The sequence below is a fragment of the Streptomyces sp. NPDC041068 genome, from assembly GCF_040647455.1.
GTDB lineage: Bacteria > Actinomycetota > Actinomycetes > Streptomycetales > Streptomycetaceae > Streptomyces.
Genome location: NZ_JBEZCG010000017.1, coordinates 172,472 through 227,810, shown reverse-complemented (window position 1 = coordinate 227,810; position 55,339 = coordinate 172,472). Strand labels below are relative to the sequence as shown.

At 70.4% G+C, this 55,339-nt stretch carries 57 protein-coding genes and 2 tRNA genes (2 of these 59 cut by a window edge); 30 read left to right on the top strand and 29 right to left on the bottom strand.

All coding sequences use genetic code 11. The features are described 5' to 3' along the window. From AB0B50_RS34305 to AB0B50_RS34290, 4 genes are all read left to right on the top strand, one after another. Positions 1 to 570, top strand: the 3' portion of a protein-coding gene (locus tag AB0B50_RS34305) for an MFS transporter (RefSeq protein WP_362339723.1). 873 nt of this gene lie to the left of the window's left edge; 570 of the gene's 1,443 nt are visible here — the last part of the coding sequence; the start codon falls outside the window, past its left edge; its stop codon occupies positions 568 to 570. A gap of 126 nt (positions 571 to 696) precedes the next feature. After that, a complete protein-coding gene (locus AB0B50_RS34300; RefSeq protein ID WP_362339722.1) occupies positions 697 to 2,160 on the top strand; it encodes an MFS transporter in 1,464 nt (487 codons plus the stop codon). A 172-nt stretch (positions 2,161 to 2,332) separates the two neighbouring features. Then, positions 2,333 to 3,349 carry an aldo/keto reductase gene (locus AB0B50_RS34295; RefSeq protein ID WP_362339721.1) on the top strand — a complete coding sequence of 339 codons (1,017 nt, stop codon included), beginning with the start codon at positions 2,333 to 2,335 and terminating at the stop codon, positions 3,347 to 3,349. 24 nt (positions 3,350 to 3,373) lie between these two features. Next, entirely contained in the window at positions 3,374 to 3,961 is a 588-nt protein-coding gene (locus AB0B50_RS34290) for a TetR family transcriptional regulator (protein WP_362339720.1), read from the top strand. Between the two features lie 12 nt (positions 3,962 to 3,973). Here AB0B50_RS34290 and AB0B50_RS34285 read toward each other — a convergent pair whose 3' ends face one another. Further along, positions 3,974 to 4,486, bottom strand: coding sequence for a hypothetical protein (locus tag AB0B50_RS34285; RefSeq protein ID WP_362339719.1), 513 nt, complete (start codon positions 4,484 to 4,486; stop codon positions 3,974 to 3,976). 276 nt (positions 4,487 to 4,762) lie between these two features. Between AB0B50_RS34285 and AB0B50_RS34280 the strand changes: the two genes are divergently transcribed. The 3 genes from AB0B50_RS34280 (at position 4,763) to AB0B50_RS34270 (ending at position 6,242) form a co-directional block, all read left to right on the top strand. Next, entirely contained in the window at positions 4,763 to 5,647 is an 885-nt protein-coding gene (locus AB0B50_RS34280) for a polysaccharide deacetylase family protein (protein ID WP_362339718.1), read from the top strand. Beyond that, positions 5,619 to 5,692 (top strand) — tRNA-Ser (locus AB0B50_RS34275). The genes AB0B50_RS34280 and AB0B50_RS34275 overlap by 29 nt, the downstream gene beginning before the upstream one ends. 256 nt (positions 5,693 to 5,948) lie before the next feature. Next, positions 5,949 to 6,242, top strand: a complete 294-nt coding sequence (locus AB0B50_RS34270; RefSeq protein WP_362339717.1) for a hypothetical protein — start codon at positions 5,949 to 5,951, stop codon at positions 6,240 to 6,242. A gap of 526 nt (positions 6,243 to 6,768) precedes the next feature. On the opposite strand, the gene AB0B50_RS34265 is transcribed toward AB0B50_RS34270, so the two are convergent. From AB0B50_RS34265 to AB0B50_RS34255, 3 genes are all read right to left on the bottom strand, one after another. Then, positions 6,769 to 7,683 carry a hypothetical protein gene (locus AB0B50_RS34265; RefSeq protein ID WP_362339716.1) on the bottom strand — a complete coding sequence of 305 codons (915 nt, stop codon included), beginning with the start codon at positions 7,681 to 7,683 and terminating at the stop codon, positions 6,769 to 6,771. Beyond that, positions 7,683 to 7,811, bottom strand: coding sequence for a hypothetical protein (locus AB0B50_RS34260; RefSeq protein WP_362339715.1), 129 nt, complete (start codon positions 7,809 to 7,811; stop codon positions 7,683 to 7,685). Before AB0B50_RS34260 ends, AB0B50_RS34265 begins: the two co-directional genes overlap by 1 nt. 301 nt (positions 7,812 to 8,112) lie before the next feature. Continuing rightward, positions 8,113 to 8,490 (bottom strand): hypothetical protein, encoded by a 378-nt coding sequence (locus AB0B50_RS34255; RefSeq protein ID WP_362339714.1) that lies wholly within the window; start codon positions 8,488 to 8,490, stop codon positions 8,113 to 8,115. Positions 8,491 to 8,668: 178 nt separating this feature from the next. Between AB0B50_RS34255 and AB0B50_RS34250 the strand changes: the two genes are divergently transcribed. The 3 genes from AB0B50_RS34250 to AB0B50_RS34240 all read left to right on the top strand — a co-directional run bounded on the left by AB0B50_RS34250 (position 8,669) and on the right by AB0B50_RS34240 (position 11,657). After that, the gene (locus AB0B50_RS34250; RefSeq protein ID WP_362339713.1) at positions 8,669 to 9,415 is read left to right on the top strand and encodes an XRE family transcriptional regulator; all 747 of its coding nucleotides are present in this window, start codon (positions 8,669 to 8,671) and stop codon (positions 9,413 to 9,415) included. A 2-nt stretch (positions 9,416 to 9,417) separates the two neighbouring features. Next, a complete protein-coding gene (locus AB0B50_RS34245) occupies positions 9,418 to 9,888 on the top strand; it encodes an NUDIX domain-containing protein (protein ID WP_362339712.1) in 471 nt (156 codons plus the stop codon). 1,695 nt (positions 9,889 to 11,583) lie between these two features. Next, positions 11,584 to 11,657 (top strand) — tRNA-Ser (locus tag AB0B50_RS34240). Between the two features lie 162 nt (positions 11,658 to 11,819). Here the strand turns inward: AB0B50_RS34240 and AB0B50_RS34235 are convergent. The 6 genes from AB0B50_RS34235 to AB0B50_RS34210 form a co-directional block, all read right to left on the bottom strand. Continuing rightward, the gene (locus tag AB0B50_RS34235) at positions 11,820 to 12,326 is read right to left on the bottom strand and encodes a hypothetical protein (RefSeq protein WP_362339711.1); all 507 of its coding nucleotides are present in this window, start codon (positions 12,324 to 12,326) and stop codon (positions 11,820 to 11,822) included. Between the two features lie 24 nt (positions 12,327 to 12,350). Further along, the gene (locus AB0B50_RS34230) at positions 12,351 to 12,941 is read right to left on the bottom strand and encodes a hypothetical protein (RefSeq protein ID WP_362339710.1); all 591 of its coding nucleotides are present in this window, start codon (positions 12,939 to 12,941) and stop codon (positions 12,351 to 12,353) included. 156 nt (positions 12,942 to 13,097) lie between these two features. Continuing rightward, a complete protein-coding gene (locus AB0B50_RS34225; protein ID WP_362339709.1) occupies positions 13,098 to 13,598 on the bottom strand; it encodes a hypothetical protein in 501 nt (166 codons plus the stop codon). A 565-nt stretch (positions 13,599 to 14,163) separates the two neighbouring features. Continuing rightward, positions 14,164 to 14,484, bottom strand: coding sequence for a DUF1330 domain-containing protein (locus tag AB0B50_RS34220; protein WP_362339708.1), 321 nt, complete (start codon positions 14,482 to 14,484; stop codon positions 14,164 to 14,166). Continuing rightward, a complete protein-coding gene (locus AB0B50_RS34215) occupies positions 14,466 to 15,155 on the bottom strand; it encodes a class I SAM-dependent methyltransferase (protein WP_362339707.1) in 690 nt (229 codons plus the stop codon). Before AB0B50_RS34215 ends, AB0B50_RS34220 begins: the two co-directional genes overlap by 19 nt. 44 nt (positions 15,156 to 15,199) lie before the next feature. Next, positions 15,200 to 15,625, bottom strand: coding sequence for a hypothetical protein (locus tag AB0B50_RS34210; RefSeq protein ID WP_362339706.1), 426 nt, complete (start codon positions 15,623 to 15,625; stop codon positions 15,200 to 15,202). A 78-nt stretch (positions 15,626 to 15,703) separates the two neighbouring features. Between AB0B50_RS34210 and AB0B50_RS34205 the strand changes: the two genes are divergently transcribed. Further along, a complete protein-coding gene (locus AB0B50_RS34205) occupies positions 15,704 to 16,576 on the top strand; it encodes a helix-turn-helix domain-containing protein (protein WP_362339705.1) in 873 nt (290 codons plus the stop codon). On the opposite strand, the gene AB0B50_RS34200 is transcribed toward AB0B50_RS34205, so the two are convergent. After that, complete coding sequence (locus AB0B50_RS34200; protein ID WP_362339704.1) at positions 16,540 to 16,752, bottom strand: hypothetical protein; 213 nt, start codon at positions 16,750 to 16,752, stop codon at positions 16,540 to 16,542. The genes AB0B50_RS34205 and AB0B50_RS34200 overlap by 37 nt on opposite strands. Positions 16,753 to 16,836: 84 nt before the next feature. Beyond that, positions 16,837 to 18,219 (bottom strand): glycine--tRNA ligase, encoded by a 1,383-nt coding sequence (locus tag AB0B50_RS34195; protein ID WP_362339703.1) that lies wholly within the window; start codon positions 18,217 to 18,219, stop codon positions 16,837 to 16,839. 189 nt (positions 18,220 to 18,408) lie between these two features. Here AB0B50_RS34195 and AB0B50_RS34190 point away from each other — a divergent pair, with 189 nt between their 5' ends. The 4 genes from AB0B50_RS34190 to AB0B50_RS34175 all read left to right on the top strand — a co-directional run bounded on the left by AB0B50_RS34190 (position 18,409) and on the right by AB0B50_RS34175 (position 21,602). Beyond that, positions 18,409 to 19,398: a metal ABC transporter substrate-binding protein gene (locus AB0B50_RS34190; protein ID WP_362339702.1), complete on the top strand. Its 990-nt coding sequence runs from the start codon at positions 18,409 to 18,411 to the stop codon at positions 19,396 to 19,398. A 32-nt stretch (positions 19,399 to 19,430) separates the two neighbouring features. Then, complete coding sequence (locus AB0B50_RS34185) at positions 19,431 to 20,219, top strand: metal ABC transporter ATP-binding protein (RefSeq protein ID WP_362339701.1); 789 nt, start codon at positions 19,431 to 19,433, stop codon at positions 20,217 to 20,219. A gap of 19 nt (positions 20,220 to 20,238) precedes the next feature. Beyond that, positions 20,239 to 21,129 (top strand): metal ABC transporter permease, encoded by an 891-nt coding sequence (locus tag AB0B50_RS34180; RefSeq protein WP_362339700.1) that lies wholly within the window; start codon positions 20,239 to 20,241, stop codon positions 21,127 to 21,129. A gap of 71 nt (positions 21,130 to 21,200) precedes the next feature. Beyond that, positions 21,201 to 21,602 carry a transcriptional repressor gene (locus AB0B50_RS34175; protein ID WP_362339699.1) on the top strand — a complete coding sequence of 134 codons (402 nt, stop codon included), beginning with the start codon at positions 21,201 to 21,203 and terminating at the stop codon, positions 21,600 to 21,602. A 68-nt stretch (positions 21,603 to 21,670) separates the two neighbouring features. Here the strand turns inward: AB0B50_RS34175 and AB0B50_RS34170 are convergent, their stop codons facing one another. Next, positions 21,671 to 22,492 (bottom strand): isoprenyl transferase, encoded by an 822-nt coding sequence (locus AB0B50_RS34170; RefSeq protein ID WP_362339698.1) that lies wholly within the window; start codon positions 22,490 to 22,492, stop codon positions 21,671 to 21,673. A 23-nt stretch (positions 22,493 to 22,515) separates the two neighbouring features. Then, positions 22,516 to 23,265: a DNA repair protein RecO gene (gene recO / locus AB0B50_RS34165; RefSeq protein ID WP_362339697.1), complete on the bottom strand. Its 750-nt coding sequence runs from the start codon at positions 23,263 to 23,265 to the stop codon at positions 22,516 to 22,518. Between the two features lie 180 nt (positions 23,266 to 23,445). Between recO and AB0B50_RS34160 the strand changes: the two genes are divergently transcribed. Together AB0B50_RS34160 and AB0B50_RS34155 are read left to right on the top strand one after the other, a co-directional pair. Beyond that, positions 23,446 to 23,751 (top strand): hypothetical protein, encoded by a 306-nt coding sequence (locus tag AB0B50_RS34160; RefSeq protein ID WP_362339696.1) that lies wholly within the window; start codon positions 23,446 to 23,448, stop codon positions 23,749 to 23,751. Continuing rightward, positions 23,748 to 23,894, top strand: coding sequence for a hypothetical protein (locus AB0B50_RS34155; RefSeq protein ID WP_362339695.1), 147 nt, complete (start codon positions 23,748 to 23,750; stop codon positions 23,892 to 23,894). The genes AB0B50_RS34160 and AB0B50_RS34155 overlap by 4 nt, the downstream gene beginning before the upstream one ends. Before the next feature lie 112 nt (positions 23,895 to 24,006). Here AB0B50_RS34155 and AB0B50_RS34150 read toward each other — a convergent pair whose 3' ends face one another. Beyond that, positions 24,007 to 24,234 carry a hypothetical protein gene (locus tag AB0B50_RS34150; protein WP_362339694.1) on the bottom strand — a complete coding sequence of 76 codons (228 nt, stop codon included), beginning with the start codon at positions 24,232 to 24,234 and terminating at the stop codon, positions 24,007 to 24,009. Beyond that, positions 24,231 to 24,455, bottom strand: coding sequence for a hypothetical protein (locus AB0B50_RS34145; RefSeq protein WP_362339693.1), 225 nt, complete (start codon positions 24,453 to 24,455; stop codon positions 24,231 to 24,233). The genes AB0B50_RS34150 and AB0B50_RS34145 overlap by 4 nt, the downstream gene beginning before the upstream one ends. Before the next feature lie 115 nt (positions 24,456 to 24,570). Here AB0B50_RS34145 and AB0B50_RS34140 point away from each other — a divergent pair, with 115 nt between their 5' ends. After that, entirely contained in the window at positions 24,571 to 25,413 is an 843-nt protein-coding gene (locus tag AB0B50_RS34140) for a helix-turn-helix transcriptional regulator (RefSeq protein WP_362339692.1), read from the top strand. After that, positions 25,395 to 25,670: a DUF397 domain-containing protein gene (locus AB0B50_RS34135; protein ID WP_362339691.1), complete on the top strand. Its 276-nt coding sequence runs from the start codon at positions 25,395 to 25,397 to the stop codon at positions 25,668 to 25,670. Before AB0B50_RS34140 ends, AB0B50_RS34135 begins: the two co-directional genes overlap by 19 nt. 67 nt (positions 25,671 to 25,737) lie before the next feature. On the opposite strand, the gene AB0B50_RS34130 is transcribed toward AB0B50_RS34135, so the two are convergent. The 3 genes from AB0B50_RS34130 to AB0B50_RS34120 are packed head-to-tail and all read right to left on the bottom strand — an operon-like array spanning position 25,738 to position 28,897. Further along, positions 25,738 to 27,210, bottom strand: a complete 1,473-nt coding sequence (locus AB0B50_RS34130) for a membrane-associated oxidoreductase (protein WP_362339690.1) — start codon at positions 27,208 to 27,210, stop codon at positions 25,738 to 25,740. Between the two features lie 10 nt (positions 27,211 to 27,220). Then, positions 27,221 to 28,027, bottom strand: a complete 807-nt coding sequence (locus tag AB0B50_RS34125) for an isocitrate lyase/phosphoenolpyruvate mutase family protein (RefSeq protein WP_362339689.1) — start codon at positions 28,025 to 28,027, stop codon at positions 27,221 to 27,223. 54 nt (positions 28,028 to 28,081) lie between these two features. Further along, positions 28,082 to 28,897, bottom strand: a complete 816-nt coding sequence (locus tag AB0B50_RS34120) for a helix-turn-helix transcriptional regulator (protein ID WP_362339688.1) — start codon at positions 28,895 to 28,897, stop codon at positions 28,082 to 28,084. Positions 28,898 to 28,952: 55 nt separating this feature from the next. On the opposite strand from AB0B50_RS34120, the gene AB0B50_RS34115 reads away from it, so the two are divergent. The 4 genes from AB0B50_RS34115 to AB0B50_RS34100 are packed head-to-tail and all read left to right on the top strand — an operon-like array spanning position 28,953 to position 32,323. After that, on the top strand, positions 28,953 to 29,525 hold the full coding sequence (locus AB0B50_RS34115) for a methyltransferase domain-containing protein (RefSeq protein WP_362339687.1): 573 nt from the start codon (positions 28,953 to 28,955) through the stop codon (positions 29,523 to 29,525). 33 nt (positions 29,526 to 29,558) lie between these two features. After that, positions 29,559 to 30,236, top strand: a complete 678-nt coding sequence (locus AB0B50_RS34110; protein WP_362339686.1) for an AIM24 family protein — start codon at positions 29,559 to 29,561, stop codon at positions 30,234 to 30,236. Between the two features lie 18 nt (positions 30,237 to 30,254). After that, positions 30,255 to 30,773, top strand: a complete 519-nt coding sequence (locus AB0B50_RS34105) for a PH domain-containing protein (protein WP_362339685.1) — start codon at positions 30,255 to 30,257, stop codon at positions 30,771 to 30,773. Further along, on the top strand, positions 30,770 to 32,323 hold the full coding sequence (locus AB0B50_RS34100; protein ID WP_362339684.1) for a PH domain-containing protein: 1,554 nt from the start codon (positions 30,770 to 30,772) through the stop codon (positions 32,321 to 32,323). The genes AB0B50_RS34105 and AB0B50_RS34100 overlap by 4 nt, the downstream gene beginning before the upstream one ends. Before the next feature lie 78 nt (positions 32,324 to 32,401). Here the strand turns inward: AB0B50_RS34100 and AB0B50_RS34095 are convergent, their stop codons facing one another. Next, a complete protein-coding gene (locus AB0B50_RS34095) occupies positions 32,402 to 33,682 on the bottom strand; it encodes an aminotransferase class I/II-fold pyridoxal phosphate-dependent enzyme (RefSeq protein WP_362339683.1) in 1,281 nt (426 codons plus the stop codon). Between the two features lie 72 nt (positions 33,683 to 33,754). After that, positions 33,755 to 35,092, bottom strand: coding sequence for an MFS transporter (locus tag AB0B50_RS34090; RefSeq protein WP_362339682.1), 1,338 nt, complete (start codon positions 35,090 to 35,092; stop codon positions 33,755 to 33,757). A 101-nt stretch (positions 35,093 to 35,193) separates the two neighbouring features. On the opposite strand from AB0B50_RS34090, the gene AB0B50_RS34085 reads away from it, so the two are divergent. Next, positions 35,194 to 36,132 (top strand): LysR family transcriptional regulator, encoded by a 939-nt coding sequence (locus tag AB0B50_RS34085; protein WP_362339681.1) that lies wholly within the window; start codon positions 35,194 to 35,196, stop codon positions 36,130 to 36,132. Here AB0B50_RS34085 and AB0B50_RS34080 read toward each other — a convergent pair. After that, positions 36,107 to 37,270, bottom strand: coding sequence for a PP2C family protein-serine/threonine phosphatase (locus tag AB0B50_RS34080; protein WP_362339680.1), 1,164 nt, complete (start codon positions 37,268 to 37,270; stop codon positions 36,107 to 36,109). The genes AB0B50_RS34085 and AB0B50_RS34080 overlap by 26 nt on opposite strands. A 227-nt stretch (positions 37,271 to 37,497) precedes the next feature. Between AB0B50_RS34080 and AB0B50_RS34075 the strand changes: the two genes are divergently transcribed. Next, complete coding sequence (locus AB0B50_RS34075; RefSeq protein WP_362339679.1) at positions 37,498 to 39,708, top strand: NB-ARC domain-containing protein; 2,211 nt, start codon at positions 37,498 to 37,500, stop codon at positions 39,706 to 39,708. Positions 39,709 to 39,714: 6 nt separating this feature from the next. On the opposite strand, the gene AB0B50_RS34070 is transcribed toward AB0B50_RS34075, so the two are convergent. After that, positions 39,715 to 40,443, bottom strand: a complete 729-nt coding sequence (locus AB0B50_RS34070) for a FadR/GntR family transcriptional regulator (RefSeq protein ID WP_362339739.1) — start codon at positions 40,441 to 40,443, stop codon at positions 39,715 to 39,717. A gap of 158 nt (positions 40,444 to 40,601) precedes the next feature. Between AB0B50_RS34070 and AB0B50_RS34065 the strand changes: the two genes are divergently transcribed. The 5 genes from AB0B50_RS34065 (at position 40,602) to AB0B50_RS34045 (ending at position 47,319) form a co-directional block, all read left to right on the top strand. Continuing rightward, positions 40,602 to 42,230 carry an ABC transporter substrate-binding protein gene (locus AB0B50_RS34065; protein WP_362339678.1) on the top strand — a complete coding sequence of 543 codons (1,629 nt, stop codon included), beginning with the start codon at positions 40,602 to 40,604 and terminating at the stop codon, positions 42,228 to 42,230. 88 nt (positions 42,231 to 42,318) lie between these two features. Next, complete coding sequence (locus tag AB0B50_RS34060; protein WP_362339677.1) at positions 42,319 to 43,278, top strand: ABC transporter permease; 960 nt, start codon at positions 42,319 to 42,321, stop codon at positions 43,276 to 43,278. Then, a complete protein-coding gene (locus AB0B50_RS34055; protein ID WP_362339676.1) occupies positions 43,278 to 45,341 on the top strand; it encodes a dipeptide/oligopeptide/nickel ABC transporter permease/ATP-binding protein in 2,064 nt (687 codons plus the stop codon). The genes AB0B50_RS34060 and AB0B50_RS34055 overlap by 1 nt, the downstream gene beginning before the upstream one ends. After that, positions 45,338 to 46,387, top strand: coding sequence for an ABC transporter ATP-binding protein (locus tag AB0B50_RS34050; RefSeq protein WP_362339675.1), 1,050 nt, complete (start codon positions 45,338 to 45,340; stop codon positions 46,385 to 46,387). Before AB0B50_RS34055 ends, AB0B50_RS34050 begins: the two co-directional genes overlap by 4 nt. Then, entirely contained in the window at positions 46,384 to 47,319 is a 936-nt protein-coding gene (locus tag AB0B50_RS34045; protein ID WP_362339674.1) for a dihydrodipicolinate synthase family protein, read from the top strand. Before AB0B50_RS34050 ends, AB0B50_RS34045 begins: the two co-directional genes overlap by 4 nt. Before the next feature lie 130 nt (positions 47,320 to 47,449). On the opposite strand, the gene AB0B50_RS34040 is transcribed toward AB0B50_RS34045, so the two are convergent. From AB0B50_RS34040 to leuA, 6 genes are all read right to left on the bottom strand, one after another. Beyond that, the gene (locus AB0B50_RS34040) at positions 47,450 to 48,130 is read right to left on the bottom strand and encodes a response regulator transcription factor (protein ID WP_362339673.1); all 681 of its coding nucleotides are present in this window, start codon (positions 48,128 to 48,130) and stop codon (positions 47,450 to 47,452) included. Positions 48,131 to 48,155: 25 nt separating this feature from the next. Continuing rightward, the gene (locus tag AB0B50_RS34035; protein WP_362339738.1) at positions 48,156 to 49,286 is read right to left on the bottom strand and encodes a histidine kinase; all 1,131 of its coding nucleotides are present in this window, start codon (positions 49,284 to 49,286) and stop codon (positions 48,156 to 48,158) included. Between the two features lie 173 nt (positions 49,287 to 49,459). After that, positions 49,460 to 51,559: an MMPL family transporter gene (locus tag AB0B50_RS34030; RefSeq protein WP_362339672.1), complete on the bottom strand. Its 2,100-nt coding sequence runs from the start codon at positions 51,557 to 51,559 to the stop codon at positions 49,460 to 49,462. Between the two features lie 120 nt (positions 51,560 to 51,679). Beyond that, a complete protein-coding gene (locus AB0B50_RS34025) occupies positions 51,680 to 53,911 on the bottom strand; it encodes a tetratricopeptide repeat protein (protein ID WP_362339671.1) in 2,232 nt (743 codons plus the stop codon). Positions 53,912 to 53,991: 80 nt separating this feature from the next. Beyond that, positions 53,992 to 54,630, bottom strand: coding sequence for a TerB family tellurite resistance protein (locus AB0B50_RS34020; RefSeq protein ID WP_362339737.1), 639 nt, complete (start codon positions 54,628 to 54,630; stop codon positions 53,992 to 53,994). Positions 54,631 to 54,894: 264 nt separating this feature from the next. Next, positions 54,895 to 55,339: the 3' end of a 2-isopropylmalate synthase gene (gene leuA / locus AB0B50_RS34015; protein ID WP_362339670.1), read on the bottom strand. 1,277 nt of this gene lie beyond the right edge of the window; the window shows 445 of its 1,722 coding nt (coding positions 1,278-1,722); the start codon falls outside the window, past its right edge; the stop codon is at positions 54,895 to 54,897.

Sequence of the window (55,339 nt, the reverse complement as noted above, 5' to 3'; positions counted from 1 at the left end):
GCGCTCGGCCTGCCGATCTTCCTCGGATTCAGCGGCTTCATGTTCGGCTTCGCGATCCTCCTCCAACAGGGGCTGCGTTACGGGGCGTTGAAGGCGGGGCTGGCCGTGATCCCCATGGGGCTGACGCAGATCCCGGCGTCGATGCTGGTGCCGCCTCTCGTACGCCGCTGGGGCACCCGTGCGATGACGCGCGCCGCCCTGGTGCATGCCGCGGGCCTCGCGGTGATGGGCCTGACGGTGCTGTGGGTGCCGTGGTCCGCCCTCACCCCGCTCGCCCTCGCCCCCGGGCTGCTCCTGTGCGGGCTCGGGCAGGGCGTCCAGCTCGCGCTCTACTACCGCGTGGCGCTCGCCGCGGTGCCGGCCGCGCGGGCGGGCGCGGGCAGCGGGCTCGCCGCGACCGTGCAGCAGTCGTGCCTGGCGGTGGGCGTCGCGACGCTCGGCTCGCTGTTCCTGGCGCTCGTGCCGTCGCTCGGCATGCGGGACGCGTTCGCGCTCGTGCTCGGGGTGCAGCTCGTGGGGCTGCTCGGCCTGGCGCTGCTGAGCCTGCGGCTGCCGCGACAGGCGGTCTGAACCCGCTGCGCGCTGGCCGAGTCCGCTGCGCGCTGGCCGAGCCCCCGGCGCGCTGTCCGAGCCCGCGGCGTAAGGCCTCCGGTCCCGGCCGGGCCGGAGGCCGCGAGGAGGGCTACGGTCAAAAACATGCCCGATGAACTCACCCACCGCAGACGGATGCTCGTCCTCGCGATCTGCTGCATGAGCCTGCTGATCGTCAGCCTCGACAACACCGTCCTGAACGTCGCGCTCCCCACCATGCAGAAGGAGTTCGACGCGAGCGTCTCGGGCATGCAGTGGACGATCGACGCGTACACGCTCGTCCTCGCCTCGCTCCTGATGCTCGCGGGCTCGACCGCCGACCGGATCGGCCGCCGCAAGGTCTTCCAGGCGGGCCTGGTGACCTTCACCCTCGGCTCGGTGCTCTGCTCGCTCGCGCCGAACCTCGAATCCCTGGTCGCCTTCCGCATGGTGCAGGCGATCGGCGGCTCGATGCTCAACCCGGTGGCGATGTCGATCATCACCAACACCTTCACCGAGCCGCGCGAACGGGCCCGCGCCATCGGTGTCTGGGGCGGCGTCGTCGGCATCTCCATGGCGGCGGGCCCGCTGGTGGGCGGGCTGCTCGTGGACTCCGTCGGCTGGCGCTCGATCTTCTGGATCAATGTGCCGGTGGGCCTCGCGGCGCTCTTCCTGACCATGCGGTACGTCCCCGAGTCGCGCGCCCCGAGGCCGCGTCGCCCGGACCCGGTGGGGCAGCTGTTCGTGATCGTGCTGCTCGGCGCGCTGACGTACGCGATCATCGAGGCGCCGAGCGCCGGCTGGACGTCGCCGCTGATCCTGTCCTTCGCGGGTGCGGCGCTGCTCGCCCTGATCGGCCTGCTCACCTACGAGCCGCGCCGCGCGGAACCCCTCATCGACCTCCGCTTCTTCCGGTCGGTGCCGTTCAGCGGGGCGACGGTGATCGCGGTCGCCGCGTTCGCGTCGCTCGGCGGCTTCCTCTTCCTGTCGACGCTCTACCTCCAGGACGTACGCGGCCTCGACGCGCTGCACGCCGGGTTGTGGATGCTGCCGATGGCGGCGATGACGCTGGTCTGCGCCCCGCTGTCGGGCCGCCTGGTGGGCAGCCGGGGGCCGCGGCTTTCGCTGCTGGTCGCGGGGGTGGCGATGACGGTGTCGGGTGTTCTTTTCGCCGCGTTCCAGGCGGAGGAGTCGGGCGGGACGCGTCTGCTCGGATACGTCCTCTTCGGCCTGGGCTTCGGCTTCGTGAACGCGCCGATCACCAACACCGCGGTCGCCGGGATGCCGCGGGCCCAGGCCGGCGTGGCGGCGGCGGTCGCCTCCACCAGCCGCCAGATCGGCCAGACGCTGGGCGTGGCGGTGATCGGCGCGGTCCTGGCGTCGGGCGTGGCCACGTCCACTTCGTACGCGACCGGCTTCACGGAGGCGAGCCGCCCGGCCTGGTGGATCATCACGGGCTGCGGGGTGGCGGTGCTGCTGCTCGGGGCGCTGACGAGTGGGCGGTGGGCGCGGGAGACGGCGCGAAGGACGGCGGAGCGGTTGGAGGAGGGGGCGGTGGTGGAGGCGGAACGGCTGACGCCGAACGCCTGAAGACGGCGGGCGGCGGGCGGCGGGCGGCGGGCGGCGGGCGGCGGGCGGCGGGCGGCGGGCGGCGGCTGACGAACGACGGGCAACAGCCGACGCACGAATGGACGGCATGACAGATGACAGATGACAAATGACAGATATTGAAATCTGTCATTTGTCATGCCATGGTGGAGGCATGCGTACTCTCACCCTCGGAAACACCGGCCCCCAGACCTCCGCCCTCGGCCTCGGCTGCATGGGCATGTCCGCGCTGTACGGCGACGCGGACCGCACGGAGTCCATCGCGACGATCCACGCCGCCCTCGAAGCGGGCGTCACGCTCCTGGACACCGGCGACTTCTACGCCATGGGGCACAACGAACTGCTGATCGGCGAGGCCCTGCGCACCGCCCCGGCCGCGCGCCGCGAACAGGCGCTCACCAGCGTCAAGTTCGGCGCCCTGCGCGACCCGGACGGCGGCTGGTCGGGGTACGACGGCCGCCCGGCCGCGGTGAAGAACTTCGCCGCGTACTCGCTCCAGCGCCTGGGCGTCGACCACATCGACGTCTACCGCATCGCCCGCATCGACCCCGACGTCCCGGTCGAGGAGACGGTGGGCGCCATCGCCGAGCTGGTCGAGAAGGGCCACGTCCGGCACATCGGCCTCTCCGAGGTCGCCGCCGACACGATCCGCAGGGCGGCGGCCACCGCCCCCATCTCCGACCTCCAGATCGAGTACTCGCTCATCTCCCGCGGCATCGAGGCGGAGATCCTGCCGACGGTCAGCGAGCTCGGCATCGGCGTGACGGCGTACGGGGTCCTCTCCCGCGGCCTGATCTCCGGCCACTTCACCCGCGACCGGCAGCTGGCCGCGAACGACTTCCGCGCGATGAGCCCCCGCTTCCAGGGGGAGAACCTCGACCGCAACCTCGACCTGGTCGACGCGCTGCGGAAGATCGCCGAGCAGAAGGGCGTCAGCGTGGCGCAGACCGCCATCGCGTGGGTGCTCGCGCAGGGGCCGCGGCACGGGGCGTCGATCGTGCCGCTGGTCGGCGCCCGGCGCAGGGACCGGCTCGACGAGGCGCTCGGCGCACTCGACGTGACGCTGGACGACGCGGACCTCGCGGCGATCGAGGCGGCGGTGCCGGCGGACGCGGCGGCCGGGGCCCGCTACCCGGAGTCCCAGATGGCACACCTCGACAGCGAGCGCTGACATGCCCGCGGGTACGGTCTAGTCATGGCTACCGCGGCACCCCTCACCCCCGAGCGCATCCTCGAAGCGACCGAGGAGGTGCTGCGCAGGCACGGCGCGGCCAAGGCCACGGTCGTCGACGTGGCCCGCGCCCTCGGGGTGAGCCACGGCACGGTGTACCGCCACTTCCGCACGAAGGCGGAGCTGCGCGGCGCGGTGACGCGGCGCTGGCTGGACCGCACCTCGGACACCCTCTCCGGAATCGTCACCGGCACCGAGCAGCCCGAGGCGAAGCTCCGGCACTGGCTGGCGGGCCTCTTCGCCGCGAAGCAGCACAAGGCCGGTGACGATCCCGAACTCTTCGCCACGTACACGGTGTTGACGGACGAGAACAGCGACGTGGTGGACGCCCACATCGCGGACCTCACGGGCCAGCTGACGGCGATCATCCAACAGGGCGTGGACGCGGGCGACTTCGCGTCCCCGGCCCCGGCGGCATCGGCCCGAGCGGTCTTCGACGCCACAAGCCGCTTCCACGACCCGTGCTACGCCCCGCACTGGTCACGGCCGGGCATCGAGGACGCCTTCACAGCGGTGGTCGATCTGGCGGTGCGGGGGCTGCGGGCGCGGTGACCGGATCCTCCCTCAGTGCAGGATTTCGGCGCGCAACCGCTCCTTCGGCGTGTTGATGTCCCAATAGCGAACGGTGCCCCTGGCGTTCTTGAAAGCGCCTGTTCCGCCGGTGATGGCCATGTCGAGCGAACTCGCTTCGTCCGCCCGCAGCGATTGCATCGTCAGAGAGCCACGCTCGAGTTCTATCGTGATCACGGCCTGCGACGTGGCCTTTTCACCCTTGACGTAAACGACCTGAGACGTCCCGGCCCCACGTCCGACTTCGCGGCCGTTCTCCACTGCGGTGGCACAGTAGACGCTCATGTCGCCCAGGCTCGGCCCCGGCCTGCCGAGATCGACAGCCTCGTACTCAAGGTCCTTGAGCTGGATTTCCATGACCTCGACCCGGCCCTTTCCCGGGCTATCGGCAGGCGCTTCGGAGCTATCGGCATCCGCGCTGCCGACGGCAAAGACACCGACCGCGGCGGTGACGAGCGAAAGGGCGGTGAATTTCCTGAGCACGGCTCGTCTGCTGTTTTCCCTCATGCCGGAATCTCCTCATGATGATCTGCATGCGCGAACAACTCGACGCTATGGCGCGCGAGTTGTGGCGTCCAAGACCAACACCGCTATGACGTCATCGCACTGGTGGCATGAGGAGGGGGACTACTGGTAGGACCCAGGAACCACCACCGAATCCCACTTCGGTACGTCCCCAGGGCCGCTGGGCGGACATCCCGGTGTTCCACCAGGCCCATGGGCAGCTCAGGGCCTCTTTGTTCGGCGGCGTGTCGAGGCGGCGGCCGCCCGCGTTGGAGGAGCATGATCCCCTTCACCGCCCCGTCCCGCCCCGCTCCACGCGGCGCACGCGCCCTCCTGGCCACCGCATTCGTCGCCCTCACCTTGGTGACCGCCACGTCACCGCCCGCCGACGGCCGTCCCCGAGCACTGGCGTCCGGCACCCCGACGACAGCGGTACGGCCGGTAGAGACCATGCGGACGGGGCCGGTCGACCACCTCTACGGCTCCCCGGTCCGCAAGATCCCCACCGAGGAGAAGCTCGTCGCGCTCACGTTCAACGCCGCCTGGAACGAGAGCGGCCTGGACGCCGTCCTGAAGGTGCTGCGCCAGCAGAAGGCACCGGCCACCTTCTTCCTCACCGGCCAGTTCGCCGAACGCCACCCGGACGCCGCCCGGAGCATCGCCGCCGCCGGGCACGGCATCGGCAACCACTCCCACAGCCACCCCCGGTTCGAAGTCCTCACCCCCGCCGAGCGCGCACAGGAGGTCCACGACGCCGACACCGCCATCCGCGCCGCCACCGCCACCCAGCCCCTGCCGTTCTTCCGCTTCCCCTACGGCTCCGCCCCGGCCGCACACGTCACCCAGGTCAACAGGCTCGGCTACGCCGACATCGAGTACACCGCCGACACCAACGGCTACAAGGGCACCGCCGGCGGCATGACCGTGCAGAAGACCGTCACCCGCGCCCTGGACGCCCTCGTCCCCGGCGAGATCATCCAGATGCACGTCGGCTCACTCGACGGCCACGACCCGGTCCTCGACGCCCAGGCCCTGCCCCAGATCATCGACGCCCTGCACACCCGCGGCTACCAGATCACCGACCTGCGCACTCTCCTCCAGCGGGAGAACGCTTGGGGCACTGAGGCCGGGACCCGCCCGAGCGGCCTTGGGGAACGGTCTTGAAAACCGTCGCGGCGCGAGTCGCCGTGGGTTCAAATCCCATACCCACCGCAGCAGGTCAGCGTATGGGCTGGTCAGAAGGGTGCCTCTCACTGGGAGGCACCCTTTGTCGTGGGCGGCTGTCTCACCTTGATCCGCGACTGTCACGCCGTGGATCAGCGCGTGTGGACCAGGTGTGGACCACGGCATGTCCCAAGCGCCCTCTAACGCCGGTCTCCAACTGGCTAGCGAGGACCAGGACCAGGGGTAGGGAGCCCTCTGCCGTACGGTGTGGGCGTTGGCAGGAGCTGCTTCGGGGGGAACCGTGGCGCATCCAGTACAGCAACTGGTCGATCACGTCACCTGCGGCGAGGTCTTGGACCTGGCTAACGGTCAGCCAGTGGACGAAGCTGATCTGCGCTCTTGGGGGCCGGAGCGCACCATCCCCGCCATGGCCATCCGCGACATCTTGCGGCGGCGCCTGGCCACCGACCCCGACCCCCATGGCTTGCAGCTGTGCGCGGCGCGCGTCGAGGGCCGCATTGATTTGGAGAGCCTCACCACCGACACACCCCTGACATTGGCAGATTGCTGGCTCCCTGAAGGCATCAACGTATGACGCATGGATGAGGCGTGGCTGATGCCGGTTCGGGGTTGCTGGAGACATACGTGACGGGTGATCGTTCGGCTCTCCCACCGTTGTGGCTGACTTTCGGTGGCTGAGGCCAGAACTGGGCGCCCACAAGCTGAGCGGCAACATCGGTTCTCCCTGACTCGACTACTGGGAACCGGAGTTGCAGCCGCACCCGCATCCGCGCACGCCAACCACCCCGGTACCATCGGCACCGGGGTCCTGATCAGGGCTTCCACGACCGGACCACCCGGAATGCTGTCCAGGCTGAGGGGTGGTCCGGTCTTTTCGTTGTCGGCGCCCGCCACGTGTGAAACGGGTGGGCGAACGCGAGTGGTGTCCCGGGTGCCGCGCGGGGAGTCCAGTCTTCGCGCGGCACCCGAGGGCTCTTCGCCGGGCGCAGGGCGGGAGCCGGGCCCCTACCTTCCCGGGGATCGGGGCCCCTGCCGTGCTGCCCCGGATCAGTAGGGCGGGCGCGGCGCCGCCGCCGGGGAGCGCTCCCGGGGCGGGGTCATTAGGCTGCGGTGGGCGCCTGTGCGGTGACGCGCTTCCACCACACCGTTACGTCCCGGGCCTCCTCGATCGTCGGCAGAAGCGACAGGTCGGACCAGCAGGCGTTCAACCGGTCCAGGCCGCCGTCGCGTTCGGTCACAGCGGCCACCCACCGTGCGCCGGTCTCGTACACCTCGTGCGGCGGGTCGATCGTCGAGGCTCGGCCCGGCACCCACACCCGGCTCAGCGGCTCCGGCGCCGTCTCGGCACGCTGCTCCTGCTCGGGGATCAACTCATCGCGCACGTACCGTTTGAAGGCATCGGATGCCCGGCCTGTGGGCTCGCGGCCGACCTGGCGGCCGAAGAGCCGCTGGGTGACCTGCTGCGCGCACCACAGAGCGTGCCCCGAGGCGACGAAATGCGAGTACCCAGCCACACCGCGCAGCTCAGGGCACGCCATGGTGTGGGCGCGGGAGATCACTCCGCCCCCGGCGTGGTGCTGGAGGATGTGGCACAGCTCGTTGGCCACGATCATGGTGATCTCATGCTGTCCCGCGCCCTGGTGATACAAGGCGTCAGGCATGAACAGGATCACCGGCTGCTCCCGATGCCCGTTCCCCTCGACGAGGGTGTTGGCCCCGGCCAGCATCCAGTGCCGGTCCAGGTCCTCCTCCCGCGCCATCAGCAGGGCGCGCAGGTCCGTGGCCTCCCGTTCGGACAGGTCGAGTTCATCGAGGTCCCGTTCAAGGCCACGCCGCTGCTCGGCGATCACGTCGAACACGAAGCCGGTCCGGTAGGTGAGGCGGACCCGCACCTCCTCGGGCAGCGGGAGCTCGGTGATCTCCTCGACGTGCGGCGCGGCCGCCTCAACGGCCTTCTCGATCATCGGGGCGAACTCGGGGTGCGCCGGGCTCTCGGTGATCAGGGATACGCGCATCAACAGACCTTCCAGAGTGCTGGCGGTACAGGGGTGGTTGTGGTGTGGGGAGTGGAGACCACCGTCAGCGGGACGACCAGCGAGGACCAGCCGAGGACGATGAGCACCATGAACAGCCGCTGTCTCACCGCCGCACCGCCCACCGCGTGGGTAACCGGGCAGGGGCCGGCCTCGGGGTGAAGCGTCGGCGCATGAGGGGCAACAGGAAGAACCACATGGTCCAACTCCCTTGCGAGGTAGAGGGGGTGGAGCTCCCCGCCCTGCCGGGGTCAGGGGACCGATGCTCGGGGGAGCCATGCCGACAGGGCGGGGAAGCTGGGGGGCTGGGTTTAGGGGGTGCTCGACGGCCACCAAGCAGCCGCCATCACCGCGACGAGGGCGCCGGGACACAGGCCGCACAGCCACGCGCAGGCGACGACCCACGTGCGCTCACTCACCGCGCCGCACCCGCGCAATGTGCATCGCACGGAACAACGCCGTGATCTCGGCGACGTGCTTGCACTGCGTCCAGGCCACCACCCGATTCGGGCCGCCCAGATCCTCGGGCAGATCCACCGTCTTGCCGATGGTGCGCAACGTGCGCTGGGCGTTCTGGTAGTCCCGCTCACGCCGGGCATCACTACCGGTGTGCGGGCGCTCCGTCTCCACGAGAACCCTCAGGGCATCGAGCAGACGCCGCATGGTCGCGATGCTGTCCCTTCGGCCAGGGACCTCGAACACGACGCGGCGCCCCCACGCGATGTCGTCGGCGGTCTTTCCCAAATCCAGCTCGAAGCCTGCGTTTACCGCACTCACGCTCTTCGTCATGATCCCTCCAGACCGGAGGGCTCGCCTCCGGCAAGCAGTCGGCGTCCGTCCGTGCTCATGCGGAGAAGCATCAAGGCGACTGGTAGGACCTAGGAACCACGACCGAATCCCACTTCGGGACGTCCCGCGTCGGGTAAAACGTCCCTAGTGCCGTCCCAGGATTCAGGGAGAGACTCAGATGCCGAACGAGAGATTACGAGCCGCCATGGCGGCTGGCGGCTGGACGTACGCGAGCCTCGCGGACAAGGTCGAGGTCGATCCCAAGTCCGTTGAGCGATGGGCCAATCTTGGGCGTACGCCGCGCCGTGCCACGGCCATGCTGGCAGCGGAAACGCTAGGAGAAGACGTGCACGTTCTATGGCCAGCGCTCCGTCAGGCACGACCTGCCCGCGCAGTGAGCCCGGAGCTGGTTGCGCTGTACGACCAGCGGGCGGACATCCCGGTGTCTGCCTTCGTGGACATGCTGAAGCAGGCCCGCGAGCGGATTGATGTGTTGGTGTATGCCGCCGTCTTCCTGCACGAGGCGTACCCACGGCTGAATGATCTGCTGCGCGAGCGAGCCGCCGAAGGCTGCACCGTTCGCATCGCGGTGGGTGACGCCGAGAGCGCGAACGTCCAAGCGCGTGGCCAGGAAGAGAAGTTCGGCCACGGCATCGACTCCCGCTGCCGACTGGCCCTGATGCACTACCGCCCTCTGCTCGGCGCATCCGGAGTCGAGATAAGGACCCACGGAACAACGCTCTACAACTCCCTCTACCGCGCCGATGACCAACTGTTGGTCAACGCCCACGTCTGGGGAGTGAACGCCTACGGTGCCCCTGTGTGGCATCTCCGCCGTAACGGGGAAGGCGGCATGTTCGACACCTACGCCACGAGCTTCGACGCGGTGTGGGAGACGGCAGAGCCGGTACAGCAGGAAGGGTGACCATGGCACGGACCGAGTACTACGACGATCCGAACGCCCCCAAGCCGAACAGCATGGTTGTTGCGGCCTCAGCGGTCGTCACTGACGAACAGGGACGCATCCTGCTTCAGCGACGCCGGGACAACGACCTCTGGGCGTTGCCAGGAGGCGGTATGGATCTCACCGATTCCCTGCCCGGCACAGCGGTCCGCGAGGTCAAGGAAGAGACCGGGCTGGACGTGGAGATCACGGGCCTGGTCGGTACGTACACCGACCCGAAGCACATCATCGAGTACACGGACGGTGAAGTCCGGCGCCAGTTCAACGTCTGCTTCACCGCCCGGATCATCGGAGGCCAACTCGCGATCTCCGATGAGTCGACCGAACTGCGGTTTGCCCTGCCGGGTGATCTTGAGGAACTGCCAATGCACCACACCCAGCGGCTCAGGCTTCGGCACTTCCTGGAGCATCGCGAGCACCCGTATCTCGGCTGACAGATACGGGCAGCACCACCAACCGGGAGTTGAGCGATGCAACTGCCCTCGGCAGAGGGCCATGAACCCGGCCACGGTTGTCCGATCGCTTGGGTGTGAAGGCGTCCGCCCCTCACAGTCATACCTGACGTTCAGCGCCTTGAGTGGGCGGTAGGCAAACAGCGTCTTTGGCATGCACGCGCAGCCGCGCTTCCGACTCACTCATAGTCATCAGGTTCGGCGTAGTCGTAATCCCAGTAGGAGTATCGGCGCTTTCGTTCTTCTTGCAAGTCTGTTGCCCTAGCAAGCCGTTGACGGACGGCCTGTCGAGAGATTCCGCAGGTGTGTCCAACCTCTGCTTGTGATACGCCGAATTGGCATGCGTAATAGGTGGCAGTCAGTACATTTATTTCTACTCCTGCGGAGAAGTCGGACAGAGTCGAAAGCAGTGCCAAGTGTTCTTGCTGCGTTACCGGACCTGATGGGCTCCGAGGTGGCACAGGGAGTCTTTCTACGGCCTTCTCCCACGCGAGCCCGTACAGATAAGTGGTGATGGGGTCATCCAGAGGCAGCGTCATGCTGACAAGCGTAGTTGTCGCCGTCGGCGTGTGGGTATGCCTGGGCATGTGCCTGCTCCTGTTGGCTGACCTGCTGAAACCGTCTAGTCATTGACGCGCGAGCGGTGGTGTCACATACTCACTGGCAGGTCCGGCATGCCCGGAACGTGTTGGCGGAGGCTTGGTCTTCCGCCTTTTTGTTGCCCGAACTTAGCGTTCGGGCTTTTTTGTTGCCATTTCTTTCTCATGGGAATGGCGATGTCTGCGCGACTCGCGTTCGGCTTCTGGCTGGCGAGTGGCTAGTCAACCCAGGAGACCTAGGTGCAAATCCTCGGTGAACTGGCGTCGTTGGGATTCCTTCCTGGAGTGGCATGGGTGGCGCGGTGCATCATCCGTGACATCCTCGACCACAGGAACAAGCGGGCAGACCGTGAGTTGAAGCGGCAGATGCTTCAGCGGATCCCTGACGACCAGGTGGCCTCAGTTTTTCAAGAGTCTGGCGCTGACCCCAGCACAGCTCAGGAATAGCTAAACGGCCCTTTTTTGACCAGTGATCTCCTGGGCTGGAGTCGTGTAGCTTGTATCGCAGTTTTAAAACTGCAAAGTTAGGGAGACAAGTGAACGACCGGCACGTAACGCTTGCCGCCCAGCATCGGGCCCTTGCGGAAGCCCTGGCCGAAGCGGAGGAGGTTCCAGCGGGACGTCTACTCGGCTTGCCAGAGTTGCCTGAAGATGATGTCTGGGTGGACACCGCTGGAGCGGCGGCACTTGTGCAGGTGAACCCCAAGACAATCACCGGTTGGCTGACACGTAGCGGGCCAAAGAGACGACCGTTTCCCTCACCTCACAGAGTGCTGTACCGCCTGTACTGGAGGCGGAGTGACATCGAGGGTTGGCTACGCCGTAGCCAAGATTGACGGCAGCCCTGACGGCAATGACGGCACACGGCTACGCGTGATCGCCTCCTTGTGCGATCGAGGTCCGGGGTGGGCAGCCGCTCGCAAGCGGTCTTGCCGGATCCTACGGATCAGAAGGTTGCGGAGCCGGTCTCGTCCTTGCTCCGCTGCGTGGACCCCGTGTGGACCACGCTCTCCACGAAGCGCGTGTGGCTGGCTGCCTGCAAGCGCTGCATCGCAGGTGGGCGGCACGGAGACGAGCTTCCCGAGCGGCCTTGGGGAACGGTCTTGAAAACCGTCGCGGCGCGAGTCGCCGTGGGTTCAAATCCCATACCCACCGCAGCAGGTCAGCGTATGGGCTGGTCAGAAGGGGCGCTCCGTTTCAGGGGCGCCCCTTCCACATGGTCGTTGTCTCACCTTGATCCGCCCCTGGCTCGCGGAACGGGGCGCCCGGTGGGTCACCGGGCGCGCCCCTCTGATGTCCGTGTGTGCAGACCTGTCAGTCCTGCTCTCCGGAATCCGGCTTGTTGATCCGCGGAACAGACTTGAACGGACCAAACTGGGGCCGCTGTTGCTTCGCCAGATGTCGATGCCACTGCCTGACGCACCACCAGGCGAACACGATGGGTACGAAGGACAGCACCGTGGGAACCAATGGCGGCAGCCCCGACCACAACGGTATTGGCCACACCACAGCGACGACGATCGGAGCCACGACGGTCAGGCCGATCAAGAGAGCGCCCCACACGTCGTCAACCCGCTCCCACCACGAACGGTTCTCAAGATATGAATGAACCGCCATCATCACGGCTACTACGAACGCCACGGCCGGGGCGATCAACCAGGGCGACGCGGGCATACCGCGATTGCCGAAGAGTTCGCCGATGAAGGTGGCCGGGATGTACGCAATGAGCAGGAACGTAAGGGTACTGAGAACACCGCTGCCCAAGTTGCCGAGCTCGTCGTCGGTCGAATCCTGCGCGGGTGAGTCCAGGTTCTGCTTCACGGGCGGTCCCCTTCCCTACTGTGCCTACATGCATGCATGGGCCAGGTCGGGGAGCCCCGTGGAGTTGACGATGAGGTTCACGATTTCCTCGTCAATGCCCTTCGGATAGGTACGGTGCTTGATGAACGACCAGACGGCCTTCCACACCTTCTTGCCATTCTTGACGAGCTTCCACGCCTTGGCGATGCCGATTCCGTTCTCGGCGGCGAACTTCGCCACCCCGGCCGCACATCCGAACCAACCAAACGCCACTACCGCGCCCTGGGCATGCTGCTTCTGGTTCAGGAAGTCGCTGACCTCACGGAGCGCATCCTGGTCGCCGGCTTCGACTCTCTTGATCAGCGGCTCGGGGATCGAACCGATGAGATCGAAAGCGCGCTTGACCGCGGCTTCGCCTTCCTCATCACTGACCCCGGCCAGCCTGGGGTCAACATCAGTGGGCGCGGCGCCGGTCGGGGCCTGCACCGTGACAGTGGATATCGAGGACCGTGCCGCTTCCTCGTGGCCGCGGTCGGCAGCAACTGCCGATCCAGACAGTCCCGTGCCAACAATTGCTGCGGCGACAAGACCGGCAACTGCCGTGCTGAGCCTGCGTCGCTGAGTGCTGTTCTGCACGCGCCGCACTCCTTTGAATACATGCGGTGTTTGCTTGAGGGCATGGCTTGCAACCCAACTCTTTTGGTGGGAAAGGGTTGTTAACCGACCTCGATTACAAGATCGACTTCATCACGCCTCAATCGGGTGAGCTGTGATGGAAGCCATAGTTCCGCCTCAGATCACCATCAAGGCACCGATGTTGGCGCATTTGCAATCATGTGGACGCATACCTGAAGGCTGGGAGGCTTGCGATGCCAAGGTCCACTCGGCATGGCGGGCGAGGTGGCGGGAGTGACCTTGGCTGAATCCGTCTGGCTCAGCCCCCAAGCCCCTCGCCCGGCGGCAACGATCCGCCTTCCAGACCTCCCCGTACTCCTTGGACAGGATGTGGCCGCCCTGGACCGCGCGGAACAACCGGCCGCCCTCGGCTGTGCCGAACTTCTGGATGTGGTCGCGGATCATGCGGACCGGGAGGGGCGGGATCGGTACCGCACGGGTGGCCTTGCGGGCGCGCTTCTTCAGGCCGCGTGAGTCGTACGACTCTCCGGTGTCCGTCCACGCCGAGCCCACCCGCGGAGTGCTGGACGAGCGGAGGTTGGCCGCTTCGCCGGGGCGGTCGGCGGCGGGCTCGCCGTCGAGCTTCAGCGTGAGCGCGTTGAGCGCGGAGCGGACCACGGGCGGGGTTTGAGATCAGAGATGTGCACCGACTTGCGGTCGACCCAGTCCAGGGCCGCCGCGATCTGCTCGGGAGGTTGCTCAGCGTCCGTGCGACGTTGCCACTTGCCCTCGGCGTCCTTGACGAGGCGGAAGGCCCATGAGTAGAGCGCTGCTTGGCCGAGGCTCCGGGCCACTTCATCTCCATGTACGCGAGGGTGTGTGCGTACCAGGTGGGAGACGTGAGCGCCTGGACATCGGACGCGGGCAATCCGGTGTCCGTGTCGAACCGTTCGCGCGCTTGCGGATGCCCCAGATCTGCACGTCACAGGTCAGGACGCGGGGACGTCACAGGTGGCCCACCACGCGTCCAGGCCTGAACGGCTTATCCATAGCTGGCCGTTCGGCATCTTCAGGCACTGCGGGGCCCTGCCGCGTGCGCGCAGTCGGTAGAACGCGGCCCGCGGGGCGCACTCGTCATGATCACGAAGTCGGGCGAGACCATCGCCTACAAGCTGCCGTCGCTCGCCCTCCTGAGCTTCGTGCGCTTCCATCAGTTCCGTCGGCACGCGCGTCCCGAAGGCGCCTAGGCCGGGGCCGGAAGGGAGAACCCCTCGGGCGGTACCCCCTCCGTGAACAGCATCGACACCCTTACCTTGCCCTCCCGTATCCGGCGGGCCTCCCGGTATTCCGGGGAGTCGTACCACTCCCTGAGCCGCGTCATGTCCGGGAACTCCAGGACCACCAACCGGGAGGCGTTCCAGGTGCCTTCGATCGGCTCAGGTGTGGGGCCCGCCACCAGGTAGCGGCCGCCGTGGGCGAGGATCGACTCCTGGGCCACCGGCGCGTAGGCCAAACCTGCCTCCTCGTCCAGTACGTCGATGGTGACTATCGCGTATGCGGGCACTGTCCGGCCTTCTTCCCTTCCTGGTCTTCCTCTTCCCTTCGCATCAGCAGGTGGCCCCTGCGGAACCTCTCCCCCTCCCGGGGCTCCCGCAGCATCCGGCCCACCTCGGTGAAGCCGGACTTGGCGGCCAGTTCCGCGAGGCCGTCGACCGGCCAGCGGTAGGCCGTCGTGACCTTGTGGTCGAACGGGGTGACCGGGGCGCCCTCCGACTCGAAGAACGCGAGCAGGAGATGGCCGCCGGGGGCCAGGAGGCGGCGGAACTCCTTGAAGTACGGGGGCAGTTCCCGCGGCGGGGTGTGGATCACCGAATACCAGGAGACGATGCCCGACAGGGCGGCGTCCGGAACGTCCAGTGCGTCCATCGAGCCGACCTCGAAGCGGATCTCCGGGTACGCCTCGCGCGCCAGGCCGATCATCGTCGGCGACAGGTCCACGCCGAAGGCGTCCAGGCCCAGGTCCCGCAGGAGAGCCGTCACGGGGCCGGGGCCGCAGCCCAGCTCCGCGACGGGGCCCGGAGCATCCGCCGCCCGCACCTGGTCGGCGAACGCGGCGATCCAGGCTCGGTCCAGCGAGGGGGTTTCCAAGTCGTCGCGGGCCATTCCGGCGTACACCGTGGCTATGGAGTCGTAGGCGTTCGCCGTCTCATCGAGGTAAGTGGAGGATTCAGTCACAGGCGGACCCTAGGGCCTGCCTCTGACAACCGTGCCTGCAGCCCCTACAGACCCTCCTCCGTCGGCCTGTGCTCCACGTACTCGATCACCGTTCCGTCCTTGTGCCGTGCCGTGAAGCCCGAGCCCGTCGGGACCTTGATCAGCGGGTCCGTGATCTCCGCGCCCTCCGCCGCCAGGCGTTCCAGGTACTTCTGCGCCGAGTCGATCAGCAACGTGCCGTGCGTCGCGCGGAACGGGGCCAGGGTCTCCTCCGTGCCCTCGATCAGGAGGAAGGCGCCCACCACGGCGAGCGCGAGCTTCTTCTCGGGGTACGCGAACCACATGTCCCGTTCCGTGCCCAGCAGGCGCTCGTAGGAGGACGCCAGTTCGTCCAGCGTTCCCGGGCCCGTGTAGACGCGGATGAAGGGGCGGGGCTCGGAAAGGTCCGTGGAGTCGTTGCGGCGGCGCCACATCGTGGGAGTTTCAGTCATGGGACCAGGCTCCCTTTGTGCCCGCTCCTCAACCAGCCAGGCGTTCATGGGGGTTAGCCCAGGTCATAGGCTGAGGCCATGGCCACCACCACGGAGACCGCCGAGCCCCTGGAGCACGCCACCACAGCCCTCCGCCGACAGCTCGGCGGGTTTCTGCGCGCCTACCGCGAATCCCTCTCCCCCGGCGACGTCGGGCTGCCGAACACCACGCGCCGCCGCACGAAAGGGCTGCGCCGCGAAGAGGTCGCCGCGCTCTCCGGCGTCTCCGTGTCCTGGTACACCTGGCTGGAGCAGGGCCGCGTGGACACCTCGCGGCAGGTCCTCGCCGCCGTCGCCCGTGCTCTGCGCCTGGACGACACCGCCCACCGGCACGCCCTCGCCCTCGCCGGGTTCGCCCCCGCCACCGAGGGACGGGACACCTCGTACGACCCGAACCTCCGCGCCATGCTGGACAGTTGGCCCGACAGCCCGGCCCTGCTCCTCGGCCCCGCCCTGGACATCCTCGCCTGGAACTCCGCGTACACCGCCCTGTTGCCCGACCCCGCCGACACCCCCGAGGAGCGGCGCAATCTGGTGCTCCTGCTGGTCGGGGACGCCCGGCATCAGCAGGCACTGCCCGGCTGGGAGCCCGTCGCCATCGATCTGTACCGGCACCTGCGCACCCGCGCGGACCGCCGCCCCGGGGACGAGGGCTTCCGGCGGCTCACCGAGCAACTGCGGTCCGCGCGGCCCGACCTGGACGCCTGGTGGGCCTGCCGTTCGATCGGCGACTTCGCCTCACGGACCGTCGAGATCGTCGAGACCGCGTCGCAGAGCGGTCGCGGCCGCGGCCGCGCACCCCGCCCGTACGCCATGAACCTGCTGCTCACCCCGCAGCCGCAGGACGCCGCCGTCCTCGTACTGACCCCCAGGCCCTACGAAGACGAAGCCGACGGGTCCACCGTCGCCTGATGCTCCCGCGCCAGGTGTTCCTCCGCCTTGAGCCACGGCAGGAACTGCGCCTTCCTGCGCCACCCGCAGGTTCCGCAGCTCAACTGCCGCTGCACACCCGCCTTCCGGACCTGGACGACGTGTTCGCGCCCGTGCTGGTCCCATCTGCTGACCTTGCTCGCGGTCATCGGAAGCATGCGCCTCAGTGTGCACCGAAGCCCCCGGTTCCATAACCCGGAACCGGGGGCTTCGTATGACGTCACTCAGTGAACGTACGAGCGTCAGCAGCCCACGAGACGCGTCGCGAGGTAGCCCTCGATCTGGTCGAGGGAGACGCGCTCCTGCTTCATCGAGTCACGCTCGCGGACGGTGACCGCGTTGTCGTCCAGGGTGTCGAAGTCGACCGTCACGCAGTACGGCGTGCCGATCTCGTCCTGGCGGCGGTAGCGGCGGCCGATGGCGCCCGCGTCGTCGAACTCGATGTTCCAGTTCTGGCGCAGCGCCGTCGCCAGGCCCTTGGCCTTCGGCGAAAGCTCCGGGTTCCTCGACAGAGGGAGCACCGCGACCTTCACCGGGGCGATGCGGTGGTCGAAGCGCATGACCGTGCGCTTCTCCAGCTTGCCCTTGGCGTTCGGGGCCTCGTCCTCGATGTAGGAGTCCAGGAGGAACGCCAGCATCGTGCGGCCGACGCCCGCCGCGGGCTCGATGACGTACGGAGTCCAGCGCTCGCCGGCCTCCTGGTCGAAGTAGGACAGGTCCTGGCCGGACGCCTTGGAGTGCGCCGACAGGTCGTAGTCCGTGCGGTTGGCGACGCCTTCCAGCTCGCCCCACTCGCTGCCGCCGAACTGGAAGCGGTACTCGATGTCAGCGGTGCGCTTGGAGTAGTGGGAGAGCTTCTCCTTCGGGTGCTCGTACCACCGCATGTTCTCCTCGCGCAGGCCCAGGCCGGTGTACCAGTTCCAGCGCTGCTCCATCCAGTACTCCTGCCACTTCTCGTCCTCGCCCGGCTTGACGAAGAACTCCATCTCCATCTGCTCGAACTCGCGGGTGCGGAAGATGAAGTTGCCGGGCGTGATCTCGTTGCGGAAGGACTTGCCCATCTGCGCGATGCCGAACGGCGGCTTGCGGCGCGAGGTCTGCTGGACCTGGGCGAAGTTGGTGAAGATGCCCTGCGCGGTCTCGGGGCGCAGGTACGCGACGGAGCCGCTGTCCTGCGTGGGGCCGAGGTGCGTGGCGAGCATGCCGGAGAACTGCTTGGGCTCGGTGAACTGGCCCTTGGTGCCGCAGTTGGGGCAGTTGACGTCGGCGAGGCCGTTCGCCGGCGGGCGGTTGTGCTTGGCCTCGTAGGCCTCTTCCAGGTGGTCGGCGCGGTGGCGCTTGTGACAGGAGAGGCACTCGGTGAGCGGGTCGGAGAAGGTCGCGACGTGGCCGGAGGCCTGCCAGACCTCGCTGGCCAGGATCACCGACGAGTCGATGCCGACGACGTCCTCGCGCGAGGTGACCATGTAGCGCCACCACTGGCGCTTGAGGTTCTCCTTCAGCTCGACGCCCAGCGGTCCGTAGTCCCAGGCGGCGCGCTGACCGCCGTAGATCTCACTGCAGGGGAAAACGAAGCCACGGCGCTTGCTCAGGCTGACGATGGTGTCGATCTTGTCGGCGGCCACGGTGCTCTCTTCATTACGACGGCGGACGAAGCGGGGTTAGGCGCTCCGCGAGCGAATGCTTCAGGTTACCGGCGGCCTTACCCCCCTAATCAAATCGGTTCCGGTACAGCACGGGGGCAGGGGTCGGACCGGACCCCGGACCGGACCCCTTGTTGACAATCGTTTCCACATTTGTTGAAAATGAGTGTCATGAACGTACGACGCCTCATACCCACCGCCGCCCTTGCCTCCGCCACCGTCCTCGGCCTCACGGCGCTGACGGCCTGCTCCTCGTCGGCCGCGAGCGACAAGGACGGCAAGCTCGACGTGGTGGCGTCGTTCTATCCCATGCAGTACCTCGCGGAGCAGATCGGCGGGGACCACGTCGCCGTCACCAATCTCACCGAGCCCGGCCAGGAGCCGCACGACCTGGACGTCTCCGCCAAGCAGCGCGGACAGCTCGAAGAGTCCGACGTCGCCCTCTACCTCAAGGGACTGCAGCCCGCCGTCGACGACGCGATCGACCAGTCCGGCATCAAGACCAAGGTCGACGCCGCCTCCCTGACCAGCATGGAGAAGCACGGCAACGAGGTCGGCGGCCACGCCGAGGAGCACGACCGCGAGCACGGCGAGGACGAAGAGGGCCACGAAGGCCACGACCACGGCCACTCCCACGAGGGCTCCGACCCGCACATCTGGCTCGACCCCGTGAAGTACGCCGAGGTCGCCGAGGGCGTCGGCAAGGCCCTTGAGAAGGCCGACCCGGACAACGCCAAGACGTACAAGAAGAACACCGCGGCCCTGGTGAAGAAGCTCGATGGCCTGAACAAGTCCTTCGAGGACGGCCTGAAGGACACCGACTCCAAGGTCTTCATCACCACCCACGCCGCCTTCGGCTACCTCGCCGAGCGCTACGGCCTCACCGAAGAGGCCATCAGCGGCCTCGACCCCGAGGGCGAGCCCAGCGCCAAGCGCGTCAAGGACCTCCAGAAGATGGCGAAGGCCGACGGCGTCACCACCGTCTTCTACGAGACGCTCGTCAGCGACAAGACGGCGAAGACCATGGCGAAGGACGCGAACCTGAAGACCGATGTGCTCGACCCGATCGAGGGCATCACCGACAAGTCCAAGGGTGACGACTACATCCAGGTCATGGAGTCCAACCTCAAGGCCCTGCAGAAGGCCCTGGGCGCCAAGTGACCCCCTCCCCAGCGGCTTTGGAGGCCGGAGCCATGAGCAAGTCAGCTGAAGCCGAATCGGGCGACGCCGTCATATCCCTGCGCAAGGTGACGGCCGAGCTCGGCTCGCGCCCCGTCCTTCGCGGCATCGACCTCACCGTGAAGCGCGGCGAGGTCGTCGCCCTCCTCGGCGCCAACGGCTCCGGCAAGTCCACGGCCGTGCGCACGGTCATCGGGCAGGTCCCCGTGACCGGCGGCGAGGTCGAGATCTTCGGCACCCCGCGCCGCCGCTTCCGCGACTGGGCCCGCGTCGGGTACGTCCCGCAGCGCACCACCGCCGCGGGCGGCGTGCCCGCCACGATCACCGAGGTCGTCGCCTCCGGCCGGCTGGCCCGCGCCCGCTTCGGCGTGCTGCGCAAGGCCGACCGCGAGGCCGTCGCCCGCGCCATCGAGCTCGTGGGCCTCGCCGACCGCGCCAAGGACTCCGTGAACGCCCTCTCCGGCGGCCAGCACCAGCGGGTCCTCATCGCCCGCGCGCTGGCCTCCGAGCCGGAGGTGCTGATCATGGACGAGCCGATGGCGGGCGTCGACCTGGCCAGCCAGCAGGTCCTCGCCGACACCCTGCGCCTCCAGGTCGAGCGGGGCGCGTCCGTCCTGCTCGTCCTGCACGAGCTCGGCCCCCTGGAGCCGCTGATCGACCGCGCCGTGGTGCTCCGCGACGGCTGCGTCCTGCACGACGGGCCGCCCCCGGAGGCCGTCGGCCAGCACGCGCTGCCCGGTCACGACCACGTCCACCCGCACACCGCCGACGCGGAACCGGTCCGCACCGGCCTGCTGACCTGACCGAGGGCGAGCAACAACCATGGAACTCCTCAACTACGCCTTCATGCAGCGGGCGCTGCTCGCCGCCGTGCTGGTCGGCATCACCGCGCCCGCCGTCGGCATCTACCTCGTGCAGCGCCGCCAGGCCCTCATGGGCGACGGCATCGGGCACGTCGCGATGACCGGCGTCGGCCTCGGCTTCCTGCTCTCCACCTCCCCCGTCTGGATGGCGACGGCGGTCGCGATCGTCGGCGCCGTGGTCATGGAGCTGATCCGCTGGTACGGCAAGACCCGCGGCGACATCGCCCTCGCGATGCTGTTCTACGGCGGCATGGCGGGCGGCGTCATGTTCATCAACCTCGCCCCCGGCGGCTCGAACGCGAACCTCCAGTCGTACCTCTTCGGCTCGCTCTCCACGGTCTCCGAGGAGGACGTCACCGCGATCTGCCTGCTGGCCGCCTTTGTGGTCCTGGTCACCATCGGCCTGCGCCGCCAGCTCTTCGCGGTCAGCCAGGACGAGGAGTTCGCGCGCGTGACGGGTCTGCCGGTGCGCGCCCTGAACCTGCTCACCGCCGTCACCGCCGCGGTCACGGTCACCGTCGCCATGCGCGTCGTGGGCCTGCTCCTGGTCTCCGCGCTGATGGTGGTGCCGGTCGCGGCCGCCCAGCAGCTCACCCGCAGCTTCGCGGCGACCTTCGCGATCTCGGTGGCCATCGGCGTCGCGGTCACCCTCGGCGGCACGGTCACCTCGTACTACCAGGACGTCCCGCCCGGCGCGACGATCGTGCTCCTGACCATCGGCGTCTTCATCGCGCTCACCGTCCTCGCGACGCCGCTGGCCAGGCGCAGAGCGCGGGCCGCTGCCGCCGCCGAGGCGCTCGGCGACCCCGCCGAGTGCTCGGTCCCCGCCCAGCCCGTGGCCAAGACCTGACCCGCGCTCCGAGCGACCTGGCACAATGGCCCGGCAGGCCCAGACCAGAGCGCAGACGCGAGGAGGCAACCGTGGGAGCCCCGGTTCGAGGCAGGTCGACCCGCCAGCGCGCGGCAGTGGCGGCGGCACTCGACGAGGTGGACGAGTTCCGCAGCGCCCAAGAGCTGCACGACATGCTCAAGCACAAGGGCGACTCCGTCGGCCTGACCACGGTCTACCGCACGCTCCAGTCCCTCGCCGACGCCGGCGAGGTGGACGCGCTGCGCACCAACGAGGGCGAGACGGTCTACCGCCGCTGCTCGACCGGCGAGCACCACCACCATCTCGTCTGCCGCGTCTGCGGCAAGGCCGTGGAGGTCGAGGGCCCCGCGGTCGAGAAGTGGGCGGAGGCGATCGCCTCCGAGCACGGGTACGTGAACGTGGCGCACACGGTGGAGATCTTCGGCACGTGTGCGGAGTGCGCGAGCAAGTAGCTTCAGTGCGTACGTGAGGGGCCCGCACCGTCGGTTCGACGGTGCGGGCCCCTCACGCATGCGTACGTCTAGCTCTTGGGGATCTGCAGCTCGTTGGGGATCGCCCCGCCGAAGCGGCGGTCGCGCGAGGCGAATTCGAGGCAGGCGCGCCACAGGTCGCGCCGGTCGAAGTCCGGCCACAGGACGTCCTGGAAGACCATCTCGGCGTACGCGCTCTGCCACAGCAGGTAGTTGGAGGTGCGCTGCTCGCCGCTGGGGCGCAGGAACAGGTCCACGTCCGGCATGTCCGGGTAGTACAGGTACTTGGCGAAGGTCTTCTCGCTCACCTTCGACGGGTCGAGCCGACCGGCCTTCACGTCCTCGGCGAGGGCCTGCGCGGCATCGGCGATCTCGGCACGCCCGCCGTAGTTCATGCAGAAGTACAGGGTCAGCTTGTCGTTGCCCTTGGTCTGCTCCTGAGAGATCTCCAGCTCCTTGGCGACCGACTTCCACAGCTTGGGCATACGGCCCACCCAGCGCACCCGGATGCCGAGCTCGTCGAGCTGGTCGCGGGTCTTGCGGATGAAGTCGCGGTTGAAGTTCATCAGGAACTTCACCTCGTCCGGGGACCGCTTCCAGTTCTCGGTGGAGAAGGCGTAGAGCGAGATCGCGCCGACACCCATCTCGATGCCGCCCTGGAGTACGTCGAGCACGCGCTCGGCGCCCACCTTGTGCCCCTCGGTGCGCGGAAGCCCGCGCTCCTTGGCCCAGCGGCCGTTCCCGTCCATGACGATGGCGACATGCTTCGGGACCAGCTCGCCGGGGATCTTCGGCGGCTGGATGCCCGAGGGGTGCGGCTCGGGGGTCTTGTACTCGCGGCGGGACCGTCCGAGGATTCCGCGTCGTGCCATGGGGGGCTCTCTCCTAGCTCGCTTCAGTTCTTCTCTACGTACCGCAGTGAACGCAGTCCGCGCTCCAAGTGCCAATGCAGATAGGCGGAAACAAGCCCGCTGCCCTCTCTGGCGTGCCGTGCCTCGCACGCGTCCGCGGTCTCCCAGTCGCCCGTGAGCAGCGCGCCGAGCAGCGTGAGGGCCTCCGTCGACGGCACGACGCTGCCGGGCACCCGGCAGTCGACGCAAATCGAGCCGCCCGCCGCGACGGAGAAGAAGCGGTTCGGTCCCGGCATGCCGCATTTCGCACAGTCCGTGAAGCTCGGCGCGTAGCCGTTCACGGCCAGGGAGCGGAGCAGGAAGGCGTCGAGGACGAGGTGGGGCTCGTGCTCACCTCGGGACAGCACGCGGAGCGCGCCCACCAGCAGCAGGTACTGCTGCACGGCGGGCTCGCCCTCGTGGTCGGTGAACCGCTCGGCGGTCTCCAGCATGGCCGTGCCGGCGGTGTAGCGGGCGTAGTCCGTCACGATGCCGCCACCGTACGGAGCGATGGTCTCACTCTGCGTGCACAACGGGAGCCCGCGGCCGACCAGTTCGCTCCCCCGCGCGAAGAACTGCACGTCGACGTGGGAGAACGGTTCGAGGCGGGCCCCGAACTTGGACTTCGTACGCCGCACCCCGCGCGCCACGGCGCGTACGCGGCCGTGACCGCGTGTGAGCAGGGTGATGATGCGGTCCGCTTCACCCAGCTTCTGGGTGCGCAGCACGATGCCGTCGTCGCGGAACAGACTCATGGGCCCATTCTCGCGTACGGCAGGGGATGGCCGGGCCCGGGTTCCGCGCCAGGGCGCCGGTTCGCCGCGTATGCCCTCAACCTCCCCCGTCGGAGCGGTAGCGTACGGAGACCCGCCCCACCCGCACCGAAGGACCCTGTGAGCGCACAGCCCGAAGACCCCTACGGTCCCTTGGTCCCGATGCCCGAGCTGACGCCCGACGCACTGCGCGCCGCGGTGGCCCGGATCGCCCCCAGCCGGATCCCCGCGCTCACCCAGCACCTCTTAGAGGCGACGACGAACGCCCAGCAGACGCAGAGCCTGGCCCCCCTGCGCGCCTTCGTCCACTCGTGGGCCGTCTTCGTCGCGATCGAGCGGCATCCGCAGCGGGCGGCCCGCCTGCGTGCGTTGGAGCAGCTGGTGAACGCGGCGGAGCAGGACCCGGCGGACGCCGTCGCCGAGATCCGTCGCATCCGGGACGAGGCGGAAGCGGAGGCCGGTCTGTGACCGACTGGTCCTGGGACTGGAACCCGAGCGAGGAGTACCTCACCGACGGAGTCCCGCCCGGCGTCGTCGCCGAGGTCGAGCGGTTGGCCACCCGCCGCACTCGGACCGGACTCCGCCGCCGTCGGCAGACCCACCGACCGTGAAGGCGGCCTGCGCGAGTTCGACTTCCTCGGCGGACGCGGCTTCATCAGCTTCCTGCCCGCGCCTCGCCACGAATGCGTCTACATCTGCAACATCACCTGGTACGGCTGAGCCTCAGGGCACCTCCCCCCGGCTCCGTGCGTTCGCATACGCCGTCGCCGCGCGCAGCCGCTCCGCGCTGGTCGCCGTTCTCACCGCCTCCGGTGTGCAGTCCCACTCCCTCCCTCCGCCGTAGGGGCGGAGTTGGACGTACGGACCCTCGTGGCCCATGACTCTCCCCACGCGGCCGTTGCGGGTGTCCACCACGTACGAGCCGACGGGGAGGTTCGACGGACGGTTCATGGCTCACTCCTCAGCGCGGCGGCGAGGCGTGCCGCCTGGTCGACGGAACATCCGCCCAATTCGATCCGCAGACAGGGCGCCTCCCTCGCGATCGTCACCGGGTCGATCCGCAATGACGGCAAGGAAATTCCCGCCCGTGCGAGTGCGGTGCGCAATTCGTTCACTGTTTCCTCCGCGTGTGCGACGCAGGCCACTGCGTGGGGCTTTTCTCCGGTCGTCACGTGGCTCCCCTTTGCCGCTGGATTTCACTCTTCGTGCCCCTACGGTGGCGCACTCCACCTACACTCGGCAGGAGTCTGTCCTCTACAACTGAGAGGCAGCGGGAGGCGGTTGGCCATGGCCAATGGTTCGCGTGGTTCGAGGCAGGCGGCGTGGGAGTTCTTCGGCGCGGAGCTGAAGCGGAGGCGGGAGGAGGCTGGGCTCAGCCAGTCTGCGCTGGGGGTAAGGGTTTTCGTGTCCGGGGGGTACATCGGGCAGTTCGAGCAGGCCATTCGAAAGCCTCAGCTTGATGTGGCTCAACGTATTGATGAGGTGCTACAAACCGACGGCTTTTTCGAGCGGATGTGCCGGAAGCTGATCGATGACAGGCGGTACGCGGATTACTTCGCGGCTGTGGTGGAGCTTGAGGCACTGGCGACGCGGATCTGCGAGTTCGCGCCGACGCTGATTCCGGGCCTGCTGCAAACCGCCGCGTACGCGCGGGCGGTGACGCTGGCCGCCAATCCGTTCGTCACCGATGAGTACGTGGACGAGAAGGTGACGGCCCGGATGGAACGGGCCCACATCCTCAAGGACGCGGCGCGGCCCGAGTATTGGGTGGTACTGCACGAGAATGCGCTGTACATCCCGGTGGGGGGCGCGCAGGCGATGGCGCAGCAACTGGAACACGTTGCGGCGCTGATGCGGGCGCGGCAGGTGTTGGTGATGGTGCTTCCCTACGGGGTGGGGGCGCACGCCTCCATGGCTGGGGATCTGAGGCTCATGGAGTTCGAGGATGCCCCTCCAACCGCCTATACAGAGACATCGTTTTCGGGAACCCTCGTCGACGAACCGGCGGTGGTGATGCGCGCTGAGCGCGCATACGATCTGCTCAGGGGCGCCGCGCTGTCGCCGGAGGCGTCCCTCGCCCTGGTCGAGTCGGCGGCTGAGGACTACAGACGATGCACGAGTACGACCTGAGCAACGCTCGCTGGCGCAAGAGCAGCTACAGCAACGGCGAGGGCGGCAACTGTGTCGAGGTCGCGCACGACTTCGTGGGCGCCGCCCGCTGGCGCAAGAGCAGTCACAGCAGCGGCGATGGTGGTGAAGACTGCGTCGAGGTAGGCGAAGGAGTCCCCGGCGTCGTCCCCGTCAGGGACAGCAAGGACCCCCAGGGCACCGCCCTGGTGATACGCGCCGCCGCCTGGTCCGCATTCGTGGCCCACATCAAACACTGACGCGAGCTGGACGCCCCGTCAGGGGCGCGGGGAACTGCGCGATCAACCCCCACAACCCGCACGTCACTTACTGCCGACTGATCGCCCTCGTCACCCCCGCCGCGATCGTCGTGGCCAAGGTCCACCCCAGAACAACCAACGCGTACCCGAACCACTGATACGCCCCCTCCGCCGCATACGCCCTCTCCTGCCCGAAGTCCACGATCGGCAACAGCAGGTCCAGCGTGAAGAAGACCGCGTTGAAGTCGGGGGCCTCGCCCGGCTTCAACGCGGGCGGCCTACGCAGCGCAAACGTCACCGCGCCGACCAGCACCAACGACAACAACCACGCCGCCGCCCATGTGGGCCGGAACCCATAGCCGACCGTCACGTCCTGGAGGTACCCCCAGGCCCTGGCATAGCGCGGCAGCGTCGCGCGATGGCGGCGCTGCTTCGCGAGCTGCACCGTCCGAGCCGCCGCATCGTCGCCGACATGGCGGTACGCGGCGGTCAACTGCTCGTACGCGTACGGCACATAGCCGTCGGCGTCGCGCTCCAGGACCTGGAGGCGGCGCTCGACGGGCTCGTGGGGGTCGAGGACCGCGTAGGTCAGGCCGTCGAGGCGGACCTCGTCCGGCCAGGTCCCCGGGGCGATGTGCAGCAGGTCGATGTGGGCGCGGCGCAGGGTGACAGAGCCCTCGATGGGGGCGGCCTCCCGCAGCCACAGCTCGCCGACGGCGACGCTGCTGGCGCGCAGAGCCATGCCGCCCGGGTTGGACAGGCTGGCGTAGGCGAGGTTCAGCTGCCCCGGAATGCGGGCGCCCCGCAGGTTGACCCGCCCGTACGCCCGCAGCCGCATCGCATGCAGATCGGCACCCGCGTTGAGGGTCGACGCATGCAGCGCCGTACCGCCGGGATTACTGAGCACCGCGTCGTCGAACGTGATGTTCCCCGCGATGACCGCCCCCGCCATGCGGACCAGGCCGTGCGCGGTGAAGCCGCCGTCCGCCTGGAAGTCGTCGTCGATGGTGACGCGGTTGAGCGCGAGGACGGGCTCGGACCACTCCACGCCCTGCTCGCCGAGTTCGGCCGAGTCGAAGAAGACCGCCCCCGAGATCCGCGCACCGGCGAGCCGGACGGGACCGCGCACATGGCACCCCGTCATCCGCAGCGAGCCGTCGACCCGGAGGGCTATGGCGTTCAGGCCGGGCAGCGCGGACCAGCTGAGGTGTAGCTGACGCAGCTGCGCGCCGTACAGGTTCAGTTCCTCGTCGAAGTAGCAGGACCAGAGGCGGATCGGCGCCGCGATGTCCGCATGCTGGAGGTCGAGACGGCCGATGACACGGGCGCCAGTGAGGTGGAGCTTCGCCGTCTCCCCGTCACGGCGGGGCCCATCGAGGAGCAACGCCCGCAGCACCTCGGCCCGCACCGTCCGCTCGGGCCCCCAGCCCGCGCCGGACATGGCGGATTCCCTGTCCGTCGGCCGGAAGTCGACTTTCCGCCCCAGCGGATACGCCTCCCACACCCGCCGCTCCGCTGCGGTCAGTTGACTGATCTCCACCGCCGAGACTCTAGGCGAAGGCGTCGGCCAGCGCCTGCGTCTCCGCGTACGAGAGAACACCCTCGGCCGACTTCGCGTCCCCGCGTGCCACCGCTTCGAGCGCCGTCACCGCCGCCCCCAGCGCCGCCCGGAACAGCAGCGAGCCGCAGCTGACCCGCCCCACGCCCGCCTCCGCCAGCTCGGGCAGGGCGGGTCCGTCCGGGGCGTGGAGGATGTTGAGCGGGGCGTCGAAGCCGGAGGCCAGGTCGGCGATGACACGTACGTCCTTCAGCCCCGGCACGAAAAGACCATCCGCGCCCGCCTGTTGATACGCCGCGAACCGCTCCTCGGTCCGCACCGCCACGCACCCGTCACCGCCCGGCGAAAGCCAGTACGTGTCCGTGCGCGCGTTGACGAAGAGTCGGCCCCGCACCGCCTCCCGCACCGCCCGCAGGATCTCGCACTGGTGACCGGTCTCCCGCAGCGTGCCGTCGGGGCGGCCGTCCTCGATGTTCACGCCGACCACGCCCGCCTCCGCCAACTCGACGGCCAGCGCGGCGACTTCCTCGGGGCGGTCGCTGAAGCCGCCCTCGATGTCGACGCTGAGCAACGCGTCGAGGCGGGCCAGGCCGCGGGCCAGGCGGACGGTCTCCTGCCGTGCGGTGCCCGCACCGTCGGGCAGACCCGCCGCCGACGCCACGCCCAGGCTGGTCGTCCCCACCGCCCTGAACCCCGCGGCGGCGAACGCCGCGGCCGACGCGTGGTCCCAGGCGTTGGGCAGGAGCAGGGGCGCACCGGAGCGGTGCAGGTCGCGGAACTCCTCGTACCGAAGTGTCATGCCTCGACCGTAAGGGGGCGATCTTTCGGTGGGGGCCGAAGCGTTCCCGTCACCTCACTCCCGCTCCTCCCGCACCGGGAAGTACTGCCGGGGCGTGAGCCCCACGATGCGGTGGAAGGCGGCCACGAACGAGCTGGCCGAGGCGTAGCCGACACGGCGGGCCACCGACTCCACCGGCAGGCCCTCGGCGAGCAGCGGCATCGCGGATCGGATGCGGAGCCGCTTGCGCCACTGGCCGAAGGCCAGGCCCGTCTCGGCGGTGAAGAGCCGCGCCAACGTCCTTGCCGACGCGCCGACTTCGCCGCCCCACTCCTCCAGGGTCCGGCCGTCGGCGGGGGCGTCGGCCAGCGCCCGCGCCACCCGCAGGGCCCGTGGGTCGCTCGGCTCGGTCACGGAGACGGTCGCCACGGGGACGGGCCGCAGGACGTCGAGGAGCACGGCCTCGGCACGGGCGCGGGCCTCCTGGGTGAGGTCGTCCCGTACCAAGTGGTCGATGAGGGCGCGCGGGAGAGGGCCGACCTCAAGGACGGTCGGCTCGGTCCAGACGCGCTCGGCGGGGCAGTGCGTGGGGTCGACGTAGGGGCTGCGCATCACGGTGTCGCCCTCCGCCTCGGTGGCGTGGGGCAGCCCGGCCGGGATCCACAGGGCGAGCGAGGGCGGCAGCATCCAGGTGCCCTGCTCGGCGCGGACCCGGAGCAACCCCCGCGCTGCCCAGGCGAGTTGGTGCACGGGGTGGACGTGGGTGCGGAAAGCGCGGCCGCGCGGCATCGCGAAGTCACCGACGAAGATCGCGGTGGTGGGACGTGTGTGAGGGCCGAAGTTCAGGTCGTGCCGGGGATCGTGTCCGAGGTCGTGTCCGGTTCGCGACATGGGACGGCAGCCTAGCCCGTGGCGGCCACCGAAGGGCCCGGCCTAGCGTCGCCGTATGCCGATGAACGAAGCACACCAAGCGCTGTGCAGCTCCGACGAGTGGGCACAGACCGTCAAGGACCGCATCCTGCCCTGGGCCCTGGAGGACGTCGAACTGGGCGACGACGTCGTGGAGATCGGGCCCGGATACGCCGCCAACCTCCGCGTGCTCGTCGACCTCGTCCCTCGTCTCACCGCGGTCGAGATCGACGGGGCGACCGCCCGGCTCCTGGAGCGCGACTGGGGCGACCGCGCCCGCATCCTGCACGCGGACGCCGCGCAGATGCCGCTGCCCGACGCCTCGTACTCCGCGGTCGTCGGCTTCACGATGCTGCACCACGTGCCGACGGACGCCCTCCAGGACCGGATCTTCGCCGAGGCTTTCCGCGTGCTGCGCCCCGGCGGAGTCTTCGCGGGCAGCGACAGCCCGCCGAGCCGCGAACTCGACGAGCTGCACATCGGGGACGTACTGAACACGGTGGACCCGGCGGGGCTCCCCGACCGCCTGAAGGAGGCTGGTTTCACCGAGGTGGCGGTGGACCTGCATCCGGAATCCGGAGGCATGCGCTTCCGCGCGCACAAGCCATAGCTCAACTCGCAAGCCATAGCTCAAGATGTGGGCATGAAGAGTGACTTGTTCTCCAGTGACCACATGGCGCAGCCCGCCCACGCGCCCGGAATGACCCTCCAGAACGCCAAGTCGATCAAGTACGCGGTCAACGGCGAGATGCACGCACGCCAGGGCGCGATGATCGCCTACCGGGGGAACCTGCAGTTCGAGCGGAAGAGCCAGGGCGTCGGCGGCATGCTCAAGCGGGCGATGACCGGCGAGGGCCTGCCGCTGATGGCCGTGCGCGGCCAGGGCGAGGCATGGTTCGCGAACGAGGCGCAGAACTGCTTCATCGTCGACATCGAGCCGGGCGACGTCCTCACCGTCAACGGCCGCAACGTCCTCTGTTTCGACGCGACCCTCTCGTACGAGATCAAGACGGTGAAGGGCGCGGGCATCACCGGCGGCGGCCTGTTCAACAGCGTCTTCACGGGCTCGGGCCGTCTCGGCCTGGTCTGCGAGGGCAACCCGCTGGTGATCCCGGTGACCCACGGCCAGCCGGTGTTCGTCGACACGGACGCGGTGGTCGGCTGGACCGCCGCCCTGCACACCTCCCTGCACCGCTCGCAGTCCATCGGCTCGATGATCCGCGGCGGCTCGGGCGAGGCCGTGCAGCTGAAGCTGGAGGGCGAGGGCCACGTCATCGTGCGGCCGAGCGAGGCGACACCGCACAAGCCGCAGCAGCACTGAACAAGTACCGTCGGCCCCGTGGGTGTTGACCAAGAGACCGAGAACACGACCGGCGTGCGGCTCCGGCCGCCGCGCCATCCCCTGGACCGGCGGACCGTGGCCTGGTGGCGCGCGCAGCTGCTGCTGACGGTGGCCCCTCCGGTGGTGGTCCTCTGCGTGCTCGGCACGCTCATCGCCCCGGCCCGGTTCTGGCTGCTGCTGCCCGCCGTCGTCATCGCGGTACCGGGACTGCTCGTCACGGTGCTGCTGCCGCTGTGGTGGTACAAGGTGCACCGCTGGGAGGTCACCGATCACGCGGTGTACGTGCGCACCGGCTACTTCTGGACCGAGGGCCGGATCGCGCCGATGTCGCGGCTGCAGACCGTCGACACGACGCGCGGGCCCGTCCAGCGGCTCTTCGGGCTGACCACCGTGACCGTCACCACGGGCTCCGCCAAGGGCGCCCTGAAGATCAAGGGGCTCGAACACGGCACCGCTGCCGAACTCGCCGAGCGGCTCGCGATGGTGACGCAGACGACGCCGGGGGACGCGACGTGAGCGGATCTCGTGACCTGGGCCTTGGCCTTGCCCCTGAGCGGGAGCCAGGGCCGGCGGAGCCCGGTGAGTGGCAGCGGCTCGACCGGCGGTCGCTGCTCGTCACCGTCGAGATGACCGGCGGCGTCGCGGTCGCCGCCGGGGTGCCGACCGCGCTCGGCCTCGCGAGCGCGCTGTCCCTGGGGATCACCCTTGCCTGCGTCCTCGGCGGGGCCGTGCTGCTGGTCGCGGGCGGTGTGGCGGTGGACGCGCTGCGGCTGCGGCACAGCCGCTACCGCGTCGGGCCCGAACGGGCCGAGCTGCGCAGCGGCGTCCTCTTCGTCAAGCACCGGTCCCTGAACCGCGAGCGGATCCGCACCGTCGACCTCGTCGCGCATCCGCTGCTGCGCCTGCTCGGCCTGGTGAAGGTGCGCATCGGGACCGGCGAGCACAGTTCGGCCCAGGAAGCCGCCCTCGAACTCTCCCCCGTCCGCAGGGCGGAGGGCGAACGGCTGCGGCACGAACTCCTGCACCGCGCCGCCGCCGACACCGCGCAGGACACGGAGGGTCGGCTCGCCTCCCTCGACACCCGCTGGATCCGCTACGCACCGGTCTCCTTCGTCACACCGGTGCTCGCGGTCGCGGCGGGCGGGGCCGTGATGCAGGTCAGCGAGTGGTTCGGGGCCCAGAAGGAGGTCATCGAGTGGGTGGGTGACCGGTTCAGCGGGATGTCCGTGGCGGGCATGGTGCTCGTCCTGGCCGCGGTGGCGTTCGTGGCGGGGGCCGTGGGCGCGCTCGGGCTGTGGGTCGAGATGTGGTGGAACTACCGCCTGGACCAGGAGCCCGGCGGCACGCTGCGGGTGCGGCGCGGTCTCCTCACGACCCGCTCGGTCTCCCTGGAGGAGGCCAGACTGCGCGGCGTCGACGTGGTGGAACCCCTCGGCCTGCGGCTGTCGGGCGCCGCCCGGGTCGATGCGATCGTCACGGGCCTCGCCCGCCGTGACGAGGACAGCCATGCCGACGCGAACACCCTCGTGCCGGGTGCCCCGCGCGCCCTGGCCGACGAGGTGGCGGCGCGCGTCCTGCGGGAGCCGGTGACGCCCACCGGAGCCCCCCTCGCCGCGCACCCGCCCGCGGCACGGACGCGACGCCTTCGCTGGGCCGTGTCGGCGACGCTGGCCCCCGTCCTCGCCCTGGTGCTGCTCGGCGCGCTCCTCGGCCTGCCGTTGCTCGCCTGGCTGGGGGCGGGGTGCGCGGTGGTGCTGCTGCCCGTGGCCGTGGCGCTCGCACGGGACGCGTACCGCAGCCTGGGGCACGCGCTCGGCGACGACTACCTGGTCGTACGGTCCGGCACGATCCGCCGGTCCACCGTGGCCCTGCGGCGCGACGGGGTGATCGGCTGGACCGTCAAGCAGTCGGCGCTGCAGCGCCGGGCGGGCCTGCTGACCGTGGCCGCGACGACGGCGGCCGGCGCACAGGCGTACGCGGCGTACGACGTGGGGGAAGTGGAAGGGCTGGAGTTCGCGGAGGGGGCGGTGCCGGATTTGCTCGGGCCGTTCTTGGAACGGGGCTAGCACCGCGTCCCGAAGCTCCGGAGGCCGTGCCCCGTAAGGGGCACGGGTCCGTGTCGATCAGCGGCTCCGCCGCCGAGTTCAGCCGGCGGCCAGCCGCTCGTACCCGACGAGGCGCACGCACACCGCCAGGCCCTTGATCGCCTGCTCCAGCTCCGCGAGGCCCGGGTAGCTGGGCGCGACGCGGATGACGGCGTCGCGCGGGTCGTCCCCGTAGGGGTGCGTGGCGCCGGCGGGCGTCAGGACGATGCCCGCTTCGGCGGCGCGGCGCACGACCTCCTTGGCGCAGCCGTCCGGGACCGTGAGGGTCACGAAGTAGCCGCCCTTGGGCGAGGTCCAGGTGGCGAGGCCCGTGCCGCCGAGCTCGGCGTCCAGGATGCGCGCGACCGTCTCGAACTTGGGCTGCAGCAGGGCGCGTTGGCGCTCCATGTGGGCGCGCACCCCGTCGGCGTCCTTCAGGAACAGCACGTGGCGCAGCTGGTTGATCTTGTCGGGGCCGATGGACCGCTTCTGGTTGCCCGCGAGCAGCCACTTCACGTTGGCGGGCGACGAGCCGAAGAAGGCGACGCCCGCCCCGGCCGCGGTGATCTTCGAGGTGGAGCCGAAGACGAAGGCGCGGTCCTCGTGCCCGGCCCCGGCGCAGGCGGCGAGCAGGTCCGCGATCTCGGCGGGCTCGTCGGTGAGGTGGTGGGCCGCGTACGCGTTGTCCCAGAAGATCCGGAAGTCGGGGGCGGCGGTGGGCATCGCGGCCAGGCGGGCCACGGTCTCGTCGCTGTAGACGACGCCGTCGGGGTTGCTGTACTTCGGCACGCACCAGATGCCCTTGACCGCCGGGTTCTCGGCGACGAGCCGCTCGACCTCGTCCATGTCCGGGCCCTCGTCGGTCATCGCCACGGGGATCATGTCGATGCCGAACCGCTGGCAGAGCGCGAAGTGCCGGTCGTAGCCGGGCACCGGGCACAGGAACGCGATGCGCTCCTGGTCCACCCAGCGCGACTCGGCGCCGGGCAGCACGCCGAGGAGGGCGTGCACGAGGCAGTCGTGCATCAGCTCCAGGCTGGAGTTGCCGAGCGCGAGCAGCCGGTCCGCGGGGACCTGGAGCAGCTCGGCGAAGATCTCCCTGAGCTCGGGCAGCCCCTGGAGCCCGCCGTAGTTGCGTACGTCGGTGCCGTCGGCGGAGGTGTGCCGACCGCTGCCGGGCAGGCTCAGCAGCTCCTCGGAGAGGTCCAGCTGCTCCGGAGCGGGCTTGCCCCGGGTCAGATCGAGGGAGAGCCCGCGCCCGGCAAGGCCTTCGTAGTCCTCCCGTGCCCTCTCCAGCAGCCCTGCCAGGGCCTGGGCGTCGGGGGTCTGCTCGGTGCTCATGGTGGTGCCTCTCGGGGGTGCGGCTCGGGTGGGGTGGAGCCCGCCGAGGATACAAACCGGGGCGTGATCAGGTCACGGCCGCCCGTTTGGCGAGACCGGGGAGGCCGCCGCTGCGGGTCGGCGGTCGAGGGCGAGCAGCAGGGCGCAGGAGAGGGCTGCCAGGGCCGCCGCCGCCGCGAGCAGGGTCGCGGGGTGGGCGGTGGAGGACAGGAGTGTCACCGCGTACGGCGCGAACATTCCCGCGTACGCCGCCGTCCAGAAGTACGCGGTGAGGCGGGCCAGGCGGTGCGGTGGGGCCATGGCCGTGATCTCGGTGAGGCCGTGGGTCAGCACGAAGCCGTAGCCCGCGCCGAGGACCGCGGCGGCGGCGAGGGCCAGGGCCTGGCCGCCGGTCGCTGCGGCGAAGGCGGCCGCGGTGAAGCCCGCGGCGATGATCAGCAGGCCCGCCACGGCCGTGGCCAGGCGGTGCCGTGGCGCCAGGCGGCGGGCAAGCGGCTGGACGAGCAGGCCCGTGCCGGGGACTACCGCGGTGGCCACGCCTGCGTGGACGAGGCCGCCGTGTACGAGTCCCGGGAGGGTGACGAAGCCGATGCTGGGGGCGGCGAAGACCCAGGGGGCGACGGGGAGGACGGCTCGGCGGAAGCGTGTAGCTATGCCTCGTTGATCGGTGCTCGGCATCGTGGGCTGTGCCCACCCTTCCCCGAGCTCTCGGCTCCGCTCGAGCAGGGGAGACCCCACTCGCCGTGCGGAACGCCTGCCCACAGCAGGAGCGGCCATCGACTCGGGCGCCTTCAGCGCAGCCAGCCCCGCCCCTGCGGCCAGCAGAACGTGCGGTACGTACGCCACCACCATCGGCTCCGGCGCCCACCGCGCGATCAGCGCCGCCACCAGCCCGCCCGAAGCGAAGCCCGCCGAGACGAACAACCCCGCCCGGCGCGAAGCCGTGGTCGCGGAAGCGCCCTCACGTGAAGACAGCTCCTTGATCCACGCACTGCCCGCCGCCAGCAGGGCCCCCGCACTCACCCCCGTCACGAACCGCCCCGGCCACAGCCACCCCGTGGCCCCCGCCCCCAGCATCAGCACCCCCGTGGACAGCAGGTTCAGGGCGAGTGCCGCCAGCGCCACCGGGCGGCGGCCCACGCGGTCGGCCAACGGGCCGCCGACGAGGAGGCCGGGGATGAGGCCGACGACGTACAACGCGAAGAGCCCGGTCACCGCGGACTCGACGAGTCCCAGCTCGGAGCGGTAGGCGCCGAGCAGCGCGGAGAACTGGTTGGCGCTCCACCCGGAGGCCACCATGATCCAGGCCGCCCGCACCCCGTACCGGCGGCGCACGGCTCCCAGAGGCGCCGTCGCCGATCCGGCCTCGGAGCGGGCGGAGGTGGTGTCGGTGGTGGTGCTGATGCTCATGGTCGTCAGTTGTAGGCGCGGCCCAGCCCTGCGCGCCGCCCGCGTTCACGAATCGTGAATGGCCCGCGCACCCCCGTGACCACCGGGTTTACGCTGAAGGCATGCCCTCGTCACCGCTCGATCTACGGCTCCTGTCGTCCTTCCTCGCGGTGGTCGAAGAAGGCCACTTCGGCCGGGCCGCGGCCCGCCTCTTCCTCTCCCCGCCCGCCGTCACGCAGCATGTGCGCCGACTGGAGACGGAGCTCGGCACGACCCTGATCGACCGCACCGCGACCCCGGTGGCGCCCACCCCCGCGGGCGTCCGCCTGGCCGGTCACGCCCGTGTGCTGCTCGCCGCCTCGAACGCCGCCCTGGACGACATGGCCGAGGCCACCCACCCCACGGCCGCGGTCCGCCCCCTCCGCGTCGGCATCATGGGCCACGGCTCGGCGGAGCTGACCCCGGCCGCGATCAACGCCTACCGCCGTGCCCGCCCCGAAGTCCGCGTGGAGATACGCCAGTTGGACTTCACCGAGCATGTGACGGCGCTGACGGAGGACCGCGTGGACGTGGCCTTCGTCCGGCCGAGCCCCGACGACGAGCGGGTCGTGTCGGACGTCCTGACCACGGAGCAGCGCATCGTCGTCGTCCCCGCGCACTCCCCGCTGGCGGACGCCCGGCTCACCGGCGCGAGCGTCGCCGACATCGCGGGCCTGCCCTTCTTCCGCGTACCCGGCCACACCCCGCGCCCCTTCACGCAGTACCTCTACTTCGACGACGAGGCCCAGCGCCGCAGCACGGACTTCGCGGTGACCCCGCAGGAGGTGCTCACCGGCGTGATCACGGGCCGGGCCGCGGGCTCGGGCCTGAAGTCCTTCGCCCGCTACTACGCCTGGCCTGGCGCCGCCTTCGTACCGATCATCGACGCGCCGTGGGAGAGCAGCCATCTCGCGGTGCGCGCGGACGAGGAGAACCCCGAGGTGCGGATCTTCCGCGCGCTCACGGTGGCGCTCGCGCGGGAGCTCGGGCCCGTCATCAACGGCGAGGGCCTGAGCCCTTAGCCGATGACGGCACGGAGCGGCCTCGGCCCGACTCTCGGCCCGACTCCCTTTCCCGGACGATCACTTGGAGGTGCCTGTCGTCGGCGGGGCGGTCCGCCGGCTGGCAGAGCACGAACGCGACGTCGTCGGCCAGCGGCTCCCTGGTGTGGTCGGTCAGGCGCGCGTACAGCGCGTCGAGCGCGTCGGCCGGCAGCGGCTCGCCCAGCGCTCGTGCGGCACCTTCGAGCAGTGGGAAGTCGGCGCCGCCCGGGTCGCGCGCCTCGCTGAGCCCGTCGGTGTAGAACAGCACCCGGTCGCCGGGCTGCAGCCAGGCCCGGTGCACCGCGGGCCGCGACCCCAGCCCCAGGGGCAGCGTGGGCTCCGGGGTTTCGAGCAGCTTGACCTGCTGCCCCACCCTCAGCGGCGCGGGGTGCCCGCAGTTGACGATCCTGACCTCGCCGGGGGCGAACTCGGCGAAGAGCGCGGTGACGAACTCCTCCGGCCCCAGCACCCGGGAGATGCGGGTGTCCATCAGCCGTGCCAGGTCCGGCAGTTGGGGCGTCACGTAGGCCTGGTCACGGAAGGCTCCGATGACCTCGGCCGTGAGCCGGAGCGTCTTCAGGTCGTGGCCGCACACGTCCCCGATGAGCACCCGGACTCCGTACGGCGTGTGCGCGATGTCGTACACGTCGCCGCCCACCGTCGCCCCCTGGACAGGACAGTGGTGCCGCGTGCACACTTCCACCCCGCCGATGTGCGTGGCGACGGGGCGCAGGATCGCCCCCTCCGCCACCCGCGCGACCTCGGTGACCCGGGCCAGGGCGGCCGCGTCCGACGCGTGCCGGGCGGCGGCACGGACGGTGAGCGCACCGCCGACCACCAGGACCAGGAGGTCCAGGAAGAGGGACGGTGAGAGCACGAAGCCGTACGTCGCCCAGGTCGCGAGGGCGAGGAGCACCGCCCCGCACGCCACGGCGGCCGTCCGCCGGACGCCGAGCCGTACGCACGCCGCCAGCGGGGCGAGGAGCAGCGTGGCGGCGGTGGGCGTCCAGGTCCCGGTGAACACACCCGGGGCAGCGATGGCGGAGCAGAAGGCCCAGGGCAGTGCGCGGCCGACCCTGGCCCTCCAACGCTCACGCCACCCCTTGAGGATGGCCATGCGCGGCCTCCCTGACTCTCCGACTCTCCGTAACCCCGCTCCATCGAACGGCCACTATGACCGAAAGGTCGCGGCAGCACGACCTGATGTCCGGACCAGGGCACCGATGACCGGCGATGATCTCCTCATGCCGACTTTTGCGCGCCCCGCCCGGGGCGTCACTCAAGACGGGTCAATGTCGCAGCAATCGCAACCCCGCGGCGCCCGCGGGGAGCACACTGTGCGACGTGCATCTCCCCTCCGAGACGACGAGCTTCATCGGGCGGACGGTCGAACTTCGGTCCGTCGAAGCCCTGTTGGCATCGGACCGCCTCGTGACGCTGACCGGCGTGGGCGGCGTCGGCAAGTCACGGCTCGCGCTGCGGGCCGCCCGCCGGGTGGCGGAGGCCTTCCCCCACGGGGTCCATCTGGTCCAACTGTCGCCGCTGCGCGAACCGTCCCTGCTCGGCAACGTCCTCCTGGAGGAGCTCGGCCTGGTCGACCAGGCGGCCGGCCCCGCCGAGGAGCTGGTCGCCCAGTGGCTCGTCGACAAGCGGCTGTTGCTGGTCCTCGACTCGTGCGAGCACCTCGTCGCCGCGTGTGCCCGCGTGGCACGGACCCTGCTGGATACCGCGCCGGAGCTGCGCGTCCTGGTCACCAGCAGGCAGCCGCTCGGCATCGCGGGCGAGCGGTGCTACGAGGTGGAACCACTGCCGGTGGCGCCCCCCACGGCAGAGGCGTACACGGGCACCGGACACGGCGACGCGCTGGCGCTCTTCGCCGACCGGGCGGCCGCCTCGGCCCCGGACTTCACGCTCGACGGCTCGCGGTGGGCCTCGGCCGCGGCCGTCTGCCACCGCCTCGACGGCATCCCCCTGGCCATCGAACTGGCGGCGGCCCAGCTGTCCGACCACACCATCGAGCAGCTCGACGACCGGCTGCAGCACCGCTTCGAGGCGCTGATCGCCCAGGACGGCACGCACGGCAACGGCACCGCCCCGCCGCGCCACCGGACCCTGCGCACCACCATCGGCTGGAGCCACGAGCTGTGCGAGCCGCTGGAGCGGCTGCTGTGGGCCCGGCTCTCGGTGTTCGTCGGCGGCTTCGAGGCGCATGGCGCGCGGGCCGTGGGCGCGGGCGGCCCGCTCCCCGCAGACGAGGTCGAGCGGCTGCTCGAAGGGCTCGTGGCCAAGTCCCTCGTACGCCGCCGGACGGACGGCTCGGGCCCCGTACGGTTCAGCATGCTGGACACGGTGCGCGAGTTCGGCGCGCAGTGGCTGCGCGAGCTCGGCGAGGAGGACGTGGCCCGGCGCAGGCACCGGGACTTCCACCGGGAGCTGGTGCTGCGGGCCGAGGCCGAGTGGCTGGGCCCTCGCCAGATCGCCTGGTACACACGGCTGTCCGCCGACCACGCCAACCTCCGTACGGCGCTGGAGTTCTCTCTGTCGCACGGCGAGGGACGTACGGCCCAGGAGATGGGCGGGGCCCTGTGGTTCTTCTGGTTCGCCTGCGGATTCGCCCGGGAGGGCAGGCACTACCTGACGCGGGCACTCGACCTGTACCACGAGCCGGGCCCTGTGCGCGCCAAGGCCCAGTGGGCGTGTGGCCTCGCGGCCATCGGGCAGGGCGACCTCGACGCCGTGCGCCGTCTCGCGCACGCGCTGCGCAAGACGGTCGGGGGCGCCGATGCCCCGGGGGCCCACGCCGCCACCTACCTCGAAGTCGCCGCCCTGTCCCTGCGAGGTGATCAGGAACGGGCCGCCGTGGTACTCGATTCGACGCCGGAACTCCCGCATCCGCGGGGCGGCTTCCCGGAGGCCTGGCTCCTGCTCGAGGTCACGCGCTCGTTCGTCCACGCCCACCGCGGGAACTTCACCGCCGCCGCGGACAACGCCGACGAGCTGTACGCGAGGACCGAACGGCTCGGCGAACGGTGGATGCGCGCCTGGGTCGGATACACCCAGGCCCTGGCCTCCGCCGGGCTCGGCCGCCACTCGGAAGCCGCGGCCCACGCCCGCGTCGCGCTGGAGGGCAAGGCGCTGCTCCACGACAGCCTCGGTGCCGTCCTGGCCGTCGACCTGCTGGCCTCGACGGCCGTCGCCGCGGCCCGGGGCAGGCACGCGGCCCGCCTGCTCGGCATCGGCCAGCGCATGTGGCAGGCCATCGGCCCGGCCCAGATGGGCATGCCCGAACTGCTCGCCGCCCGCGCCGAGTCCGAGCGCGCGATCAGGACGTCCATCGGCGACACGGCGTACGAGGAGGAGTACGGGACGGGTCTGAGGACCAGCACCTCCGACGGCCTCGCCTACGCCCTCTCCTCGGAGGACTGCACCTCAGAGGACTGCACCTCGGAGGACTGCACCTCAGAGGACCACCCCTCAGAGGACCACCCCTCAGAGGACCACCCCTCAGAGGACCACCCCTCTGAGGACCACGCCTCTGAGGACCACGCCGGATAACCCCGGCTACCCCACCCCCCGCATCCCCTGCCCCGCCCGCTCCCCGATCCCCCGGAAGTGGTCGGCCATCGCCCGCTGCGCGCGCCCCGCGTCCTTCGCGCGCAGGGCGGCCACGATGTCCCGGTGCCGGGCCACCGTCACCTCGGGCGCCGGGTCGCTCGCCCAGCCCTGCGCGCCCGCCACCCGGCGGAAGACGTTCCAGAACGCGCCGAGGAGCTGCGGCACCAGTTCGTTGCCGAGCGGGCGGTAGAGGGTCTCGTGGAACTCGCGGTCCAGGTCGGGGAAGGCGGTCCCGGCATCGGCGGCGTCCTCCATCTGCCTCACCAAAAGCTCCAGTTGGGCCAGTTCGGCCTCGCCGAGCGCCCCGGCGACGCGCCGCATGAGCCCCTCCTCCAGGACCTCCCGCACCTCCAGGATCTCCGCGAGCGCCTGGGTGTCGTCGCGGAGCCCGACGAGCGCGCGGAAGGTCAGACCGTCGGCGAGCGGGGTGAGCGACGCCTGGCCCACATACGTTCCGTAGCCGTGTCTGATCTCCACGATGTCCAGGGCCTGGAGGGCCTTCAGCGCCTCGCGCACGGAGTTGCGGCTGACACCGAGCGCGACCATCAGCTCGGCCTCGGTGGGCAGCGGCGCGCCCGGCCGCAGCCCTCTTTCCAGGATCAACTGGACGACCTCACGCCGCACTTGACCGCTCACACGCCGCTCTCGGATCGGCTCCTGCGCCATGCGCGCCATCGTAGGCACGGATGACATCCCACGTCCCACCTCCGGCACGAGTTCGTCCCGTTCGGATCCCTGCGCACTCTCTTGACCGGGTCCCGCGCCGCTCCTATGGTCGCCACGCCACCCACGACGTAGGACGTGGGACCTCTCAGGGAGGCAAGGGAGACACCGTGAGCGACCTGACCCCTCGGACCGCGCCGGACCGCCGGTCCTTCCTCAAGTACACCGGCGCGCTGAGCGCGGCCGCCGTCGTCACCTCCACGCTCTCCGCCTGCTCGTCGGGGCCCGAGTCCACCAACGAGGCCGACGGCGGCGGCAAGGGCGGCGACGCGACGCTCACGGCTGTCATCGGCTATGGGAACGACGGCAGTTGGGACCCGACGCAGACCGCTTCGGCGTTCGCCATGGCCGGCAACGAACACATCTACGAGGGCCTGCTCGGCACGGATCCGATCACCCGCGAGCCGTACGCGGCGCTCGCCACCGAGGTCCCCGGCGACCTCAAGGCGACCACATGGAAGTTCGCGCTGCGTCCCGGCGCCAAGTGGCACGACGGCAAGCCCGTCACCGCCGACGACGTGGTCTTCGTGTTCGACCGGATCCTCGACCCGGACACCCAGACCCTGGCCAAGGGCTTCTTCGCGAGCTGGCTCAAGGAGGTCAGGAAGGTCGACGCCACCAACGTCGAGCTGATCCTCAAGTTCCCCTTCCCCGACGGCGCCGCGCGGCTCTCCCTCGCCAAGATCATGCCGAAGCACGTCTTCTCCGAGCCGGGGGCGTGGGACGACGCGACCAAGGGCAAGGCGGTGGGCTCGGGCCCGTACAAGCAGACCGCCCACAACCCGAAGTCGAACACGACCTTCGAGGCCTTCGAGGACTACAACGGCCCGCGCAAGGCCGCCTTCAAGAAGATGAACTGGCTGACGATCGTGGACGCCGCGCCGCGCGTGGCGAAGATATCCGGTGGCAACGCGGACGCGGAGATCTCCGACAACATCCCGTACGCCAACATCGAGCAGCTCAAGAAGGACGGCCTGACCGTCGAGGGCGGCGCGGGGATGAACAACCTCTTCCTGCTCTTCAACACCGCGCACAAACCGTTCGACGACGTACGCGTCCGGCAGGCCCTGCACTACGCCATCGACCGCGACAAGATGATCGAGGCCGCGCTCAAGGGCCACGGCAGGGCGGCCACGTCCTTCCTCAACGAGGCCAACCCCTCCTACCGGCCCGCCAAGACCGTCTACGGACACGACCTGGCGAAGGCGAAGAAGCTCATGGAGGAAGCCGGGGTCGACAACCTCAAGATCAACCTCATGGCCGTGAACGTGAGTTGGATCGTCGACTGCCTGCCCACCATCCAGGACGGCTGGGAGAAGCTCGGCGTCGAGGTCACCCTCGACCCGCAGGAGACCACCGCCGTCTTCACCAAGCTGGACCAGAAGAAGGACTTCCAGATCGTCGCCGCCGCCTCGAACCCCAACCAGTTCGGGCTCGACGCCGACCTGATCATGCACTACAACTACGGCCCCGAGAACATCTGGATGGGCTACGCCCGCTGGGCCGACGACCCCGTCGCCAAGAAGCTCTTCAAGGACATGGACCAGGCCACGCGCGAATCCGACGCGGGCAAGAAGAAGACCATGATCCAGGAGTACATCGACACGGTGGCCGAACAGGCCGTGCTCTACCCGGTCGTCCACAACGAACTGATGACCGCCTGGGATCCGGAGAAGATCACCGGCGTCAAGGCGCAGCCCTACCCCGGAATCAACCTGCTCCAGTCCAAGTGGGCCTGAGACAGCGCCACTTCGGGAGTCGCCGGTTCAGGGATCGGCGGTTCAGGAATCGCCATTTCAGGAGTCGCCAGTTCAGGAGTCGTACGCCGTGACCGCAGTCATCAGAATCCTGGCCCGCCGCATCGCCCTGCTCGTCCCGCTGCTGCTCGGCATCGTGCTGTTCGTGTTCCTCGTGATGCGCTTCTCGGACGCCGACCCGGCCTCCGCGTTCTTCCAGGGCGCCAACCCGACCCCCGAGCAACTGCAGCAGTTCCGCGAGGAGAACGGGCTCCTTGATCCGCTGCCCGTGCGCTACATCGCCTTTGTGGGGGACCTGCTCCAGGGCGACCTGGGCATCAGCGTCCTCAACCGCTCCCCCGTCCTCGACCAGGTCGCCACCGCCCTGCCGCTCACCATGCAGCTCACCTTCCTGGGGCTCGGCATCGCCGTGGTGCTCTCCCTCACCTTCGGCGTGACCGCCGCGATCTACCGCGACCGCCTTCCCGACCAGCTGATCCGCGTCGTCTCCCTGACCGGTGTGGCGGCGCCCGGCTTCTGGCTGGCGCTGCTGATGATCCAGTACCTGGCGGTGGACCTCGGCTGGTTCCCGACCGGCGGCTACATCAACCCCGCCGACTCCTTCACCGGCTGGCTCAAGACCATGACGCTGCCCGCCCTCGCGCTCTCCCTTCCGGTGGCGGCCGGCCTGACCCGCATCATCCGCACGGCCGTGGTCGAGGAGCTCGACAAGGACTACGTCCGCACGGCCGTCGGCAGCGGTCTGCCGCCGGTGGTGGTCGTGGGCAGGAACGTGCTGCGCAACGCCCTCATCAACCCGCTCACCGTGCTCGGCCTGCGCGTCGGCTATCTGCTCGGCGGCGCGGTCGTCATCGAGACGATCTTCTCGCTGCCCGGCATGGGGAAGCTGATGATCGACGCCGTGAAGAACGGTGACCCGGCCGTCGTGCAGGGCGTCGTCATCACCACCGCCGTCGGCTTCGTGGTCGTGAACCTCGTCATCGACATCCTCTATCTGCTGGTCAATCCGCGCCTGAGGGAGGCGAGTTGATGGTCACCTCCCGCAAGGCGCTCACCGACAAGCTGGCGGTCCCCGGCATCCGGCTCCGCTCGCTGCGCAAGCTGCCCGTCCTGTCCCGCGTGGCGGTCGGCGTCCTCGGCGTCGTCGTCCTGATGGCGCTCCTCGCCCCGCTGCTCGCCCCGCACGACCCGCTCGACCAGCAGCCCCAGGCGGGCGGCACCGGCGCCCCCTCCGCCGACCACTGGATGGGCCAGGACAGCCTGGGCCGCGACATCCTCAGCCGGCTGATGTACGGGGCACGCTGGTCGCTGGCGATCGGGCTCGGCGCCACCCTGCTCGCCCTGGTCGTCGGCGCGATCGTCGGCGCCGTCGCGGCGACCTCCCGCAAGGCGGTCGACGAGACGATGATGCGCTGCCTGGACGTCGTCATGGCGTTCCCCGGCATCGCGCTCGCCGCCGTGCTCGTCGCGGTCTTCGGCGGCGGCATCCTCGTCCTGATCTGCGCCATCGCGTTCCTGTTCACCCCGCCGATCGCCCGTGTCGTGCGGGCCAACGTCCTCGACCAGTACGGCGAGGACTACGTCGTGGCCGAACGCGTCGTCGGCGCGCGCACCCCGCACATCCTGATCCGTCACGTCGCGGTCAACTGCGCGGCACCCATCCTCGTCTTCTGCACCGTGATGGTCGCCGAGGCCATCGTCTTCGAGGCCTCGCTCTCCTTCATCGGCGCGGGGGTGCGGCCGCCCGACCCGTCCTGGGGCAGCGTCATCGCCGACGGCAAGAACATGGTCCTGATCGGCGGCTGGTGGGCGACGGTCTTCCCCGGCCTCCTGATGCTGGTCACCGTCCTCGCCCTCAACATCCTCTCCGAGGGCGTCTCCGACGCCTGGGCCGCGCCCTCGTCGCGGGACGTCGAGGGCGCGGCCCGCGACGAGGACCGCCTGGAGGCCCCCGAGCCCGGCAGCGGCAAGGTCCTCGACCTGCCGGGCCTGACGGAGGCGGCCCGCCGCCTGCGCACCAGGGCCCGCCCCCTGCCGACGGCGCCCCCGGTCCTGACCGTCGAGCACCTGAGGATCTCCTTCCCCCAGCGGCACGGCGGAGTGGAGATCGTCGACGGCATCACCTTCGACGTACGCCCCGGTGAAGTCCTGGGCCTGGTCGGTGAGTCGGGCTGCGGAAAGTCGCTGACCGCGCTGACGGTCATGGGCCTGGAGCCGAAGGGCGCCCGGGTGGGCGGCAGCGTCACCTTCGACGGCCAGGAGCTGATCGGCCTGCCCATGCGGGCCAGGCGCCGGCTGCTCGGCCACGACATGGCGATGATCTACCAGGACGCCCTGTCGTCCCTGAACCCGGCGATGACCGTGCGCTCCCAGCTCAAACAAGTCGTACGAAGGGGTGGGCGCCGCACACCGGTCGAGCTCCTCGAACTCGTGGGCCTGGACCCCGAACGCACCCTGCGCAGCTACCCCCACGAACTCTCCGGCGGCCAGCGCCAGCGCGTACTGATCGCCATGGCCCTGTCCCGCGACCCGAAGCTGATCGTCGCCGACGAGCCGACGACCGCGCTCGACGTGACGGTGCAGGCGCAGATCATCCAGCTGCTGCTGCGGCTGCGCGAGGAGCTGGGCTTCGCGCTGATCCTGGTCTCGCACGACCTCGCCCTCGTCGCCGACGTCACCGACCGGGTCGTGGTGATGTACGGCGGGCAGATCGTCGAGACGGGCGTCACCGCGGACCTGGTGGAGGCCCCGACCCACCACTACACGCGCGGCCTGCTCGGCTCGGTCCTCTCGCTGGAATCGGCGGCGCGCCGCCTCACCCAGATCAAGGGCGTCGTACCGTCCCCGGCGGACTTCCCGCCGGGGTGCCGCTTCGCGGACAGGTGCCCGCTGGCGAGCGAGGTGTGCCGTGAGCAGACGCCGGTCCTGGTGGGCGGCCGGGCCCACGCGACGGCATGCCATCACCCGGCGCCGCGAAGGGCGCCTCGAAGGGGTGCGGGGAACGGCGCGAGCAACCACGACGAACCCGCATCCGCACACCCCACCGCCCTCCCCACGGCGCGCCGCCCCACAACAGAGGGAAAGCCGAAATGACCACGCCCATCGCGGAATTGACCGACGTACACGTGGTGCACAAGGCACGATCGGGCGGCCTCCTCTCCCGCGACCACGTCTACGCCCTGACGGCCGCCACCCTGACCGTCGCCGGAGGCGAAACCGTCGGCGTCGTGGGGGAATCCGGCTGCGGCAAGTCGACGCTCGCCAAGGTCCTCGTCGGCGTGCAGCCGCCGACGAGTGGAACCGTGTCGTTCCGGGGCGACGACCTGTGGACGATGAGACCCGCCGAGCGCCGCACGGCCATCGGAACGCGCACCGGCATGATCTTCCAGGATCCGTCCACCGCCCTGAACCGCCGGCTGTCGATCAGGCAGATCCTCCGGGACCCCCTGGACGTGCACAGACGCGGAAGCGTGCGCGAAAGGGACGACCGCGTAAGGGAGTTGATGTCCCTGGTCGGCCTGCCGAAGGCGCTCGCGGACGGGCTGCCGGGGCAGCTCTCCGGCGGTCAGCGCCAACGCGTCGCCATCGCGAGGGCGTTGGCGCTCGAACCGGACCTGGTGGTCGCCGACGAGCCGACGAGCGCCCTGGACGTGTCCGTGCGCGCCCAGATCCTGAACCTCCTCCTCGACCTGAAGGAACGCCTGGGTCTCGCCCTCGTCTTCGTCTCGCACGACATCCAGACCGTGCGCAGGATGAGCGACCGCGTCGTCACGATGTACCTCGGGCGGATCGTCGAGGAGTCGCCGGCCGAGGAGATCCTGGACCGCTCCCGGCACCCGTACACGCGGGCCCTGTTCTCCGCCACTCCGGGGCTGCTCGACCCCATCGACCCGATCCCGCTGGCGGGTCCCGTGCCGTCGGCGACCCGGCCGCCGAGCGGGTGTCCCTTCCGTACGCGCTGCTGGAAGGCGGACGAGGTGTGCGCCGAAGCCATGCCGGACGTCTCGGACGTCGGATCGGCGGGCGCGGCGCACCGGTTCCGGTGTTTCCACCCCGTGGGCGAGGGACAGTCCACCCACGAGCTAGTCACCCAGGCCGCCGCCACGGCCCCAGCCACCACCCCCCGGGAGCATCCATGACTCTTCCCACTCCGCTGACCGGTGTCGTCCCGCCCGTCTGCACTCCGCTGACACCGGACCGCGAGGTGGACACCGCCTCCCTCACCAGGCTCGTCGACCATCTGGTCGAGGGCGGCGTGGACGGCCTGTTCGTGCTCGGCTCGACCTCGGAGGTCGCGTATCTCACGGACCGGCAGCGCGCGACCGCACTGGACACGGTCGTACGTCACGTAGCGGGCCAACTGCCCGTCCTCGCCGGGGCGATCGACATGACCACGCCCCGTGTCCTGGACCATGCGCGCGCCCTGGCAGGGGCGGGCGCGGACGCGGCCGTGGTCACCGCGCCGTTCTACACGCGGACCCACCCGGCCGAGGTGGCACGCCACTTCCGCCTTGTGGCGCAGGGCTGTGGGGTGCCGGTTTTCGCGTACGACCTGCCGGTGTCGGTGCACACCAAACTGGGCGCGGAGCTGGTCCTCGAACTGGCCGAGGAGGGCGTGCTCGCGGGCCTGAAGGACTCCAGCGGTGACGAGGGCGCCTTCCGGAACGTGGTGCTCGGGAAGCGGTCGGGGCCGGGGCTCGCAGGGTTCGGCGTCCTGACGGGGTCCGAGGTGACGGTCGACTCGGCGCTCGCGATGGGCGCGGACGGCGTGGTGCCCGGCCTCGGGAACGTGGATCCCGCGGGGTACGTGCGCCTGTACCGCGCCTGCCGCGAGGGCGACTGGGCACGGGCGCGGGCCGAACAGGAGCGGCTGTGCGGCCTGTTCGGCATGGTCACGGCGGGCGACCCGGCCCGGATGGGCGGCAGCTCGTCGGCACTGGGCGCGTTCAAGGCGGCGCTGCACCTGCGCGGAGTGATCGCCTGCCCGGCGACGGCGGACCCCCAGATCCCCCTGTCCCCACCGGAGATCGAAACGGTCGGCAAGCACCTCGCGGCGGCGGGACTGCTCTGAAGGCGGCGGGACCGCTCCGAGGGCGGCGCGGGACGGGCTCACGGCTCTGAGCTCAGCACTCAGCGCTCAGAGCTCAGTACTCAGCGCTCAGTACTCAGTACTCAGTACTCAGCGCTCAAGTACTCAGCGCTCACGGCTGGGACGGCACCGACCCCGGCGCCACCAGCCCCGACTCGTAGGCCACGATGACCAGTTGGGCCCTGTCCCGCGCGCCCAGTTTGCCCATGATGCGGCTGACGTGGGTCTTCGAGGTCAAAGGGCTCAGGCCCAGCGTCTCGGCTATTTCCGTGTTGTTCAGGCCGCGTGCCACGAGGCGAAGCACCTGTCTCTCCCGGTCCGAGAGGCCTTCGGGACCGCCGGAGACGGTGAGTTCGGCGTCCGGGGCCCGCAGTACCCTGGCGATCAGGCGGGCCGTGGGGCCCGGCGAGAGGAGGGAGTCGCCGGCCGCCACCGTGCGGATGGCGTCCAGGAGTTCGGCGGGCTTGGTGTCCTTGACCAGGAAGCCGGACGCACCGGCGCGCAGCGCGTCGACGACGTGCTCGTCCGTGTCGTACGTCGTCAGCATCAGGACCTTCACGCCCGCCAGGTCCTCGTCGGCGGCGAGCAGCCGCGTCGCCTCGATGCCGTCGAGGTCGGGCATGCGGATGTCCATGACGACGAGGTCGGCGCGCTCGGAGCGGGCCAGGTCGACCGCGGAGCGCCCGGTTCCCGCCTGCGCGACGACCTCCATGTCCGGCGCCGAGTCGACCAGCATCGCGAACGCGGCGCGCACGAGCGTCTGGTCGTCGGCGAGCAGCACGCGGATGGTCATCGCGGACCTCCCGAGGAACGGTCCGTCATGTCAGTCCTCCCAGGGACACCGGCGCCAGAGGCAGCACCGCCGACACCATGAAACCCCCTTCGGGCCGCGGCCCCGCCTCCAGGGTCCCGCCAACCGTCCTGGCCCGCTCCCGCATGCCGACGAGCCCGTAGCCCGGCGCGTGCGCGGGCTCCTGGACGCCGACGCCGTCGTCCGTGACCCGCACACACAGCGCCGCCTCCCGCATGCGCACCGCCACCTGGACCCTGGGGTCGGGCCCCGCGTGCCGCACGGCGTTGGTGAGCGCCTCCTGCACGATGCGGTAGGCGGCGACGCCCACGGCGGGCGGCGCCTCGCACTCCCCCACCTCGAGATCGACGCGGGCTCCGGCGGTGCGGGCCGCGTCCGCGAGGTCGGGCAGGCCGTCGAGGCCGGGCAGCGGCCCCCTGGCCTCGTCGTCGGTGCCGGACCTCAACACCTCCAGCGTGGCGCGGAGTTCACCGCGGGCGGTGCGGCAGGTCTCGGCGACGTCGTCGAGGGCCTTGGCGACGGCCGTCCGGTCGAGCCGGTCGGGGTCGGCGGCGAGGACGTGCGCGGCGACCGAGGTCTGGACACCGACCAGCGTGATGCTGTGCGCGAGCAGGTCGTGCAGATCGCGGGCGACCCGCAGCCGCTCCTCCGCGACCCTGCGCCGCGCCTCCTCCTCGCGCGTGCGCTCGGCCCGCTCGGCCCTCTCCAGGACCGAGGCGACGTACTGACGGTGCATGCGCACGTACACGCCGAGCAGCAGGAAGGCGACGATCCAGCCGGAGATGCGGAGCGACTCCGCGCCCTCGGCCATGCCTTCACTGAACTTCAGGCCCAGCATGATGCCGAGGACCGCGCCGCCGACGAGGACCGCGTTGCGGGGTCTGGACCGGGAGGCCACGGTGAACAGGGCGGCCATCGACACCGCCATGGGCGCGGTGTGGTTGTTGTCCATGGAGTGGTAGGCCATGAGGATCACCATCATGGCCGCCATGACCCGCAGCGGGGCGCGGCGCCGCCACACGATGACGACGTGGGCGACGATCAGCAGCGCCCAGCCGAACAGGTCGGGCGGGTCGCCGTTGTCCCGCACGACCTGCACGATCACGACGGCGCTCGCCGCCATGGCGAGCGCGAACAGGACGTCCGTGCGCAGCCGTTCGCCGGGGGCGGCCGGGCCGAGGACGCGCTCGACGAGGTTGCGGCGGGCGGTACCGCGCGCCACGCCCTGGCCTATGACGGGTGATTCCACCGCTCCATCTTGGGGTACGCGGGCGCCCCTCCGGGAGAGGAGGGGCGCCCTGGAGGCCGGCCTCAAGGTGCGGGGACCCGGACGGGTTCGGCCTCGGGGGCGGGGGCCGCGGGGCGGGGCCTGGACAGCGGGCCCGGCCACCACACCTTCCTGCCGAGGGCGACGCTCGCGCTCGTCACCAGATACGTACGCACGAGGAAGGTGTCGAGCAGCACGCCGACCGCAATGACGAAGCCCAGCTCGACGAGTTGGACCAGCGGCATGTTGGTGAGCACGGCGAACGTCGCGGCGAGCACGAGCCCGGCCGATGCGATGACGCCGCCCGTGGTGCGCAGCGCGGTGAGCGCGGCCGCCCCGGGTTCGGCCCCGTTCAGGCACTCCTCGCGCATGCGGTGCATCAGGAAGATCCCGTAATCCACGCCGAGCGCGACGAGGAAGACGAAGGAGAGCAGGCCGAGCCCCGGATCGGTGCCCTCGAACCCGAAGAGCGGTTCGAAGACGAGGCCCGCGACGCCGAGCGAGGCGCCCCACACGGCGACGACCGCGGCGAGCAGCAGCAGGGGCGCGACGAGGCTGCGCAGCAGGGCGACGAGGATCAGCAGGACGGCGCCGAGGACGAGCGGCACCACGAGGGTGCGGTCACGGGCGTTGGTGTCCTTCAGGTCCAGCTGCTGCGCGCTGGATCCGCCGACGTAGGAGCCGTCGAGACGGTCGCTGTCGCGCAGCGCCTCGATGGTCGCGGTCTCGCCCGCCGACTCGGGCGGGGCCGCCGCGAGCACGGAGATCTCGGTCCAGCCCTTGGCGGTACGCCCCTTTTCGGCGCCGTCGACGCCCTTGGTGCCCCGGATCTCGGCGAGGGACTCGGTGGCCCGGTCGGCGGGCGTCATGACGGTGATCGGCTGCGTGCCGGACTCGGGATAGGCGGCGGCGAGGGTCTCCATGGCGGACACGGACTCGGGCGTCTTGGTGAAGGAGTCCTCCTGCTTGAGCGACCCCGGCAGGTTGAACGCGCCGAGCGCGAGCGCACCGAGCAGCACGGCTCCGCCCGCGAGCACGGCCAGCGGCCTGCGCCCCGCCGAACTCCCCATGGCCGCGAACAGACTTCGCCGCTGCTTGGGCACGCTGCCGAAGGCGGGTACGAGCGGCCAGAACACGCGCCGCCCGAGCAGCACGAGGACGGCGGGCAGCAGCGTCAGCATGGCCACGAGCGCGCACAGCACCCCGACCATGCCGAGCGGCCCCATGCCACGGCTGCTGTTGAGGTCGGCGGCGAGCAGGCAGAGCAGGCCCGCGGCGACGGTCCCCGAGGAGGCGAGCACGGCGGGCCCGCAGCCGCGCAGGGCGGCGACCATGGCGTCGTAGGGCCGCTCGATCCTCCGCAACTCCTCCCGGTAGCGGGAGACGAGCAGCAGGGCGTAGTCGGTGCCCGCGCCGAACACGAGGATGGTCATGATCCCCGAGCTCTGGCCGGTGACGGAGGTCCCGAACGCCTGGTTCAGTCCGTACGCGACGCCCATCGCGAGGTAGTCGGCGACGCCCGCGACGGCGAGCGGCACGAGCCAGAGGAAGGGACTGCGGTAGATGAGGATCAGCAACAGCGCGACGACGGCGGCAGTGGTGTAGAGCAGCGGCCCGCCGAGCGAGTTGTAGACCTCGCTGGCGTCGGTGTCGAGCGCCCCGGCCCCGCCGACATCGACGCTCAGCCCGCCGTCCCCACGGGCGACGTCCCGCACATCCTCGACGAGGGCGTCCCGCTTCTCCTCGTCCTGCCCCGGCTCCGTGGAGGCGACGGGGTACATGAGCGTGGTGCCGTCCTCGGACGGCACGCCCTTGGGCTCGGCGACCAGCCGGTGCGCCCGCGCGATCTCGTCGACCTGCTCACCGGCGGCGGCCCGGTCGGCGGCGGTGAGCCCGCCGTCCCGGTGATAGACGAGCACCAGCTCGGTGGCCTCACCGCCCGGCAACTGGTCCTGGATCTTCGCCACTTCGGTGGAGCCCGCACTGGCCGGCAGATAGTCGACGGGCCGGTCCTTCTGCACATCGGCGAGTTTCGCGGCGAACGGCGAGGCGAGCGCGACGACGACGATCCACAGCCCCAGGAACACCCAGGGCACGGCACGCCGTCGCCTTCGCGACGCACCAGCGGTCGATGTGGCCCCCATGACGGGCCTCCTTCGGCAGGGGTGACATGTTCTGCGTCAACCCTTCCGGGAAGGGGCCGCCGATCCGTCGGGCTGGGGGGCGAGTTGGGGGGTACGGCTCGGGAAGGCGGGGCGTTGCGGTTACTCCCCGCGGAGTACGCGGCGGGCCTCCCGCAAGCGGGTCCAGTGGCCGGTGCAGAAGCAGATCAGGGTGTATCTGGGGGCGATCCATCGGGCCTGGTGGCTCGCCGGGCCGAAGACGCGGGCGGCGTCCCGGAGGAGCCGGTCGTAGAGGACGACCGCGCGGTGCGGGTGCGAGGAGAGGAGCAGGGTGAAGGCGTGCCCCACCCGGGTCTGCCAGGTCCAGAAGTGATCGGGTCCGTGGATCCGCTCGCGGTCGGCGACGAGGGCCGCGTACTCGGCCGACGCCGTGCGCAGACGGCCGGTGCGGCGGGCGATCCGCACGACGTCCGCGCGGGCCCCGAGGGTCCAGGGGTGGTCGGCGCCGAAGAGCCGCTCATGGTCCGCGGCCAGCTCCCGCAGGAGGGTCAGCGCCTTGCGCCAGTGCCCGGTGTACCGCAGCCCGCTCTCCGCCCAGCTCGTCCGCCGCCGGAGCGTCCAGGGGTGATCGGGGCCGAACTCCCGTGTGAGGTCGTCGAGCAGGCGGCGCTGGACGGCCGCGTTCTTCCTGACGCGGCCAAGGGAGGCGTAGTACGTGCCGGACCTCCGTCGGGCCCGCACCAGTGCCGGGTGCAGGGAACCCGAGAAGAAGCGCTTCATCGCGCTCAGCGTCACCGGGTCCGAGGCGTCCGCCGTCGCCTCGCACACCTCGACGATCCCTCGGGCCATGTCCAGCGCCCTGGCCAGGTCTCCCACCTCGGCGAGGTATTCGTTGGCCGCCCAGCTCCGCAGCTTGAGCACCGGCCGCATCGCGACCGCTCCCCGCTCCTCGATCTCCGGCCCCAGCGCGACCCACAACGCCTCCACCTGATCGGCGAGTCGGCGTCCGCGCTCCCGCTTGCGCCACGCGTCCTCCGGCGGCACGAGCAGGACGTCGAGGTGCCGCACGACCAGATCCGCCGCCCCGTCCAGCTTGCCCTCCTGCCGCGCCCGCTCCCGCAGGACGCGCTGTACGAGCCGGTGCACGGCGACCGCGTCGTCACCGACGCGCGTGATGAGCGAGACGTCGGCGAGGACTCCGAGGGCGTCGTCCACGGCTGAGGCGTCGTACGGGCCACCGCTCGATTCGAGGGCCCCGTGGAGGAGTTCGCGCGGCACTCCACCCGGCGCCAGGACGGACAGCATCTCCAGGAGCAGCCGCACGAGCCCGCCCTCACCCCCGGACCGCCCCTCCACCTCCTCCACCGCCAGCAGGATCGCCTCGGCCACCCGGTGCGGGTACCGCTCCCCCGGCACCCTGGCGAGCACCTCGTGCACGGGGTAGGCCCGCAGCCGCTCCAGGTAGCCCAGGCAGCCGCCGCCCCGCCCTCGGATGACCTCGGCGGCCTGGGCGAGCGCGAGCGGCAAGTACCCGAGCTCCGCGGCGAGTTCCGCGGCTCCGTCGTCCGCCCCGCACCCGGACCGCTTGGCCAGGAAGTCCAGCGCCTCGACCGCCGTGAAGACGTCGACGTCGACCTGCGCGCCCGCGATGTTCCCGAAGGACCGCACCGTCGTCGTCACGACGACCTGTGCGCGCCCCGCCGTCGGCAGCCAGGCGGCGACCTCGTCCGGGTCGGTCGCGTTGTCGACGACGATCAGGCACGGCAGGTCGGGGTGGCCGCCGAACCAGCCGAGCGCGGACCGCGCCGCCGCCTCCACGTCGTCCCCGGAGGACCGCACGCCGAGCCGGTCGGCGAGTTCCGCGAGGCCCGATGCGAGTCGGCCACCGCTCTCCGCGGTGAGCCAGGCGACGACGGGCCAGCCGTCCCGGATGCGGGAGCGCGCATAGGCCGCGGCGAGCTGTGTCTTGCCGACGCCGCGCGCCCCGGTGACGGCGTGCACGACGGTGAGGCCGGGCTCGTCCGCGGCCTGCTCCAGGGTGGCGAGGAGATCCGCTCGGGGCTGGAACCCCCTCGGCTCCAGGGGAAGTTCACCCATGCGGACCAGTACACGGGCAGGCTCGCCCGGACCGGAGTCGGGCTCGGCGGAGACGGGCCGGGGCTGCGCCCGCGCGGCGGAGCGGCTCACCCACGACGCCCCCGCCGTCCCCCCGATCGTCGCGACGACGGTCGCCGCGGCGACTCCGACGGCGATCCGGCCCTCCTCCGCCGATGGCAGCAGCGGCGCCCGCACGGCGTAGCAGAGAACGAACACCCCGGCGAACGCGAGGAAGTTGAAGGCGATCACGGCCGCCCAGCGCACACCGTCCCTCATGCCCGCAGATTGTCCCGGACCTCGCCCGGCGAGGGACCCCTCGCGAAGGGCCCCTCACAAAGAAGCCCTGCGGCTCACCCTCAGGACGGCGTCCGCGCCGCCACGAGCAGCCGGGCCACCTCGTCCGAGTCGATCGTGAGCGCGCAGCCCGCCGTGGTGAGAACGTCCCGCTCGGCCGGGGTGTAGGGGCCGTCGGCCAGGGCGATCCTGGCGCCCTGGAGCAGCAGGGCCTCGCGGCCCGCGGGGGCGAGGTGCGGGGCCAGGGGGCCGAGGGCCTCGTGGAGTTCGATGGCGAGGCCGGGGCCGCAGTCCGGCTCGACGGCACGGCCCGCGTCGGTGGCGAGCGCGTCGACGAGGGCGACGAGCCGCTCCTCGGTGCAGTCGTCGTAGCCCGCGCCGCGCAGCGTGGCGACGGCCGTGTCGAGGGTGGTGCGCGAGGTGGTACCGCCGGTGGAGAGGACCGCGAGGACGACGGTGTGCACGGCGTCGCGGAGCATCGCGGACAGGCGCGTGGTGGTGGGGTGGTCCAGGACGTCGGGGTCGAAGAAGTCCTGGCAGGCGGCGCACTGGATGACGGGTCCCGCGGTGCCGCGCGGCAGGACGGGCAGGCCGAGCAGGACGAAGCGGCGCCGGCCCGTCAGGCGCTGGTAGTTGCGGTCGCCGCCGCAGGCGGGACAGAAGAACTCGCCGTCGCCGACGGCGTCCCAGGCCGTGTGCATGCCGATCACGCGCCTGCACACGGCTCGCCCGCGCGAGACGGGCAGCGCGAGGATGCGGGATTTCCGGCCGTTTCGTCCCCGATCTGGCAGCACCACGCACCTCCGTAACTCCCCGGCTGCATTGCCGCGTTGGCGTGATGTTAGCCACATCGGTGATGTGGCGTCAGCACCTCGTACAGGAGAGCGAGCCGGACATGGCCGGGAGACGACGCGGCCCCGCCCGCCTGATCGGCGGACGGGGCCGGGAAGGCGCCGGTGGAAGGGTCAGCGCGCCGCGCGGTTGACCGCGGAGACGGCGGCCTTCAGCGAAGCACGTGTCGTGTTCGCATCGATGCCGATGCCCCACAGCACCTTGTCGCCGATCGCGCACTCGATGTACGAGGCGGCCTGCGCGGACGCGCCCTCGCTCATCGTGTGCTCCTGGTAGTCCAGGAGGCGTACGTCGATGCCGATGCCCTGCAGCGCGTCGAAGAACGCGGAGATCGGGCCGTTGCCGGAGCCGGTCAGGACGGTGTCGACGCCGTCCAGCGTGGCCTCGACGGTGAGGGTGTCGACGCCGTCCGTGTCGGTCGTCGTCTGGCCGTTCTTGACCTGAATCCGACCCCAGGGGTTCTCGGGGTTGGGCAGGTACTCGTCCTGGAAGACGCTCCAGATCGCGGCCGGCGTGACCTCGCCGCCCTCGGCGTCGGTCTTGGCCTGGATGATCTTC

Coding starts and splice junctions, on each gene's coding strand:
- AB0B50_RS34300 (WP_362339722.1), top strand. CDS start 697: ATGCCCGATGAACTCACCCACCGCAGACGGATGCTCGTCCTCGCGATC.
- AB0B50_RS34295 (WP_362339721.1), top strand. CDS start 2,333: ATGCGTACTCTCACCCTCGGAAACACCGGCCCCCAGACCTCCGCCCTC.
- AB0B50_RS34290 (WP_362339720.1), top strand. CDS start 3,374: ATGGCTACCGCGGCACCCCTCACCCCCGAGCGCATCCTCGAAGCGACC.
- AB0B50_RS34285 (WP_362339719.1), bottom strand. CDS start 4,486: ATGAGGGAAAACAGCAGACGAGCCGTGCTCAGGAAATTCACCGCCCTT.
- AB0B50_RS34280 (WP_362339718.1), top strand. CDS start 4,763: ATGATCCCCTTCACCGCCCCGTCCCGCCCCGCTCCACGCGGCGCACGC.
- AB0B50_RS34265 (WP_362339716.1), bottom strand. CDS start 7,683: ATGCGCGTATCCCTGATCACCGAGAGCCCGGCGCACCCCGAGTTCGCC.
- AB0B50_RS34255 (WP_362339714.1), bottom strand. CDS start 8,490: ATGACGAAGAGCGTGAGTGCGGTAAACGCAGGCTTCGAGCTGGATTTG.
- AB0B50_RS34250 (WP_362339713.1), top strand. CDS start 8,669: ATGCCGAACGAGAGATTACGAGCCGCCATGGCGGCTGGCGGCTGGACG.
- AB0B50_RS34245 (WP_362339712.1), top strand. CDS start 9,418: ATGGCACGGACCGAGTACTACGACGATCCGAACGCCCCCAAGCCGAAC.
- AB0B50_RS34210 (WP_362339706.1), bottom strand. CDS start 15,625: ATGACTGAAACTCCCACGATGTGGCGCCGCCGCAACGACTCCACGGAC.
- AB0B50_RS34205 (WP_362339705.1), top strand. CDS start 15,704: ATGGCCACCACCACGGAGACCGCCGAGCCCCTGGAGCACGCCACCACA.
- AB0B50_RS34200 (WP_362339704.1), bottom strand. CDS start 16,752: ATGCTTCCGATGACCGCGAGCAAGGTCAGCAGATGGGACCAGCACGGG.
- AB0B50_RS34190 (WP_362339702.1), top strand. CDS start 18,409: ATGAACGTACGACGCCTCATACCCACCGCCGCCCTTGCCTCCGCCACC.
- AB0B50_RS34185 (WP_362339701.1), top strand. CDS start 19,431: ATGAGCAAGTCAGCTGAAGCCGAATCGGGCGACGCCGTCATATCCCTG.
- AB0B50_RS34180 (WP_362339700.1), top strand. CDS start 20,239: ATGGAACTCCTCAACTACGCCTTCATGCAGCGGGCGCTGCTCGCCGCC.
- AB0B50_RS34170 (WP_362339698.1), bottom strand. CDS start 22,492: ATGGCACGACGCGGAATCCTCGGACGGTCCCGCCGCGAGTACAAGACC.
- recO (WP_362339697.1), bottom strand. CDS start 23,265: ATGAGTCTGTTCCGCGACGACGGCATCGTGCTGCGCACCCAGAAGCTG.
- AB0B50_RS34160 (WP_362339696.1), top strand. CDS start 23,446: ATGCCCGAGCTGACGCCCGACGCACTGCGCGCCGCGGTGGCCCGGATC.
- AB0B50_RS34150 (WP_362339694.1), bottom strand. CDS start 24,234: ATGAACCGTCCGTCGAACCTCCCCGTCGGCTCGTACGTGGTGGACACC.
- AB0B50_RS34140 (WP_362339692.1), top strand. CDS start 24,571: ATGGCCAATGGTTCGCGTGGTTCGAGGCAGGCGGCGTGGGAGTTCTTC.
- AB0B50_RS34135 (WP_362339691.1), top strand. CDS start 25,395: ATGCACGAGTACGACCTGAGCAACGCTCGCTGGCGCAAGAGCAGCTAC.
- AB0B50_RS34125 (WP_362339689.1), bottom strand. CDS start 28,027: ATGACACTTCGGTACGAGGAGTTCCGCGACCTGCACCGCTCCGGTGCG.
- AB0B50_RS34120 (WP_362339688.1), bottom strand. CDS start 28,897: ATGTCGCGAACCGGACACGACCTCGGACACGATCCCCGGCACGACCTG.
- AB0B50_RS34115 (WP_362339687.1), top strand. CDS start 28,953: ATGCCGATGAACGAAGCACACCAAGCGCTGTGCAGCTCCGACGAGTGG.
- AB0B50_RS34110 (WP_362339686.1), top strand. CDS start 29,559: ATGAAGAGTGACTTGTTCTCCAGTGACCACATGGCGCAGCCCGCCCAC.
- AB0B50_RS34095 (WP_362339683.1), bottom strand. CDS start 33,682: ATGAGCACCGAGCAGACCCCCGACGCCCAGGCCCTGGCAGGGCTGCTG.
- AB0B50_RS34090 (WP_362339682.1), bottom strand. CDS start 35,092: ATGAGCATCAGCACCACCACCGACACCACCTCCGCCCGCTCCGAGGCC.
- AB0B50_RS34085 (WP_362339681.1), top strand. CDS start 35,194: ATGCCCTCGTCACCGCTCGATCTACGGCTCCTGTCGTCCTTCCTCGCG.
- AB0B50_RS34080 (WP_362339680.1), bottom strand. CDS start 37,270: ATGGCCATCCTCAAGGGGTGGCGTGAGCGTTGGAGGGCCAGGGTCGGC.
- AB0B50_RS34070 (WP_362339739.1), bottom strand. CDS start 40,443: ATGGCGCGCATGGCGCAGGAGCCGATCCGAGAGCGGCGTGTGAGCGGT.
- AB0B50_RS34055 (WP_362339676.1), top strand. CDS start 43,278: ATGGTCACCTCCCGCAAGGCGCTCACCGACAAGCTGGCGGTCCCCGGC.
- AB0B50_RS34050 (WP_362339675.1), top strand. CDS start 45,338: ATGACCACGCCCATCGCGGAATTGACCGACGTACACGTGGTGCACAAG.
- AB0B50_RS34045 (WP_362339674.1), top strand. CDS start 46,384: ATGACTCTTCCCACTCCGCTGACCGGTGTCGTCCCGCCCGTCTGCACT.
- AB0B50_RS34040 (WP_362339673.1), bottom strand. CDS start 48,130: ATGACCATCCGCGTGCTGCTCGCCGACGACCAGACGCTCGTGCGCGCC.
- AB0B50_RS34030 (WP_362339672.1), bottom strand. CDS start 51,559: ATGGGGGCCACATCGACCGCTGGTGCGTCGCGAAGGCGACGGCGTGCC.
- AB0B50_RS34025 (WP_362339671.1), bottom strand. CDS start 53,911: ATGAGGGACGGTGTGCGCTGGGCGGCCGTGATCGCCTTCAACTTCCTC.
- AB0B50_RS34020 (WP_362339737.1), bottom strand. CDS start 54,630: ATGCACACGGCCTGGGACGCCGTCGGCGACGGCGAGTTCTTCTGTCCC.